Annotated in this window: 45 protein-coding genes (1 of these 45 running past the window's edge); 26 read left to right on the top strand and 19 right to left on the bottom strand. The window is 64.6% G+C overall.

What is annotated here, in order from left to right; all coding sequences use genetic code 11:
- The 5 genes from VKF82_08920 to gnd form a co-directional block, all read left to right on the top strand.
- The coding region (locus VKF82_08920; protein HME82184.1) for an amidophosphoribosyltransferase at positions 1–900 on the top strand (900 nt) is incomplete at its 5' end.
- A 101-nt stretch (positions 901–1001) separates the two neighbouring features.
- Positions 1002–1580 (top strand): ion channel, encoded by a 579-nt coding sequence (locus VKF82_08925; GenBank protein ID HME82185.1) that lies wholly within the window; start codon positions 1002–1004, stop codon positions 1578–1580.
- 71 nt (positions 1581–1651) lie between these two features.
- Positions 1652–2062 carry an antitoxin Xre-like helix-turn-helix domain-containing protein gene (locus VKF82_08930; protein HME82186.1) on the top strand — a complete coding sequence of 137 codons (411 nt, stop codon included), beginning with the start codon at positions 1652–1654 and terminating at the stop codon, positions 2060–2062.
- The gene (locus tag VKF82_08935; protein ID HME82187.1) at positions 2063–2536 is read left to right on the top strand and encodes an RES family NAD+ phosphorylase; all 474 of its coding nucleotides are present in this window, start codon (positions 2063–2065) and stop codon (positions 2534–2536) included.
- 91 nt (positions 2537–2627) lie between these two features.
- Positions 2628–3647 carry a decarboxylating 6-phosphogluconate dehydrogenase gene (gene gnd / locus VKF82_08940; GenBank protein ID HME82188.1) on the top strand — a complete coding sequence of 340 codons (1020 nt, stop codon included), beginning with the start codon at positions 2628–2630 and terminating at the stop codon, positions 3645–3647.
- A 44-nt stretch (positions 3648–3691) separates the two neighbouring features.
- Here gnd and VKF82_08945 read toward each other — a convergent pair whose 3' ends face one another.
- Both VKF82_08945 and VKF82_08950 read right to left on the bottom strand, forming a co-directional pair.
- Positions 3692–7063 carry a TonB-dependent receptor gene (locus VKF82_08945; protein ID HME82189.1) on the bottom strand — a complete coding sequence of 1124 codons (3372 nt, stop codon included), beginning with the start codon at positions 7061–7063 and terminating at the stop codon, positions 3692–3694.
- Between the two features lie 71 nt (positions 7064–7134).
- Positions 7135–8754 (bottom strand): leucyl aminopeptidase, encoded by a 1620-nt coding sequence (locus tag VKF82_08950; GenBank protein HME82190.1) that lies wholly within the window; start codon positions 8752–8754, stop codon positions 7135–7137.
- Between the two features lie 139 nt (positions 8755–8893).
- On the opposite strand from VKF82_08950, the gene purM reads away from it, so the two are divergent.
- The 3 genes from purM to pyk are packed head-to-tail and all read left to right on the top strand — an operon-like array spanning position 8894 to position 11979.
- Entirely contained in the window at positions 8894–9901 is a 1008-nt protein-coding gene (purM, locus tag VKF82_08955) for a phosphoribosylformylglycinamidine cyclo-ligase (protein HME82191.1), read from the top strand.
- Complete coding sequence (locus VKF82_08960) at positions 9898–10551, top strand: formyltransferase family protein (protein HME82192.1); 654 nt, start codon at positions 9898–9900, stop codon at positions 10549–10551. Before purM ends, VKF82_08960 begins: the two co-directional genes overlap by 4 nt.
- Positions 10552–10554: 3 nt before the next feature.
- Positions 10555–11979 (top strand): pyruvate kinase, encoded by a 1425-nt coding sequence (gene pyk, locus VKF82_08965; protein ID HME82193.1) that lies wholly within the window; start codon positions 10555–10557, stop codon positions 11977–11979.
- A gap of 10 nt (positions 11980–11989) precedes the next feature.
- Here the strand turns inward: pyk and VKF82_08970 are convergent, their stop codons facing one another.
- A complete protein-coding gene (locus VKF82_08970) occupies positions 11990–12139 on the bottom strand; it encodes a hypothetical protein (GenBank protein HME82194.1) in 150 nt (49 codons plus the stop codon).
- The gene (gene tsaD, locus VKF82_08975; protein ID HME82195.1) at positions 12129–13145 is read right to left on the bottom strand and encodes a tRNA (adenosine(37)-N6)-threonylcarbamoyltransferase complex transferase subunit TsaD; all 1017 of its coding nucleotides are present in this window, start codon (positions 13143–13145) and stop codon (positions 12129–12131) included. Before tsaD ends, VKF82_08970 begins: the two co-directional genes overlap by 11 nt.
- 60 nt (positions 13146–13205) lie before the next feature.
- Between tsaD and VKF82_08980 the strand changes: the two genes are divergently transcribed.
- A complete protein-coding gene (locus VKF82_08980; protein HME82196.1) occupies positions 13206–16499 on the top strand; it encodes a hypothetical protein in 3294 nt (1097 codons plus the stop codon).
- Positions 16500–16524: 25 nt separating this feature from the next.
- Here the strand turns inward: VKF82_08980 and thrS are convergent, their stop codons facing one another.
- A complete protein-coding gene (gene thrS, locus VKF82_08985) occupies positions 16525–18264 on the bottom strand; it encodes a threonine--tRNA ligase (GenBank protein HME82197.1) in 1740 nt (579 codons plus the stop codon).
- Positions 18265–18494: 230 nt separating this feature from the next.
- Between thrS and VKF82_08990 the strand changes: the two genes are divergently transcribed.
- Genes VKF82_08990 through VKF82_09010 form a run of 5 tightly spaced genes read left to right on the top strand, consistent with a single transcriptional unit; the run spans position 18495 to position 28175 of the window.
- Positions 18495–18956 carry a hypothetical protein gene (locus VKF82_08990; protein ID HME82198.1) on the top strand — a complete coding sequence of 154 codons (462 nt, stop codon included), beginning with the start codon at positions 18495–18497 and terminating at the stop codon, positions 18954–18956.
- Positions 18957–18991: 35 nt separating this feature from the next.
- On the top strand, positions 18992–21325 hold the full coding sequence (locus tag VKF82_08995) for a hypothetical protein (protein HME82199.1): 2334 nt from the start codon (positions 18992–18994) through the stop codon (positions 21323–21325).
- Positions 21326–21349: 24 nt separating this feature from the next.
- On the top strand, positions 21350–23494 hold the full coding sequence (locus VKF82_09000; protein HME82200.1) for an isopeptide-forming domain-containing fimbrial protein: 2145 nt from the start codon (positions 21350–21352) through the stop codon (positions 23492–23494).
- A complete protein-coding gene (locus tag VKF82_09005) occupies positions 23491–26706 on the top strand; it encodes a hypothetical protein (GenBank protein HME82201.1) in 3216 nt (1071 codons plus the stop codon). The genes VKF82_09000 and VKF82_09005 overlap by 4 nt, the downstream gene beginning before the upstream one ends.
- Positions 26703–28175, top strand: a complete 1473-nt coding sequence (locus VKF82_09010) for a hypothetical protein (protein HME82202.1) — start codon at positions 26703–26705, stop codon at positions 28173–28175. The genes VKF82_09005 and VKF82_09010 overlap by 4 nt, the downstream gene beginning before the upstream one ends.
- Positions 28176–28198: 23 nt before the next feature.
- On the opposite strand, the gene VKF82_09015 is transcribed toward VKF82_09010, so the two are convergent.
- From VKF82_09015 to VKF82_09025, 3 genes are read right to left on the bottom strand one after another with little or no spacing between them, the layout of a single operon-like run.
- Positions 28199–29281 carry a hypothetical protein gene (locus VKF82_09015; protein HME82203.1) on the bottom strand — a complete coding sequence of 361 codons (1083 nt, stop codon included), beginning with the start codon at positions 29279–29281 and terminating at the stop codon, positions 28199–28201.
- Entirely contained in the window at positions 29278–29859 is a 582-nt protein-coding gene (locus tag VKF82_09020) for a peroxiredoxin (protein HME82204.1), read from the bottom strand. Before VKF82_09020 ends, VKF82_09015 begins: the two co-directional genes overlap by 4 nt.
- Positions 29744–30604 carry a Ku protein gene (locus tag VKF82_09025; protein HME82205.1) on the bottom strand — a complete coding sequence of 287 codons (861 nt, stop codon included), beginning with the start codon at positions 30602–30604 and terminating at the stop codon, positions 29744–29746. Before VKF82_09025 ends, VKF82_09020 begins: the two co-directional genes overlap by 116 nt.
- A gap of 152 nt (positions 30605–30756) precedes the next feature.
- On the opposite strand from VKF82_09025, the gene VKF82_09030 reads away from it, so the two are divergent.
- From VKF82_09030 to VKF82_09045, 4 genes are read left to right on the top strand one after another with little or no spacing between them, the layout of a single operon-like run.
- Complete coding sequence (locus tag VKF82_09030; protein HME82206.1) at positions 30757–31113, top strand: hypothetical protein; 357 nt, start codon at positions 30757–30759, stop codon at positions 31111–31113.
- Positions 31114–31173: 60 nt separating this feature from the next.
- Positions 31174–31935 carry an SDR family oxidoreductase gene (locus tag VKF82_09035; protein HME82207.1) on the top strand — a complete coding sequence of 254 codons (762 nt, stop codon included), beginning with the start codon at positions 31174–31176 and terminating at the stop codon, positions 31933–31935.
- A 7-nt stretch (positions 31936–31942) separates the two neighbouring features.
- Positions 31943–34927 carry a BTAD domain-containing putative transcriptional regulator gene (locus VKF82_09040; GenBank protein ID HME82208.1) on the top strand — a complete coding sequence of 995 codons (2985 nt, stop codon included), beginning with the start codon at positions 31943–31945 and terminating at the stop codon, positions 34925–34927.
- 1 nt (position 34928) lies between these two features.
- Complete coding sequence (locus VKF82_09045; GenBank protein ID HME82209.1) at positions 34929–35819, top strand: SDR family oxidoreductase; 891 nt, start codon at positions 34929–34931, stop codon at positions 35817–35819.
- Positions 35820–35826: 7 nt separating this feature from the next.
- Here VKF82_09045 and VKF82_09050 read toward each other — a convergent pair whose 3' ends face one another.
- Entirely contained in the window at positions 35827–36258 is a 432-nt protein-coding gene (locus VKF82_09050; GenBank protein HME82210.1) for a DUF4126 family protein, read from the bottom strand.
- Here VKF82_09050 and VKF82_09055 point away from each other — a divergent pair.
- A complete protein-coding gene (locus tag VKF82_09055) occupies positions 36257–36526 on the top strand; it encodes a hypothetical protein (protein HME82211.1) in 270 nt (89 codons plus the stop codon). The two genes, VKF82_09050 and VKF82_09055, sit on opposite strands and share 2 nt — an antisense overlap.
- A gap of 75 nt (positions 36527–36601) precedes the next feature.
- Here the strand turns inward: VKF82_09055 and VKF82_09060 are convergent, their stop codons facing one another.
- Positions 36602–37441, bottom strand: a complete 840-nt coding sequence (locus tag VKF82_09060; GenBank protein HME82212.1) for a serine hydrolase — start codon at positions 37439–37441, stop codon at positions 36602–36604.
- A 279-nt stretch (positions 37442–37720) separates the two neighbouring features.
- On the opposite strand from VKF82_09060, the gene VKF82_09065 reads away from it, so the two are divergent.
- Together VKF82_09065 and VKF82_09070 are read left to right on the top strand one after the other, a co-directional pair.
- Positions 37721–38929, top strand: coding sequence for a S8 family serine peptidase (locus VKF82_09065; GenBank protein ID HME82213.1), 1209 nt, complete (start codon positions 37721–37723; stop codon positions 38927–38929).
- Between the two features lie 3 nt (positions 38930–38932).
- Positions 38933–39145 carry a glutaredoxin family protein gene (locus VKF82_09070; protein HME82214.1) on the top strand — a complete coding sequence of 71 codons (213 nt, stop codon included), beginning with the start codon at positions 38933–38935 and terminating at the stop codon, positions 39143–39145.
- A 33-nt stretch (positions 39146–39178) separates the two neighbouring features.
- Here the strand turns inward: VKF82_09070 and VKF82_09075 are convergent, their stop codons facing one another.
- The 4 genes from VKF82_09075 to VKF82_09090 all read right to left on the bottom strand — a co-directional run bounded on the left by VKF82_09075 (position 39179) and on the right by VKF82_09090 (position 43765).
- Positions 39179–40582, bottom strand: a complete 1404-nt coding sequence (locus tag VKF82_09075) for a hypothetical protein (GenBank protein ID HME82215.1) — start codon at positions 40580–40582, stop codon at positions 39179–39181.
- A 3-nt stretch (positions 40583–40585) separates the two neighbouring features.
- A complete protein-coding gene (locus tag VKF82_09080; protein ID HME82216.1) occupies positions 40586–40999 on the bottom strand; it encodes a cobalamin B12-binding domain-containing protein in 414 nt (137 codons plus the stop codon).
- 4 nt (positions 41000–41003) lie between these two features.
- Entirely contained in the window at positions 41004–42629 is a 1626-nt protein-coding gene (locus VKF82_09085; protein HME82217.1) for a methylmalonyl-CoA mutase family protein, read from the bottom strand.
- Positions 42630–42775: 146 nt separating this feature from the next.
- The gene (locus VKF82_09090; protein HME82218.1) at positions 42776–43765 is read right to left on the bottom strand and encodes an NAD-dependent epimerase/dehydratase family protein; all 990 of its coding nucleotides are present in this window, start codon (positions 43763–43765) and stop codon (positions 42776–42778) included.
- Between VKF82_09090 and VKF82_09095 the strand changes: the two genes are divergently transcribed.
- Together VKF82_09095 and VKF82_09100 are read left to right on the top strand one after the other, a co-directional pair.
- Positions 43759–45060 (top strand): FAD-dependent oxidoreductase, encoded by a 1302-nt coding sequence (locus tag VKF82_09095; GenBank protein ID HME82219.1) that lies wholly within the window; start codon positions 43759–43761, stop codon positions 45058–45060. The two genes, VKF82_09090 and VKF82_09095, sit on opposite strands and share 7 nt — an antisense overlap.
- A 110-nt stretch (positions 45061–45170) precedes the next feature.
- Positions 45171–45908 (top strand): TonB family protein, encoded by a 738-nt coding sequence (locus tag VKF82_09100; GenBank protein ID HME82220.1) that lies wholly within the window; start codon positions 45171–45173, stop codon positions 45906–45908.
- A 543-nt stretch (positions 45909–46451) separates the two neighbouring features.
- Here the strand turns inward: VKF82_09100 and VKF82_09105 are convergent.
- Complete coding sequence (locus VKF82_09105) at positions 46452–47504, bottom strand: hypothetical protein (GenBank protein ID HME82221.1); 1053 nt, start codon at positions 47502–47504, stop codon at positions 46452–46454.
- A 72-nt stretch (positions 47505–47576) separates the two neighbouring features.
- Here VKF82_09105 and VKF82_09110 point away from each other — a divergent pair, with 72 nt between their 5' ends.
- On the top strand, positions 47577–48863 hold the full coding sequence (locus tag VKF82_09110; GenBank protein HME82222.1) for a hypothetical protein: 1287 nt from the start codon (positions 47577–47579) through the stop codon (positions 48861–48863).
- A 530-nt stretch (positions 48864–49393) separates the two neighbouring features.
- On the opposite strand, the gene VKF82_09115 is transcribed toward VKF82_09110, so the two are convergent.
- The 3 genes from VKF82_09115 to VKF82_09125 form a co-directional block, all read right to left on the bottom strand.
- Positions 49394–49873 (bottom strand): hypothetical protein, encoded by a 480-nt coding sequence (locus VKF82_09115; protein HME82223.1) that lies wholly within the window; start codon positions 49871–49873, stop codon positions 49394–49396.
- A 57-nt stretch (positions 49874–49930) separates the two neighbouring features.
- Positions 49931–50818 (bottom strand): 5'-3' exonuclease H3TH domain-containing protein, encoded by an 888-nt coding sequence (locus VKF82_09120; protein ID HME82224.1) that lies wholly within the window; start codon positions 50816–50818, stop codon positions 49931–49933.
- Positions 50819–51082: 264 nt separating this feature from the next.
- Positions 51083–52375, bottom strand: coding sequence for a CHASE2 domain-containing protein (locus tag VKF82_09125; protein ID HME82225.1), 1293 nt, complete (start codon positions 52373–52375; stop codon positions 51083–51085).
- 198 nt (positions 52376–52573) lie between these two features.
- Here VKF82_09125 and VKF82_09130 point away from each other — a divergent pair, with 198 nt between their 5' ends.
- Positions 52574–53476, top strand: a complete 903-nt coding sequence (locus tag VKF82_09130; GenBank protein ID HME82226.1) for a hypothetical protein — start codon at positions 52574–52576, stop codon at positions 53474–53476.
- A gap of 1 nt (position 53477) precedes the next feature.
- Here VKF82_09130 and VKF82_09135 read toward each other — a convergent pair whose 3' ends face one another.
- Complete coding sequence (locus tag VKF82_09135) at positions 53478–54194, bottom strand: hypothetical protein (protein HME82227.1); 717 nt, start codon at positions 54192–54194, stop codon at positions 53478–53480.
- 294 nt (positions 54195–54488) lie between these two features.
- Between VKF82_09135 and VKF82_09140 the strand changes: the two genes are divergently transcribed.
- On the top strand, positions 54489–57671 hold part of the coding region annotated (locus VKF82_09140; protein ID HME82228.1) for a tetratricopeptide repeat protein (this coding region is incomplete at its 3' end). 510 nt of the annotated region lie beyond the right edge of the window; 3183 of 3693 annotated nt are visible.

Raw genomic sequence — 57671 nt, forward strand, 5'->3', positions numbered from 1 at the left:
GCGACCGAAACCCAGTTGTTCGGCTTCCGCGATCCGTGGGGCGTGCGGCCGCTGTGCATCGGGCGCTATGGCAGCGGCTATGCGCTCGCGTCGGAATCGTGCGCGCTTGCCACCATCGGGGCGGAATACATCCGCGAGGTAGAGCCGGGCGAGATCATCATCATCGACAAAGACGGCATGCGCAGCCGAATGGTCGAGAACGACATCAAGCCGGCCAACTGCATCTTCGAGTATATCTATTTCTCGCGCCCCGACAGTCAGGTCGCCGGCCGCGAACTCTACCTCGCGCGCTACCAGATGGGACGCAACATCGCCAAGGAAGCGCCGGTGGAGGCCGACGTCGTCATGGGCGTGCCCGACAGCGCGACGGCAGCGGCGATCGGATATTCCGACGAGTCCGGCATCCCGTATATCGAAGGCTTGATGAAGAACCGCTACATCGGGCGCACGTTCATCAATCCGGATCACCGCATGCGCGTGCAGGGCGTGAAGCTCAAGTTCAATCCGTTGCACGCCAACCTCGCAGGCAAGCGGGTCGTGTTGATCGACGACTCGATCGTGCGGGGTACCACGACCAAGCAATTGGTCGCGCTGCTGCGCAAGGCCGGTGCCAAAGAGGTCCACGTGCGGGTCACCTGTCCGCCGATGCGCCATCCATGTTTCTTGGGCGTGGACACGGCGACGTACGAAGAGCTCATCGCCGCGAATCTGAGCGTGCCGGAGATCCAGAGCACGATCAACGCCGATTCGCTCGCCTATCTAAGCGAGGAAGGGCTCGTCGCCTCCACCGCGCGCGAACGCAAAGAGTTCTGCATGGGCTGCTTCACCGGCCGCTATCCCGAGGGCATCCACGAGGAGCTCGACGGGCGCGTGCGCGAACCGGAAAAGGCCAAAGTCTGAATCCGCTGACCGCGGAACCATCGTCCTCCGAGCAAGACCGGGCGGATACGTCACCGCCCCACTCGTACCGCTACCTTTTTTTTGCCCTGCTTGCGCTCGTCTTGGCCGCACCGCTGGTGGTGCACACCTTTGCCGGCGGTCTGCCTGGACTTACGCTCGAATCCGTCGTGGTCATCGTGGCCGTATGGGCGATGTGGCGAAATCCAACGGTGCGCGCGTTTGCCATAGCGTTTGGCGCGCTCGCCCTAGCTGCCGACATTCTCGACTTGATCAGCCCCGGCCATCCCGAGCTGCGCGCACTACTGGCCTTCAACTCGGCGTTCTTCATCCTGACCCTTGTCCGCGTGTTCCAACGCACCGTCCGCGCCGAGACGGTGACCGAGGACTCGCTCTACGGCGCAGCCTGCGTCTACCTGCTCATCGGTCTGACCTGGTCATACGCGTACTACGCCGCATGGGGCGTGTCCCAGGCCGCCTTTTCGACCGCCGGCGGAGGGGTGCTCAAAGCCTGGCCGGATTTCGTCTATTTCAGCTTCACGACGCTCTCCACGCTCGGATATGGCGACATCATCCCGATCGCTCCGGCGGTGCGCTCGATGGTCATCCTTGAGGTCATCGTCGGCGTGTTCTTCGTGGCGGTGATCATCTCCAAGCTGGTCAGCTTGTATCGGTTCCGTTAGCAGGAGCGGAACCGTGGTCTGACAAATGTCCTTCATATTATGACATTTGTCAGCTGCGTGGACCGGATACCATGAGCACTGCGAGCATCGCGAAGACGCTGGGCTTCCCCACCCGCGCACGCGACCTGATCGACGTCACCCGCGCCGGGCTGCCGGCGAAGATCGCCGATCGGCTAGCGGAGCTGGGCGGTCTGACGCCGGAACAGCTTGCCGCCGCGCTAGGCGTGTCGACGCGCACGCTGGCCCGACAGCGAGCCAGGGCCCGCCTCGGCGCGGTCGAGTCCGACCGCGCGGTCAGGCTCGCGCGCGTGCTTGGCCTCGTGCATGATGTGTTCGAAAACCGCAAGACCGCGATCGGCTGGCTGCACGATCCGATTGTCGCGCTCGGCGGCAAAGCGCCGGTCGAGTTCTTGGACACGGACGCCGGCGTGCGTCGGCTCGAGCAGATCTTGACGCGACTGGATTACGGCGGCATCAGCTAAATGCGTGTCTGGCGGCTGGTCCGGAGACGGCGGCTGCCGGATGCGTTTAGCGGCGAGGGCTCGCGGCTCGCAGGCGGACGGTGGAATAGCCCGGGCGTGCGCGTGGTGTATGTCAGCGCGACGCTGGCGCTTGCACAGCTTGAGTATCTCGTGCACGCCAATGCGCTTTTCGCGCCTCGTCACGTGTGCGCGATCTTCGCGGACATCCCGGATAGCGTGCGCATCGAAGACCTCGACGCGAGCGCGCTGCCTAAGAACTGGCGCCGCTATGAGCCGCCGGTCGAAGCGCTGCAAGCGTTGGGCGACGCGTGGGCGGCAAAGGGCAGATCGGCGGTCCTGCGCGTGCCGTCGGCCGTGGTGCCCCAAGAAAGCAATCTCATCCTCAATCCGGCGCATGCCGACTTCAAGCGCATCAAGATCGGAACGCCCCTGCCGGTCGAATTCGATCCCAGGCTGTTCGCAAGCAAACCTTAAGCAGCTTTCGCACGTACTGAAGGTCATCGGCGGCGAGCGCGGCAAATCTGCCGGACGCCTCGCGGCGCCTCAGAGCGTAGGAGTGAAACATATGCAGCTCGGAATGATCGGTCTCGGCCGCATGGGCGCGAACATGGTGCGCCGCCTGATGCGCCACAAGCACGAGTGCGTCGTCTACGATCGAAACCAAGACGCGGTCAAGGCGCTCGCATCGGAGGGCGCGACCGGGGCTGCGACGCTGGCCGACATGGCGCGCGCTTTGTCGAAACCCCGCGCAGTGTGGCTGATGGTGCCCGCAGGAGTTGTTGACGCCAGCCTGGCGGCGCTGATACCGGTCCTCGAGCGCGGCGATATCGTCATCGACGGCGGCAACTCGTATTACATCGACGACATCCGCCGCGCCGGCGAGGCGCGCGCCAAGGGCATCGAGTACGTCGACGTCGGCACGAGCGGCGGCGTCTGGGGGCTCGAGCGCGGCTATTGCATGATGATCGGCGGCTCCGACCAGACCGTGAGCCGTCTCGATCCGATTTTCAAAGCGCTCGCGCCGGGCGTCGGCGACATCCCCCGCACGCCGGGCCGGCCCAGAGGCCGCGGCACCGCTGAAGAAGGTTACCTCCACTGCGGTCCCAACGGCGCGGGGCACTTCGTGAAGATGGTGCATAACGGCATCGAGTACGGGATCATGGCCTCCTATGCGGAGGGTTTCGGCGTGCTGCAAGCGGCCGACATCGGCAAACAGGCGCAAACCGCTGATGCGGAGACCACGCCGCTGCGCGATCCCCAAGACTATCAATACGACCTCGATCTTGGCGAGATCGCCGAGGTGTGGCGGCGCGGCAGCGTCGTCGCCTCCTGGCTGCTCGATCTCACCGCGCAAGCGCTGGTGAAGGATCCCGAACTCGCCGGGTTCGCAGGCCGTGTGTCGGACTCGGGTGAGGGCCGCTGGACGATCAAGGCCGCGATCGACGAGGCGGTGCCCGCGCCGGTGCTCACCGCCGCGCTGTATCAGCGTTTCGACTCGCGCGGCAACGCAGAGTTCCAGAACAAGCTGCTCTCGGCGATGCGCTTCGAGTTCGGCGGCCACGTCGAAGTGGATGCGAAAAAATGACATGGAGCGGTCGGAATTCGACCGCTCCATAGGTAATCGGCGGGCTAGTTGCGCTGGGGCGGCGGCGTCTGGCCCGGGTTGGGGCGCACTAGATACAGCCCGAGTGACGGGCTGTAGTTGAGCGATGGCGGGCGCGCGAAGTCGAGCTTTTTCGCCTTGATCTGATCGGGCGTGCCGGTCGAGACATGTCCGCAGTTGAGTACCGCCGGAATTCGTGAGATGTCATCCAGCTGCAGCTCCGTCCAATATCCACTTGCGGACTTGTGAAGCGTGACGGTCCAGCCCGGAGGCGGTGCCGCCGGCGGATTGCTCGGATCGAAAGCGGCGAAATACGTCTGCAGCGCGCCGAGCAGCGACGTCGCGGTCGGCTTCAGTTCGTCGGTGCACGACGCGGCAGAAGTGAGAGCAAAGGGCGCCGCAGGCGGCGCGGCCGGAAGCTGGTAGAGCCGGAACTGCTCTTGGCCCGCCTGCTGCGGTTGGCGCACGACGTACAGCCCGGCTTCCGGCGCGTACGCGAGCGGGAAGCGGTTGAACGCGCTGGTCGGCGGGATGTACAGATTGAGCGCCTTGGCGTCGTCGACCGATCCGACGTGCAGCGGCGCGCACGCGATGAAGCTGCGGATGGACCCGGCCTTCGTCTGAGTGAAGGTCAACGCGTACGAGGTTGCGGTCTTGTGATACGCGACGTTGAGGCCGTCGATCGCCGGCGCCGTAGCGGGAGCAGCGTCGGGGTATCCCGTCGCGGACTTCGCGGCATCAACTGCCGCGACGTACGCTTTGATCTGGTCGAGCAGCGGCTTGACGGCCTTGACGTTATCGGACGTGCACTGTTGCCGCGACGTATCGGGATCGAGCGGATTGGCGGGTGGGGTGCTGGGCAGCGCAGCCAGTGCCGCGAGACCTCCACCGGGGCCGCCACCGCCGCCAGGCCCAAAGCCTCCGCCACGCCGCGCGCTGTTGGAGGCGTCGGCTTGCGCGAGCAGCGCAGGCGTGAAATTCGTCTGCGGCGTGTTGCCCAGCTTGACGGTGTACGTGACCGAGAATTGCCGCGGCGAAAGCGGGCGGGCCACGGTCGGCAGGAAGTTGCCGCCAGCCGTCTCGAGCGGCACGGAATTCGCCGCGGACGCGAAGTCGTATCCGTACTTATTGAAGATATTGGTCTCCGCGAAGGTGAGCGATCCACGTACGAGGGTGACGACCACGCCGGCATCGGCGGTGACATACCCGGGCAGATTATTAGAGTTGTTGGCCGAGACGAAGTTCCCGTTGAGCAGCCACTCGACGTTTGAGCGCGGCGCCTTGTAATCGAACGTGAGGCCGCCGCGGTGCAGCGGCACCCCGGGGACCTGTGCGCCCGAAATAGTCAGCGAGTACGGATTATCGATGAGCGGGCTGACCGAATTCGCGACCGTCTGTGTGATGTCGTAATACGGCTCCGCCACCAAGTTCTGACCGATGCGGAAGCCGGCGTTGAAACGTGCGCCTTGATACACGCGCTGCACCCCGGCGATCGGCTGGCTGATGTACAGATTCGCCGGGCCGAAGGGCAACGATGTGCCGCAGCCCGAGCTCGATTGATAGATCGTCTGTGCGAGCGCGAAATAGCCAGGCGGGAAGTAGCCCGGCGGCAACACCGATCCGTTCACCTGGGTGTTCAGCAACACGTCATCTTGCAGCTGTTGATACAGCGTCAGGGCGAACTGTCCGGTCTTCAGGCGCCGCTGATAGGTGAGACTGTACGACGTCGAGCTTGTCGGTCCGGGCAGATCGCCTGGTCCGGCGCCGTAGCCCGCGCCTGCGTTGCAGTCGAAGCGCAGCGCCGCCGGGTCCGTGAGCGGGGTGACGCGCGACAAGCCCGCACCCGCGCCGCCGATGTCGATGCTGCCGACGAACGAATCGACGGCGGTGGGCGTCCAGGTGGCGCTTGCGCCGCCGATGATCGAGTTGGAGGTCTGCGGCGAAAAACTCATGCCCAGCCGCGCGCCGAGGGTCAGCTTCGGACTTGAATTGATCTTGTCGCTGAGCTGGATCGTGCTGTAATCGGAGCTGCTCGACGCGTTCGAGAACGGCGAGGTGGACGAGATGATGCCCATCGTCGTGAGAATGGCGTGCGAGGTCGTGGCCTGGATCGACAGCGTATGCCTCTCGCGCGAAGGCAGCATGGCATTGAGCGTCGCCCCGGTCGAGCGGTTATCCGTGACCGTGCCGAACGGGTCGGGGATGCCGGCGACGTAGCGGTTGAGCAGGTCGCGGTTATACGTCGAGCTGGTGCCGAACAGCGCGAACTGCAACCCGACCTCGCCCACGAGCGCCGTATCGGTGAGCGTGGCGAAGGTGAGATGGTTGTCGCTGTAGTTGTCGGGGCCGTACCCGCACGGCACCGGCCCGGTGAAGCGATTGCAGATCAGACCGGTGTCGCCATAGGTCGAGACGTACGTCGCCGTCAGCGTCTGCGCGCTGCCGAGCGGCGTGCGGATCTTCAAGAGCGTGCCGTCGTTCAACGACGCGCCGTCGTGCGTGTAGTCCAGTCCGCTCGCATCGAGATACGTCTGGCCGTTGAGCGGACTGTAAGTCCCGCGCGATGCCTCGGTGAGCGCGATGCCGATCCGGCCGGCCGTTCCCGACAACGACAAGATGCCCGCCGCGTTGCCGAACGTGCCGACCGATGCGGTCACCTTGCCCTGCCAGCTCAGCGTCGGCTCGATCGAGCGGAAACCGACCGTGCCGCCGAGGGCGCCTGCGCTCGGTCCGAAGTTCGTGCTCGCGCTGCTGAAGAGGTCGGTGTTGATCGAGCGCAGGTCGCCGGACACACCAGGTGCATTGAGCGGCACGCCATCGAGCGTGAGACCCGTCTGCGTCGGATCGTGACCGTCGAGCGAGACCGTCACCTGCGCGTCCGAGTCGCCGTTGGGGTCGCTGGACACCGTCACGCCGGACAGCTTGCCGAGCGCGTCGGTCAGGGTGGACGAGAGCTTGCGCACCGCGCTGTTCTCATCCACCGTGGTCGAGCTTATCACCGCGGTCGAGCGCACGGTGACCGTGCCCAACGACTTGACCGCCGGCTTGGCGAGCGCCACCGCGACGGTGATGTAGTGCCCTTCGAGCACTTCGAATTGCGCCGAGGTGACGGAATCATAGCCCGACTTGGCCACGCGCGCTCGATAGATGCCTGGCGGCACGTCGGTGAACTTCACCGCCCCACCCGGGGACGATAGCTCGCTCGTTATGACCGGCCCGTCCAGCAGCACGCGCGCGAGGCCGAGCGGCGCGTGGGTTGCTGCGTCGGTGATGGTGATGGTGATCGAGCCGGTGTCGTCGGCACTGGCGGCAAGCGGCGCACCGGTCGCGAGAAGCAGACATGCGAACGCTGTCGTGGCGGCAGGGAGCAGCCGGCGAACGGCGTGCATGCGGTCCATAGCGCGATTCTACGCGCGCTTCCTTAGGACAGGTTTAGGACCCACGGTGGCGGGGTGGTATTAACGCGGCTTTAATGAGCGCGCCTGCGCGCGCGGACGCGGCCGCTCGACTTGCCATTCCCCCCGTGGGCCGAGGCGTTGCCGCTCGATCCGTCGGCCAGCCTGCGATATGCGGCTTCATCCGCGCGCCCATGCACGGCGTGTTCTGCCAGCAAGTCGGCGAGCCGAACCAGTGGGCGCAGTCCCACGGCACTGGGGCCCTTCACGAGCGCACCCGAATCGCGATCCGCCCATGACGTGCCGGCGATGTCGAGATGGATCCACGGCGTGTCGCCGACGAACTCTTTGAGGAACATGGCGCCGAAAATGGTGCCGGCCTGGCGCCCGCCGCTGTTCTTCATGTCTGCGATGGGACTCTTGATGAGCTCGGCGTATTCCGGGAACAACGGCAGCTCCCAATAGCGCTCGCCATACGGCAAGGTGGCGCGATGAAACGTATCGACGAACTCCCGATCGTTGCTCATCACGCCGGTCGACGTGTGGCCGAGCGCGATGACGACCGCCCCGGTCAGCGTCGCGATGTCGACCAGATGTGTCGCGCCCATCTTGCGCGCATAGACGAGTCCATCGGCGAGCACGAGACGGCCTTCGGCGTCCGTATTGATCACTTCGATCGTCTTGCCGTTCATGGCGCGCACGACGTCACCGGGTTTGGTCGCCTTGCCCGAGGGCATGTTCTCCGTCGCGACCACGATGCCGACGACGTTGACCTTCGGCTTGAGCCGCGCGATCGCGGCGAGCGCCGCCAGCACGGTCGCGCCGCCCGCCATGTCGCCCTTCATCGCGTCCATATCCAGCGCCGGCTTGAGCGAGATGCCGCCGGTATCAAAGGTGATGCCTTTGCCGACCAGCCCGAGCTTGGTCTTCGAACTCTTGTCGCCCGTGTATTCGAGGGCGATGACCTTCGACGGCTGATCGCTGCCCGCGGCGACCGACAGAAACGATCCCATCCCCAATTTCTTCATCTGAGGCTCGTCGAGGACGGTCACCTTGAGACCGAGCCGTTTGCCGAAGTCCTTCGCGATTTGTGCGAGATGCGTCGGCGTCATGTGGTTGGCCGGCGTGTTGACCATGACGCGCGCTTCGTTGGCGGCTTCGCCAAGAATCGTGCCGCGCGCAACGCCGGCTTTGATCGCGCGTTCGTCCGCGCCACGCGGGACGAGCAGCGTCACCGTGGCCACATCCGTCCGCGGCGCTTCATTTTTCGTGCGATACGGCGCAGGATCAAACGTCGCCATGATCGCGCCTTCGGCGAACAGCTCGCCGACGGAGCTCGGGTCGACGCCCGGCAGTTCGGGCAGGACGAATGCGAGAGACTTCACGCCGCGGCGCTGAGCAGCGCGCACCGCGGTACCCGCGAAGCGTGCCATGGCGGCTGCATTGCGATTGGCCGGCGGGCCCAGTCCGACCGCGAAGACCCGCTTTGCCTTGAGCCTAGGCGTCGGCAGCACGTGCAATTCGTCCTCGCGGCCCCTGATCTCACCGCCGCGGAACATATCTCTGACCACGTGGCCGAGCGGTTTGTCGAGCGCCTTGACGGTGTCGGGCACCTCGCCATCGGAGAAGATGGGTATCGCGACGGCGTCGGCGGCGACGCGTAACGGATTCTCAGCGCGGACGTGGATCTTCATTATAAGAAGCAAAGCCTTTCGGTTGAAAAAGGGTCAGCGAGGTGGCGGCTGCCGGAGCAGGACGCGGTTCGCCGCGGCCCAGGCGCGAACCTGGAAGTGGCGCGTAGGGGGTGGCTCGGTTGCAGCGAAACGCTGACGCGTGTCAGACGCATATGCGAAAGCCGGCGTGAACATCGACGCCGGCAACGAAGCGGTCGCACGTTACAGGGCGGTCCTGCCGAAGCAGCGCGATCCGCGCGTGCTCGAAGGCATCGGCGGGTTCGGCGGCTGCTTCGCGATGACCGGCATGCGCGATCCGGTGCTGGTCGCGTCGACCGACGGCGTGGGGACAAAACTGCTGGTCGCTGCTGAACTGGGCCGCTACGACACGATCGGGCGCGACCTCGTCAACCATTGCGTCAACGACATCTTGTGCCTCAATGCAGGCCCCTTGTTCTTCCTCGACTACCTCGCGGTCGGCAAGCTCGACCCCGCGATGGCGGCCGCGGTCGTCGGCGGCGTCGGCGCGGCGTGCGCGGATAACGGCATGTCGCTGCTGGGCGGCGAGACGGCCGAGATGCCAGGACTGTACCAGCTCGGGCATTTCGACCTGGCGGGGACGATCGTCGGTGCGGTGGAGCGCGCGGAGCTGATCGATGTGACGCGCGTGGCAGCGGGCGATGCTATCGTCGGGTTGCCGTCCAACGGTTTCCACACCAACGGCTACTCGCTCGTACGTACGGTTCTTCCGCCTGCGCGCTGGAGCGAGCCGATCGGCGCAGGCACGATCGCCGACGCCCTGCTGGCCATCCATCCTTCGTATCTGAAGGCGGTGCGCGCGGCGCAGGCGGCCGGTGTTTCGATCCGCGCGATGGCGCATATCACCGGTGGCGGCCTGGTAGACAATCTGCCGCGCGCACTGCCGTCAGGGGTCGCGGCGCGCCTATATCCGTCGCGCTGGCGAGTGCCGCCGATCATGGAGCTCGCCGTGCGCGAAGCCGGGCTCGACCGCGACACGGCTTTTCGCACGTTCAACATGGGCATCGGCTTCTGCGCGATCGTGCCGCAAGAGCAATCGAGTGCCGCGACCGGCGCGATGCCCGGCGCCATCGTCATCGGAGAGGTCGAGCCGCTCGGGCCGTGTGCGCCCAGCGTGATCTTCGCGTGAGCGAATCCGCGCCGCGGTATCCGACCGCGGTCCTCGCCTCGGGCAGCGGCACGAACCTGCAGGCAGTGCTCGATTCGGTGCGCGCCGGCACGCTGCCGCTGGACGTGCGGCTCGTCGTGTCCGATCGTGCGGACGCGTATGCGCTCGAGCGCGCGCGAAGCGCCGGCGTCGCGACATCGGTGATGGCGTTCGCGCCCGCCTCGCAGTCGCGCGCCGAGTACGCCCGAGATCTCGCCGCAGCGGTCAAGCGTAGCGGAGCGCGGCTCGTGCTGCTGCTCGGTTGGATGCACGTGCTCGCTCCTGAATTCTTAGAGGCCGGACTCGACGGCGTCCTCAACCTCCATCCATCCTTCTTGCCGGACGATCCCTCGGCCGATCGCGTGCAGCTGCCCGACGGCAGCGAATCGCCGGTCTTTCGCGGCGCGCGCGCGCTCGCGGATGCGCTCAAGGCCAAAGCTACGGTGACGGGCGCGACGCTGATCGAGATCACGCCTGCAGTGGACCGAGGTCCAGTGCTGGCACGCCGGCCGTTCACGCTGCGTGCCGACGACACGGTTGAATCCGCGTTAGCGCGGCTGCATCCGGTCGAGCAAGAGGTCGTGCGCGAGGGCGTGTTCGAGTGGTTGCGCAGAAACGGTCGACAGGGGTAAGTGGTGGATCGCATACGACGCACCAAGATCGTCGCCACGCTCGGTCCCAGCTGTCGCGCACCGGGTATGGTCGACCGGCTGATCGGCGCGGGCGTCGACGTCTTTCGCGTCAACCTCTCGCACGCGACGCTGGCCGAGCTCGATGAGTGGATCGCGCTGGTCCGCACGTCGGCCGCGGCGCGCGGCCGCACGGTCGGTGTCCTCGCTGACCTGCAGGGCCCGAAGCTGCGCTTAGGGGAGCTTGCCGATCACAAGCCTGTCAGCCTGAAAGACGGCGCGACGGTCGAGATCACGACGCGCGCGATCGAAGGAACAAGCGCGCGCCTCTCGACCCGCTACGCGGCTTTGCCGCGCGACGTCAAGCCAGGCGACCGCATCCTATTGGCCGACGGCGCCGTCGAATTGCGCGTCGAGGCGACGGACGCCGACACCGTCCGCTGCACCGTCATCCACGGCGGCACTATCAAAGAGCACGCCGGCATGAATCTGCCCGGCGTGGCGGTCTCGTCACCCGCGCTCACCGAGAAGGATCGCGTCGATCTCGAGCATGCGGTGCGCGCCGGGGCAGACTTCATCGCGCTCTCGTTCGTCCGCCAGCCCCACGATCTCGTCGAGGCCAAGGCTGCTGTCGCCGCGGCGGGCGGCGACACGCCGGTGCTGGCCAAGATCGAGCGGCCCGAAGCGATCGAACACCTCGACGAGATCATCATCGAGTCGGACGCGGTCATGGTCGCACGCGGCGACTTGGGCGTCGAGATGCTCGCGGAGCGGGTGCCGATGCTGCAGAAGCTGATCATCAAGCGTGCCGGCGCGCTGCTCAAGCCGGTCGTCACCGCGACGCAAATGCTCGAATCGATGGTGCATTCCGCGCGACCGACGCGCGCCGAGGCATCGGACGTTGCCAACGCCATCATCGACGGAACCGATGGCATCATGCTGTCGGAGGAGACGGCCGCCGGAGAGTTCCCGCTCGAGGCGGTGGAGACGATGGTGCGCATCGCGCTCGAGACCGAAGAGTTCTTTCCGCCGCGCGTGCGGCGCAGCCAGCGCGTGGAAAGCGATTCGCACGCGATCTCGCACGCCGCGTGCAGCATCACCGAGAGCATCGACGTGCGCTGCATCGCGGCGTTCACGCGCAGCGGCTTTTCCGCGCGCATCGTCAGCAAGGATCGGCCCAAGGTGCCGATCTACGCGTTCGCGCCCGACGACGTCATCGGCAGACGGCTCGCGCTGGATTGGGGCGTCATCCCCTGCATCGCGACGTTTGGCGGCACCACCGATGAGCTAGTCGCGTCGGTCGAAGGCGACCTGCTGGCCCGCGGTGCGATCTCGCCGGGCGATGCGGTCGTCGTCGTCGGCGGCACGCCGATGGGCGTGCGCGGCAAGACCAACTTCTTGAAGATCGTGCGGCCGGGAGGCTCGGGTTAAGAAACGAGCTTTAGCCGTGCCAGCCGCTGCGCACCAAGAGCACGGCGTAGACGATGAACGCCAGCAGGACGATCAGCACGACGATGCCGCATCCGGCGAGCCATAAGCCGAAATCGCGCGCGAACTCCTTGCGTTCGCCGCGCGGGTATTCACCAGGCAAAGTTCGGGTCCGCGTGCAGCGCAGCCACGGGGACGCGCGCTGCGTCGCCGCGATAGAACGCCGCGGCGGCGATCATCGCCGCGTTGTCGGTGCAATACGCAAGCGGCGGGATCATGACGCGCAAGCCCGCCGATTCGCCCGCGGCACGCAGCCGGGCACGAAGCGCAGAGTTGGCCGACACGCCGCCGGCCAGCGCCACCGTGTCCACTCCAAGATCCGCAGCCGCGCGCAGGGTCTTTGCGCACAGCACGTCGACGACCGCCGCTTGGAAGCTCGCGGCGACGTCGGCGGCGCGCTGCGATGCATGTTCCGGGTGAGCGTCGAGGTGGTAGCGCACCGCCGTCTTGAGACCGGAGAAGCTAAAGTCGTGCGCTGAGTCGGCGAGCAGGCTGCGCGGAAAGTCGAATGCGCCCGGATCGCCGGAGCGCGCGAGCTCGTCAAGCAAGGGTCCCCCGGGGAAACCGAGCCCAAGCATGCGCGCGACTTTGTCGAACGCCTCGCCGGCTGCGTCATCGCGCGTGCGGCCGATGATGCGGTGGCGTGCCGGGGATTCGACGTGGATGAGATCGGTGTGGCCGCCGGACACGATGAGGCACACGAACGGCGCGTCCGGCGGCGCTTGGCCGGGCGCATCCGGATTATCGAGATAGTTCGCGAACAGATGGCCGTGCAGATGGTTGACCGCATACGCCGGCAGATCGCGCGCGAATGCGATCGCCTGCGCCGCCGCCACGCCTACGACGAGGGAACCCGTCAGGCCAGGGCCGCACGTGACGGCGACGCCGTCGAGCTGGCCGAACGACCGGCCCGATTTGGCCATCGCCTGTTCGATGACGGCGCCGATGACCTCGGCATGCCGCCGGCTCGCGATCTCGGGCACGACGCCGCCATACTCGCGATGGAACTCATCCTGCGAGGCGAGCACGTTTGCGTGGACGATGCGGCCGTCTTCGACCACCGCCGCCGCGGTGTCGTCGCATGACGTCTCGATGCCGAGCAGCAACATGACGGTCCATTCGACAGGTCCGACCTCACTTTCTGCCGATAGAGTATAGATATGCGGCGTATGTTCGCGGCGTTGTTTGTCCTTGGCGTCGTGCTCGGCTGGTCAGTGCTGGCGCGTTCAGCCGGCAGCGTCGGCATCAACAAAGCGTTCACCCCTTCGAGCGTCAATTTCGGCGTGGATTCGACGATGGTCATCACGCTGCTCAACACCGATCCCACGACTTCGGTGAACGTCACGAGCATCACCGACAACCTGCCGGCCGGTTTGACCGTTGACGGCACCGTCACTCCCACGACGACCTGCGCCGGCGGCGTGGTCACCACCACCGCCGGCTCCGTAACGCTGACGGGCGGCGTCATCCCGCAAGCCCCCGATCAGTTCAATCCGGGCACGTGCACGATCAGCGTCGCCGTCTACGGAGCGGCGGCGCAGAACTACCTCAACATGATCCCTGCCGGCGCGCTGCAGACAAACGCAGGGACCAACAACACGCCCGCCTCCGCGACGCTGCAGGTCGTCAATCCCGGCAATATCGGCGTGGCCGTGGCAGTCGTACCGACGTCGGTCCCTGAGACGGCATCGCCGGTCTTCACGGTCACGGTGACCAACCCGAATTCGTTGCCGCTCACCAACGTCACCATCCCGGGAACGCTCACCTCGCCCTCGGGCGGTGCCACGCTGCACATCGTCTCTGTGACGACGACATGCGGCGGCGTCCCCACGTTCAACAACGCGGTATCACCTCCGACCTTCACCGTGACCGGTGCGACGATTCCGGCGAACGGCTCGTGTACCGTCACCGTGACGACCAGCGTCAACGGTCAGTTCTCGAACAGCGTGCGCACGCAGCAGCTCGCCGTGGCAGCTCAGGGCATCACCTCGGCGCAGGGGGTCACCAATAACAGCTCCGGCCAGGCAACGGTCACCTACTACCCGATCACGCCGACGCTCGCGAAAAGCTTCGTCCCGAACACGACGACGCCGGGGTCGACGGTGTCGCTGCATATCTCGGCGGTCAATCGCGACACCGTCGCGTTGACGAATTTCGGTTTCACCGACGCGCTGCCCGGCGGGCTCACGCTTGGCGCGCCGCCGAACTTGGCCAACAGCTGCGGCGGACCGGTCGGGTCGATCTCAGGCACCACGACGGTGATCGTCACCGGTCTGTCGCTCACCGCGGCGCCGAGCTTGGGCAGCAGCGGCCCGACCTGCGTCATCTCGTTCGATGTGCTCGTGCCGGCGGCGCCGCCGTCGCAGACGCCGACGAACACGGTCAGCGGCAGCAGCGTCACCAACGATCAGGGCCTGCATTCGCTCAACAATCCGGCAGCGACGCTGACCGTCGGCCCGACGCCGACGCCGGTGGTCACGTTCAGCAAGGCGTTCGCTCCCACAAGCATCGCGCGCGCCAATACCTCGACGCTTTCCATCAACATCGTGAACCCCGCGGGCGCCCTCGCGCTCAGCGCCGTCGCCCTGACCGATAATCTGCCGGCAGGCTTGATCGTGGCGGCAGCGCCCACCGCCAACGCTAACTGCGGATCGCCGACCTTCGTCGCGCCGATCGGCGGCACGTCGATCGTCATGACGGGCGGTACGATCGCCGCCGGCGCGCGCACCTGCACGGTCAGCGTGCTCGTCACCGCCACGGTCGGCCAGCCTTACAACGTCGTGCTCAAGAATGATATACCGCCGGGGGGCATCACCGCGACGCGCTCGGACAGCGTGCACATCTCAAACGCCGCGGACGTCGTCTCAAACCTGACCGTGACGCACGGCTTGACGCTGGTGCACTATTTCTCTGCAAGCGGGTTGACGACGGTCGGAGCGGCACCGATCAAAGGCAACATCACGGTGACCGACAAGATCACATCGACCGCCGGCGCCGACGACCACAACCTCGTCGCGACCTTCACCCTCAACGCCGCGGGAACGGCGGTCACCCTCTCAGCGGTCCCCAACTTCAATTACACGTGCACCAAGGGCTCCGTGCTGACGTTCACGCCGGGAGCCGGCGGCCTCACCTATACGGCGACGTCGCCCGATTTCATCTTCAAAGATACGTGCACGATCACATACTCGGTGACCTCGCTGACCGCCGGCACGTTCACCGCGGGCAAGATGACCGTGGCGAGCACAGAAGACAACATCCAGAATCTGACCGGGTCCAACAACGTCGTGTTCGTGCCGCCCTCGCAGATCAACGTCAACAAGACGTTCAGCCCGAACACGATCCCGGCGGCCGGCGTGTCGCATCTCCAGATCACGCTCTCGAACAATGCGAATGCGCTGCCGGGCGGCATCACCTTCTCCGAGACCGGCGTGGCGTTGACCGACACGCTGCCGACCGGCATGACGGTCAACTCGCCGCCCAACGCGAGCACGACCTGCGCGAGTGCCACGCTGGTCGCGCCGGCCGGCGCCACGAGCATTCAGATCAGCGGTGTGAGCCTGCCCTCGCGCACGGCGGCCGGCGCGCTGCAGCCGTGCACGATCACGGTGGACGTCACTGCAGCCGTCCCCGGCAACCTCACCAATACGATTCCAGCGAATTCCATCACCTCGAATTCCGGAGCGACCAATCCGTTCGGCACGAGCGTGACGCTGACGTCGTCGGCGAACATGGGGCTGACGAAGACGTTCCTCGCCGCGCAGATCCCGCCGGGAGGCACGACCTGGATCGCGCTGACGTTCACCAACGGCTCCAACGCGATCGAGGCTATCACCAACGTCACCGACAACCTGCCGGCCGGCATCGTCGTGAAGGACACGACCACGCAGCCTCCGCCGCAGGGCGGCGCACCCCCCAACTGCGGCGCGACGGTGACCGGCACGCCGGGCGGCAGCTCGTTCACGGCGAGCAACTTCACGCTTTCGCCCGCGGCGAAGTGCGTCACCTACCTCTATGTCACCACGGCGACGCCGACGCAATTCGGCACGTTCACGAACACGATTCCGGCCGGTGCGGTCATCACGCCCAGCGGCTTGACCAACTTGCAGGCCGCGTTCGCCAACATCACCGTCGCGACGGTGTCCATGTCGCTCGCCAAAGTCGTGCGCAACGTGACGCAGGGCGGCTCGAACGCCACCTCGGGCACCGCGCTGCCCGGCGACACCTTGCTCTACACGCTGACGTACACGAACACGAGCCCGTTCCCGGAGCAGAACATCGCGATCAAAGATACGGTGCCTACGAACACGACCTTTGTGAGCGCGGTGTGCGGCACGCTCGGAGCGGGGTTGACGGCATGCACGCCGTCCGGACCGACGGCGGGCGTGGTCACCTGGACGCTGACCGGCACGCTCAATCCGGGCGCCACGGGTACCGTCATGCTGACGGTGACGGTGCAGTAAAGCCCCCGCGCTCGAGAGCGCGGGACTACGTCTTGGCGATGACCTCGTCGCGCAGCTTGATGCCGAATTCCTCGAGCGACATCGTCGCCTGATCGCCCGCGCGCGAGCGCACGTTGACCGTGCCGTCCGCCACTTCGCTCTTGCCGACCACCAGCATGTAGGGCACCTTGCGCATCTGCTGCGTGCGGATCTTTTTCTGCAGGCGTTCGTTCGAGCGGTCGATGTCGACGCGGAAGCCGGCCGACGACAACGACGCCGCCACGCGCTCGGCGTACGGCAGCTGATCTTCGGAGATCGGCAGCACGACCGCCTGCACCGGCGCCAGCCAGGCCGGAAATGCGCCCGCATAGTGCTCGATGAGCACGCCCATGAAGCGCTCGAGCGAACCGCACAGCGCGCGGTGGATCATCACCGGCTGGTGCTCGGCGCCGTCGGGCCCGGTGTAGGTCAGTCCGAAGCGCTGCGGCAGGTTGAAGTCCACCTGCACGGTCGAGAGCTGCCACTCGCGGCCGATGGCGTCGCGTACTTTGACGTCGAGCTTCGGCCCATAGAAGGCGCCGCCGCCCTCGTCGATCTCGTACTTGAGGCCGGCGTGATCGCACGCTGTCTTGATCGCCTCGGTCGCGCGTTCCCATAGCGCATCGTCGCCCAACGCGTTTGGGGGCTTGGTCGAGACGAACAGCCGGTAGTCGTCGAACTTGAACGCCTTGAGGACCGTGAGCGCGGCGTCGACCGTGTTCTCGAACTCCGCCTGCAGCTGATCGGGCGTGCAGAACAGATGCGCGTCGTCCATGGTGATCATACGCACGCGCAGCAGCCCGTGGAGCGTGCCGGAGCGCTCGTATCTGTACACCGTGCCGAACTCCGCTAGGCGCAACGGAAGCTCGCGATACGAGCGCGGCCTCGACTTGTAGATGAGGATGTGGCCGGGGCAGTTCATCGGCTTGACGCGATAGCGCTCTTCGTCGAGCTCGAGCGGGCCGAACATGCTCTCCGAGAAAGACTCGAGGTGGCCCGAGATCTCGTAGAGCCGCTCGCGCACGGCGTGCGGCGTGTGCACGGGCTCGTAGCCGCGCCTGCGCAGTTCGCCGCGGATGAACTCCTCGATCACCTCGCGCACTCTGCCGCCGGCTGGATGCCAGAAGATCAGGCCGGGACCCGCGTCCTCCTGGATCGAGAACAGATCGAGCTCTTTGCCGAGGCGGCGGTGATCGCGCTTCTCCGCTTCCTCGAGCTGCTTGAGGTAGGCATCCAACTCTGCCTGCGTCGGAAACGCGGTGCCGTAGATGCGCTGCAGCATCGGGTTCTTCTCGTCGCCGCGCCAATACGCGCCGGCGAGCGAGAGCAGCTTGACCGCTCCCACCTGCGAGCTGCGCTCCACGTGGCCGCCGCGGCACAGATCGGTGAACTCGCCGATGGTGTACATCGAAAGCGGTTCGTCCGGAGGGATGCCGGCGAGGATGTCGAGCTTGAACGGCTGATCCAGCTTCTTATAGTAGGCGTCGGCGTCGGCCCGCGAGATGGGGCTGCCCGTCATGGCGACGTCGCGCACCATGAGCTCGCGCATGCGGGCTTCGATGCGCTCGAGGTCCTCCGGGACGAACGGCGTGCTCTTCAGGAAATCGTAGTAGAAGCCGTTGTCGATCGCGGGCCCGATCGCCAGCTTCACGTCGGGGCCGTACAAATCGACGACGGCGTGGGCGAGCAAGTGCGCCGCAGTATGGCGCATGTGCGCCAGGTCACGTTCTTGGTCTTTGATCGTCATTGCGGGACGTTTCTTAGAAATCTCAGCCGGCACCTAGCAGCGCTCTAAGGGCAAAGTCGCTTCGCGCAAACCGTAATATCTGCGCCGTTTCCGCGTTTTCGGGCGCGTTTACCGATATCTTTATCAAGCGGCGACCGTTACAGAACGTCTGTAGCTCGGGTCACACACACGTGCGGTCGCCATTTTGGGGGACGAGGAAAGCTATGCGTTTACTAGCTCGGAGTGTTTTCGTGTGCCTGGCGGCCATCGCGCTGTCGGCCACGGCCGCCGTTGCGCGGCCCGACGTCACGCTGCATCTGACCGGTGCCACCGTCGTCAAGACGGCACAGGGCGAGAAGCTCGTACCGGTCGATCCGAACGTCAAACTCAAGACCGGCGAGGTCGTCCGCTGGACGATCGTCGGCACCAACAAAGGCTCTGATCCGGCGCTGCATTTCGAGCCGTCGGATAAGATACCCGCGGGCATGGCGTACGTCGCCGGGTCTGCGACCACCACGGGCGGCAAACCCGAGTTCTCGACCGATCAAGGGAAGACGTGGTCGAGCAAGCCCATGGTGACGGTTCAGACCCAGACCGGTCCGGTGGAGAAGCCGGCGGATCCGTCTGCATACACTACCATCCGGTGGATTGCCGACAAACCGCTGGCGCCGAAGGGGAGCGTCCGGTTCAGTTACGAGGTCCGGGTGAAGTGATCTTTACCAGCACATTGACAAGGAGAAGCAAACCCATGAATTCCTGGTACACATCACTGACGCGCGCGGCGGCCGGCTTGGCCTCGGCCGCGTTCGTCTGCTTGGCCCTGATCGCTTCAGGCCAGCCCGCGGCGGCGGCCACAGCGGCCGGCACGCAGATCTCGAACACCGCGTCGGCGACGTATACGGACAGCAACGGCGTGAACTATTCGACGCAGTCGAATACCGTCGTGGTCACGGTGCAGAGCGCTCCAAGCTTGACCGTCACGACGAACAACGGCGTGCCGCCCGGCACGAATTCGGGCGTGCCTAACTCGTGCTTCGTCGACGTCTACACGCTGACGAACACCGGTAACGGCCCCGGCTACTTCCAAGTGACGAACGCCGCGCCGGCCTTCGGCGGCAACGATGGAGGCTCCGCGGCCCTCACCAACTTCACGGTCTCGGTGAACGGCGGAGCCAATCAGATCTTCGCGACGGTCGGTGCGATGAACACCTACCTCAACACCGCGGCCGGCAAAGTGCTGTCCGGACAGATCGTGAGCATCACGATCAACTACTGCCAGACCAATCCGCCGAACGTGCCCGGCCTGATCACGACGACGGTCGTCGCCACGATCACGCAGAAGGCCGCGGATATCCCTGGCACGGTGGACACGACGTCCGCGAGCCAGCAGAACACGTACAACGACAGCATCATCGCTGAGGCCCGGCTCGACCTGCAGAAGTCGGCCGTCGTGAGCGGCACGGCGGGCGCGCCGATCGTGACCTACACGGTCCTTGGCAACAACGGCGGCGGCGCGCCGGCGCGCATGCTCAACTCGCTCAACTCGGGAGGCTTCGGCTTCCCGACAGCGGGCGTGCTGATCGCGGACAAGATCCCGGTGTTCAACGCCACCGTGCTGACGCTGAACGGAACGCCGACCGTGACCACGAGCGGGGCGAATGGGTTCCCGGCCACGGCCACAGCGACGATCTACTACACGACCGATCCAACGGGCGCTACGGGCTGGACCTCGACGAAACCGGCGACGCCGCTGTGGATCGGCGTGTTCATCGCGGGCGGCGCCATCGCGCTCAACTCGCATGCAGGCTCATCTGCCGGCAACGTGCCCGCAGCGGCGGTCACGCTGACCTTCGCGGTCAACGGACCGACCGGACCGGGCTCGGGCAACGCCTGCGCCGGCCTTGTCGGACCGGTCACGAACATCGCGAACAGCGTGATCGGCGGTAACGCGCAGCCACCGGCGGTCACCACGCCGCCGCAGATCATCGGACCGACGATCACGACCTTGGTCAGCGATGACGGCACCGCGACCGCGGTCAACGCGATCAAGGGCGCGCTCCAGAACACGACCACGGTGGCGGGTCCGAGCGGTGCATCGAACGGCACCTGCTCGTCGATGCCGGCCAACTACTCGGTGCTCAACGGACCGCGCGGCGCGCCGGGCGCAACGGGCAGCTACGACGGCGTTGTGGCCGTGAACAACAACGACGACTTCACCGACGTCGGATTCACACAAGCAGCCGCGTTCAACATCATCAACGCCGGCACCGTGCCGGGCACGCCGAACGGCAACAACTTCACGGCGGCCATCAGCGGCATCAACGTGCCGAACGCGGTGATGAACGCCGGCAACATCAACGACACCTATACGATCGTCGCCACCGCGCCGGCCCTTGCGGGCTGGACGGTCCAGCTGCTGGTGGACAACGCCGGCGTGCCCGGCGGTCCGCTCGGCGGCGCGACAGCGGGTGCGACGTCGACGGCAAGCGGCGTCGTGGTCGCATCGGGTGCGACGCTCAACTACTGGACGCAGTACACCTCGCCGAACGGGACCAAGACACTGACGCGCTACGACGCCAACATCGTCGCGACGAGCACCGGCAACCCCGCGGTGAACAACGGCACGCACAACGAGCTCTACGCGGGCTTCATCGCGCTGACCAAATCGACCGCGATCGTGACCAACTGCTCTGGCGCAGTGCCGGCGAACGGCGTCTGCCCGGGCGGCACGATCACGTACACGGTCGACTACCGCAGCATCGTGACGTTCCCCGGTACGGGCAACACGGAACCGGCAGCCGCGATCCTCATCAGCGCGGCGGGTCAGTTCACCATCAGCGACGACGGCACGCTCGCCCCCAACAACTGGGCGACGTTCACGAACGGTCTGAACGCTGCCGCGACCGACACGACGGGCGGAACGCTGTTCACGTATACGCCGGGTCCAGGCCCAGCCGGAGCGACGAAGTTCACCGCCCAGGTGGGCGGCGCGGCGTTCCAGCTGCAGCCCGCGGGCTCGGGCGGCTGCCTCAACACGAACGGCTGCTCCGGACAGATCGCGTACGCCGTGACGGTCAAGTAGCGGAGAGCGACAGGAGCTAAGGCGGTGCTCCGCTCCCTCGTCCTGGTGTTGGCGGCAGCCGGCGCCGGTTGGGTTGCCATGGCGACCCAGCCGGCGCTTGCCGCAACACCGGCAGGCACGATCATCAGCAACACGGCGTCCGCGACCTACGCGGACAGCTCGGGGACCTCGTATGCCACCGACTCGAACACGGTGGTCGCGCAGGTGCAGGCGGTCGCGTCGCTGACGGTCACGCCCAAAGAGACCGCGGTCAACCCGGCCTTGGACTCCTACGCGGTCGGCAATCCGGTGACGCGCCGCTTTATCATCACCAACACCAGCAACCTCACCGACGCATACACGATCCAGGCGGCGAGCACCACCAAAGGCGCCATCACCTCGATCAGCTTCGTCGTGCCGCCGTCTGGGCCGACCATCCCTGTGACGGTCGGCAGCACGGTCTCACCCAGCGTCGTGCCGGGCGGCACGATGTTCGTGGACGTCACGGTCAACACGACGGGCGTGCCGGTCGGCACCTCGTGGTATATCAACCTCACCGCACAGACGACCGTGACGGGAACGGCCAACGGCCTGCAATCGGATACAGGCCAGCGCTGGGCGATCGCGGTCCCCGGTCCCAATCTCAGCGGCGTCAAGAAGCTGGTCGGCGGAGAGCCTTCTATCCAGGCCGCACCGAGCAGCACCGTCACGTTCACGATCTCGTTCACCAACTCGGGCGGACTGCCCGCGAACAACGTCGTGATGACCGACGTCGTGCCCACCGGCCTGCACCCGATCCTCAGCTCGGTCCTCATCAACGGCGTGCCGGCGGGCGCCCAAGCCACGCTTGCCGGTCAGACGCTGACGGTCACGATTCCGACCGTGGCGGCCGCACAGGCGATCACGATCCAGTTCCAGGCGACCGTCGATCCGGCTGCGGCGCTGGGTTCGACCTACGTCAACACCGCGCAGGTCAGCGCGACGGGCGTCGGCCCCTTCAGCTCACCGCCGGCCAGCGTCTTCGTCGGCACCGGCAACATCGTCTACGACGGCCTCGCGGGGCCGGCGCACCCGATCGCCAGCGCGCTCCTCACGATCACCTCGTCGTCGGGCATCACGCCGATCACGCTGACGGGAACGGGCGTCGCGCCGAACAACCCGAACGCCAATCCATATACGACCGGCGGGCCTGGGACGTACTCGTTCGGCTTCGGCCCCGGCCAGTTCGGCGGCGCGCCCGGCGACTCGCACTATCATCTGACGATCACGGCAGCCGGATATCTGAACCGGCAGCTCGACGTCATGCTGCACGCCGATCCGACCGGCACGCTGTACACCGCGACGATCAAAGCGCTCGACGGCCAGCAGCTCGCGGTCCCCGGCGGTTTCACGCTCACGCCCGGCCCAGTCGTGCTGACCGACGTCTTCAACATCCTCGGCAACATCCCGATGTTCACCGCGCACCCGATCCAGATCGCCAAGACCGTGGATCAGCAGGCCGTGATCACCGGCAGCCGCGTCATCTTCGCGGTGGCGTTCTCCAACGCGTCGCTGGCGACGCTGACCAACGCGACTTTGGTTGACACGCTGCCGCCTGGGATCGCCTACGGTCCGGGCACCGCATTGGTCGACGGCGTGCATCAAGAGCCGGTCGTCAACGGCCGCACGCTCACCTGGACGTTCGGCACGCTCGCGCCCGGCGCGTCGCACACGGTCGTCTATGCCGGCCTCGTGCTGCCGCAAGCCGTCGTCAACAGCACGCTGACCAATGTCGCCACGCTCAACGCGTTTGCGGCCGGCACGGACCTCGCCGCTTCGGCGGAGGCATCGGTCTACATCCTGAGCGGCGGCGCGTTCTCGTATACGATCCCCATCACCGGGCGCGTCTTCGTCGATCCCGGCGGGCTGGGCACGTTCGTTCCCGGCGATCAAGGCGTGCCCAACGTGCGCCTGTACCTCGAAGACGGCGAGTACGTCGTGACCGACGCCAACGGGCGCTATTCGTTCCCGGCCGCGCGCCCTGGCATGCACGTGATCCGGCTTGACACGACGACCTTACCGGCCGGCGTGCGGCCGTCCCCCGATGCGCTGAACATCGAGAGCCCGCGCAGCACCACGCGGCTCGTCCACGGCATCCTCGACACCGGGCTGCTGCAAGACATCAACTTCGCGCTGCAGGTGGCCAAATGATGGAGCGGTCGAATTCATTCGACCGACGGTCGAGCAAGCTCGACCGCTCCATATGCTTTGCGTTCGCAGCAGTGCTTATGCTCTGGGCGGCGCCGGTGCGTGCCGATGTGCCCGTGGCCGCCGACCTGACCAACCTGACGTACACGGCGACGGGCGATCTCAGCGCGACCCTGGTCGACCCGGCACCCGGCAGCGCAGCGCGCACCATCGCGTCGAAGATCCTCGTCTCGACGGTAGCGGGCGCGGGTGTCGAGCTGCGCGTGAACGAGCGGCTGATCTCGAGCAAGCAGATCGGCATGCGCACGGTCAACAAGAAGACCGGCGAAACGCGCTACGAGTACTTCGGCGTCGTGCTCGCCGAAGGACCGAACGCCGTCGAGGTCACGCCCCTCGGCGCGTCCGGTTCGCGCGGTCCCACCAGCCATTACATGCTGTACGGACCGGGCCGGCCTGCGCACTTCACGTTTTCGCTCGACCGCGCGCTGCGCGCGGACGGCGGCACCACGGTGACGACGCTGAGCATCGGCGCGACGGATCGCTGGAACCATCCGGCCATGCCCGGCGCGATCATCAAGCTCAACATCACCGCCGGCGACTTGCACTTCCTCGTCGCCACGTCCGGCGCGCAGGGCCAGCCGATGCACTATCACCTCGCATCTGCGGTCGAGATGCCGATCGCATCCGGAGGGCTCGAGCAGATCGAGCTCAGCGGCGGATTGCTGCCGGGTGAGGTCACGCTGCAATTGACCGCGGCCGACACCGTGTGCACCGAGCGCTTCTACGTCGAGCCGAACTTACGCAAGCCGCTGGTCGCGGGCTTGGTCACGGTCGGCGCCGGCCCAGTGCCGGGTTTTGCGGGCATGCCGGCCGCGGTTCCCGACGGCCAGCAAACGCGGCAAGGCCGGATCGCGGTGTTCGCGACCGGCACGATCTTCAACGACGTGCTGGCGACCGCGGCCTACGACACGGCAAACGTGCTGCAGCAGACGCTCCAGGGCCCCTATGTCGCCGATCCATACGACCGGCCGTTCCAGACGTACGGCGACACCAGCTATTTGCACGACGATGCGCTGTCAACCGATCACCTCTACGCGCGTTTCGATCGCAACCAGAGCAGCCTCACGTGGGGCGAGTTCCGCCCTGACACCGGTTCGACCGATCCGGACGGCGCGTATCACCTGCTGGTCGACGGCGCCAAGCTCGAACTGGGCACGAGCCGCACGCGCGTCGTGGCCTTCACCGCCAACAACGCGTTCGCGTACGCCCGCCAGCAGTTCAACCCGACCGGGCTCTCGATGAGCGGACAGATCCTGCATCCCGACATCGTCGTCGGTTCGGACGTCGTGATGCTCGTCGTGCTCAACTCGCGCACCGGCGCGGTGCTCAGCCAGACGATCATGGTGAACAACGTCGACTACACGCTCGACTATAGCACCGGCATGCTGCGCTTCATCAACATCCCGCTGCCCTATGACGATCACTTCAATCCGCAGGTCATCCAAGTGCAGTACGAGTACGGCGGCGTGGGCGTCACCTCGGAGACGAGCGGCGGCCGCGCCAGCGTGCTGCTCGACAGCACTGGCTCGCTGCAGCTGAACGTCGGATATGTCAACGATTTCACCGGCGTGGCGAACTTCTCGCTGTTCGAAGAAAGCTTGCAAGGGACCACGCACGGCGGGGCATGGAGCATCGCGCACGTGTCGTCCAACGGTCCGCCGCTCGGCGGCTTGCCGGGCGCGAGCCAGACCGGCTCCGAGGTCCACGCCACGTTCTCGCAAGTGTCGGGCTCGAACCGCTTCGCATTCGAGTTCGAGACCGCGAGCGCCGACTTCGACAATCCGTTCGGCGGCTTCGCGACGCCGGGCCTCACGAGCTACAACCTGGATGCCAAGCACCTGTTCAACCCCGACAGCGACATCGCCGTCAACTTCAACTTGCAGCACAACATCAGCGCGAGCGGCGCAGAAGATCAGTCGCAGGCATCGGCCGTCTATCACCACGTCTGGAAGGACCGCTTCACGATCAAAGCGGGGCTGCAGACGAACGTCGTCTCCAACGTGGCCTCCACGCTGTCGGGCGGCACGGTGACGGGCTCGAACCTGCAGTCGATCATCGGTTTCGGGTACAAGTTCACGCCGCGCCTGGCGTTCGGCGTCGAGGACATCGCGAACATCGGCGGCGGCACGCTCGCGCCCAGCGAGCCGGCGCAGGCGCTGGCGCAGATCACCTACTCCGTGCTCAACAACACGAAGTTCTACGTCCGCGATCGCTGGAGCTCCCAGCCGACCGAGACGTTCGCGACGTCCTCCGCGCCCTTCACGACCGCATCGCAGGCCACCCAGTCGTTGGCCATCGGATTCACGCGCGACATGTCGTCGGCCACTGCGGTCGACGCGGAGTGGGGCGTCGATCATACGAACAACGGCCCGGACATCTATTCGGCGTACGGCATACGCGAGAAGTTCACGCTGGCCAAGAACGTCAAGGGCGACGCGTTCTTGCAGGACGGCAACGCCGTCGGCGGCGGCTTGGAAGGGTTCGCCGTCTACGGCGTCAACGCGTCATATCAGAACACGCATAACTTCACCGCGGCGGCGTCATGGCAGAACCGGACGGGCTCGCAGCCCGGCAGCAGTCTGACGGCCGGCTTCTCGGGCCCGCTTGGCCCGAGCTTCGCCGTACAAGGGACAGTGCAAGATTCGTGGACGCCGCTCGCGTTCGACGATCAGGACCGCATCGGCTTCGCATGGCGGCCGTCGCTCAACGATCGCGGCGCGACCCTGGTCGAGTGGGACCATCGCATCGGCAGCATCACGACGCTGAGCGAGCAGACCGACGTCATCTTGTTCCAGCAGGTGTATCGTCCGACGCACACGCTGGAACTTGCTGCGCGCTATGCGTATAAGATCGACGGCGGCGCCTATTACTTGCCGCACACGACGCTCGCTGGGTTACGTGCGGATCAACGCTTTGGGCCGCGCTACGACTTAGGCATCGAGACGCAAGTCGTCGAGCCGGCGGGCATCCCGGCGGCCAAATCGACGGACTTCGCGGTGGAGAACGGCTACCGGATCGGCGGAGCCGCTCGCCTAGCGGTCGGATACAACTTCTCGGGCTCAGCGGACCCGACGCTGACGGGTGCGCCGGTGCGGCGCGGCGCATACGTCACCTTGACGTCGGTCGTCGATCACATCTTCGGCTGGGGCCGTTGAACGCAAAGGTAGTAGCGCGTTTTTCTAAACGCGCGCTCGCTGGTACCGCGCTGCTGCTCGCATGCGCGGTCGGCGCGCTTGCGGCGGTCAATGGGCCCGGCCCGCCTGTCAGCGTATACGAGACCACGTTCAACGGCGTAACCACCGGGCCGACCGGGTCCGATCCAGCGCATTTCAACACCACCGTCTGGGGCTCCGCCGCGCCCCCGGTTGGGTCGCTGCTCGCCAACACCTCGACGTACAACGGCGCGCTGATCAACCAGCTCACCACCGGAAACCAGTTCGACGGCACTCAATTGTGGACGTGCACTGCTGCTCTGTTCACATACTGCACGGGCACGCAAGCCGTCGGGTCGACGGTCGGCAACAACGCGCAGGTGTTCGAGTTTGCGATCGTCCAGTCGTGGCCGTTCTACGTCGACTCCGGCGCCGCGTCCAACGTCAATCCGGGCGCATTCACCGCCGAGACGACCAGCGACGACGGTTCGTGGCTGGTCGTCGGCCCCAGCGCGCTCACCTACGCCCAACCTGCCAACTTCAAAGGCGTGACGGGCCTGACCGCCGGCACCGCGGTAGTGAGCAACTCGGCCGATCAACCGCCGACGAGCAAGACCGGCACGTTCACGGTCGCGAGACAAAGCGGTTGCGGCGACAACTTGTATTGGTTCACCATGGAGTACGACGAGGCTGAAGGCGGCGACGCGCAGATCGAGTATTCATGGCAGCCGCCCGGCTCCGGTGCGCTCGGCCGCGCCACGCAAGGCGTGGTGTACGGCCAAGTGCGCTACACGGGCACGGGTACAGCGGGCGAGTCCGTGCAGGTGACCGACCCCAACGGCGGCACCCACACGCTCACGACTGATGCTAGCGGTTGCTACGGCTACAACTACGCGGCGTTCAACGGCACGCAGCCCGTCACGATCACCGCGACGGAGTCCGTGCACGGCAGCGGCTCGGCCGCATCGACGGTGAACCTGCCGATCGGCGGCGCGGTGCGTCAAGATTTCGATTTCCCCCCGCCCAACGTCCAGCTCATCAAACGCATCACGCAGGTCAAGACGCTTGGCCCGACTCCCGGTCCGACGACCACGCCGCAGACGATCACGCCGACGCCCGATCCGGGGAGTCTGGCGGGCGTCAACGGCACCGCGAACTACTCGCCCGGATTCTATCCCAAGGACGTGGTGACGTACACGATCTACTTCCGCAACATCGGCGGGTTCCCGGCGCAAGGCGCGGGCGGCGTCGGGCCGACGTTCAGCGACGTGCTGGCCAACCCGCTCGTCTACGTCGCGTCATCGCAATCGTTCACGTGCTGCGCGAGCCCGGTGGTGACCATCGCCGCGACGTTCACGCAGACCGGCCAGACGCTCAAATGGGCGATGGCAGCGCCGCTTCCCACGCCGAATCCGGCGGGAACCGCCGGGCCGATCCAGGGCAATATGAACTATCAGGTGACGGTTCCGTAGAACCGGGCGTCTAGGGTTCGCTTCTAGTGTCCGACGATAAGGGAACGAGAGAACACGCCGACCCACGACGGCTCGGTGGTCGGCTGTTGCGATCTGCTCACCACGTAGAGATCGCCATCTGAAGCGCCCGAAGCGACGCCGGCGACGTACGCTCCGAGATTGGCGTCGGTGCCGGCGATCAGGCGGATAGGAACCGCGTTGCCGGTCGCATTGGGCGCGTAGACGGTGATGCTGCTGCTGCCGAAATTCGTCACGTAGATGTAGCCGGCCGCGTCGACCGCGACGCTTTGCGGCACGTCCAAACCGGTCTTGTCGCCGGTGATCGTTCGCTCGGGCGCGGCGTCGCCGCTGGCCCCCGGCGCGAAGACGATGATGCTGTCGATGCCCAGATTCACGCGCCCGCTATTGACGACGAACAGATCGCCGTGCGGTCCGACCGCCAGCCCGAGCGGCGTATCGAGCGTCGTGCGCGACCCGGTGATCGCCCGCACCGGCGTCTCGTCGGCAGCAGCGCCCGGCTTGTAGACGGTGATGGAGTTCGGCGCATTGACCATCGCGCCATAGTTCGAGACGTAGATGAAGCCGCGCGCGTCGAAGGCCACTGCCTTGGGCGTGACGATATCATTGGTGATGTAACGCAGCGGAGCTACGTCGCCGTTCGCACCCGCCGCGAAGACAAGCACGCGGTCTTGTCCGAGGACGCTGCTGCCTGCGCCGCTCACGCCGGCGTTCGCGACGTATAAGATTCCTGCGGAATCGACCGCCAGGCCGCCGGGCCGCGTCAGTCCGGTACGCCCTCCAGAGATGGTTCGCGCGGCAGCGACGTCGCCATTCGCGCCGGCTGCATACACCGTGACGCTATCTTGTTTGGATGCGAGGTCGCCGTCGTTTGACACGTACACCGCGCCCGCGGAGTCGACGGCGACACCGCTCGGCCACAGGAGGCCGGTCATCGCGCCCTTGATCGTGCGCACCGGCGTCACGACTTGGTCGCTCACGTCGGCGGCTGTGGCCGGCACTCTCGAATCGAGCGTGACAACGGCCGCCGAACAGGCAGCCGCGAACGCGAAAAGCGTAGCGCGCCGGCGCATAATGGCTCGTCTCATCGGGTTCCCGGTTCGTGCTCCGCGCCGGAAAGCCCCGCGAGTATCTCGTCGGTCTTTGGAAAACCGCGCTCGTAGAATGCGATGCGGCCGTCTCTGCCGATGCCGACGACCGTGCGGTCGATATAGCGAAATGGACCGAAGCGTTTGACCGCATCGTACTGCGCCGACACCTTCAAGTCTCGATCGCTGAGCAGGCGCGCGGTGAAGCCGTGGCGCCGCCGAAAGGCACGGTGGGAGCGGACGCTCGCGCCATTGATGGCGAAGACGTCCACACCCGCCGCGGCGTACCTGTCCGCATCGCCGCGCACGGCGGCGAGTTGAATGTATCAGCCGAGGGTGTGGTCCAAGACGTAGAAGATCAAGACCGCGCGACTGCGCGTGAGCACATCCGACAGCGTGACGGGGACGCCGTCCTGGTCGGCCAGGGTGAAGTCAGGCGCTTGCCGGCCGACCATAGGCGCGCTACGCGCGCGCCGCGACCTTCTTCTTAGCGTGACCGTTCGAAGCGCTCTTGGCCTTGCCATTGGCGGCAACCGGCCGCTTCTTGGCGCTCTGCTTGAGGCTCTCTTGAAGCACATCCATGAGGTTGACGACGTCGGTCGCGGGTTTGGGCTTGGCGGCGGCTTTCGCGCGCGTCGGCTTGCCCTTGGCGCGCGCATCGATCATGGCCATCATCGCATCCCGATAGCGGTCGCGATACTCTTCGGGCTGGAACTTGCCGGCCATCGTATCGATGAGCAGCTTGGCGGCTTTCATCTCGCCGGCCGAGACTTTCTCTTTGGACGGCGGGAAATCGAAGTCGGCGGCGTCGACGATCTCGTCGGGGTAATGCATGAGCTCGAGCACGAGCGCGTCGCCGTTGGGCTTGAGCGCGCACAGGTACTCCTTGGTGCGGATGACGACGCGGGCGATGCCGACCTTGCCGGCGCTGGCCAATGCATCGCGCAGCAGCGCGTACGCGTGGCGGCCTTTCTTCTCCGGCTCGAGATAGTACGGCTTGTCGAACAGGATGGGATTGATCTCGGACAGATCCACGAACTCGGTGATGTCGATCGACTGCGTGGCCTCGATGCTCACGCTCTTGATGTCCTCATCCGTGATGAGGACGTAGTCGCCGTCACCGACCTCGTAGCCCTTGACGATGTCGTTCCACTCGACTTTCTTTCCGTCGATCGCGCAGACGCGCTGGAAGTTGATGCGTCCTTTATCTTTCTTATGGAGCATGTTGAAGTGGATCTCGTTCTCGCGGACTGCGGTGAACAGCCGAACGGGAATCGTCACCAATCCGAAATTGATCGAGCCGTTCCAGATCGCGTGTGCCATGGCTTCCAGTCCCCTCTCTTCTACTATACTTCCCATCGGCACCGAACGTGTGCTCCATCACAGGCCGGGAAGGAATCGAACATAGGGCCGACAAACATACGTTCGATATACCCTTGTCTTCGCTCGCGCTCACAGACCGGGGGTAGGGGAACATGCATAAGAAGCAACTCGCGGAGCAGTTCTGCAGCAGATTGTGGGATTCGTTCTTCACCTCGCTGCGCGGCACCGAACTGCTCACGCCGTGCGAGAAGCGCGTGCTCGAGAAGCTCTGGCTTCTCGGGACGATCAAGACCTCGACGTGCGATGCCTATCCGGGCCATCCGGAATTCGCGCGCTCGCTGCGCGTCTCCGAGCATCGCGTCAAACTTGCGCTCAAGAAGCTCGAGATGAAGGGCTTCATCAAGAGCGTCCGACGGGTCAGGTCGTTCGCGTACCTCCTGAATCCGCTGCTCCTAGAGGCGGCGTACGACAGCACCAAGCGAGATTATCCCGATCTGCTCGCCTCGTAGCTGAGCGCCGCGTCTCCCGGGAGCGAGGAGTTCCCAAGCGGGCCATGGGAGCCTGGGGGAGTGGACGTCCTGGCACCGTTTCGTCTCGACGGACGCGTTGCGCTCGTCACCGGCGCGTCGAGCGGTCTCGGCGCGCGTTTCTGTCGCGTCCTCGATGCCGCAGGCGCGAAAGTGGTGCTCGCGGCGCGTCGAGTCGAGCGCCTGAGCGCCCTTGCGTCGGAGCTGCACGACGCGCTGCCGGTCGCGTGCGACGTCACTCACGAAATAGATGTAGCGCGCGCGGTCGCCGCTGGTATTGCGCGGTACGGGCGGATCGACGTGCTCGTCAACGCGGCCGGCGACGCCGATCCCTATCGGGCAGAAGAAGAGCCGCTCAAGTCGTTTGCCGACATCGTCGCGCTCAACCTGACCGCGGCATTCTCCATCTCGCAGCACGTCGCGCGGCACATGCTCGAACGCGGCAGCGGCAGCATCATCAATATCGCTTCGGTGCTGGGATTGGTCGGCGGCGGCATCCACCCCACGCCCGGCTACGCCGCCAGCAAAGGCGGTCTCATCAATCTCACGCGCGAGCTGGCGGTCGAGTGGTCGGGCCGCGGAGTGCGGGTCAACGCGATCGCGCCTGCCTATTTCGAGAGCGAGATGACGGCGGAGATATTCGCCAGCAAGAAGGCGCTCGATATCATCGCGCGCATGATCCCGATGCACCGGCCGGGCCACGTGCACGAGCTGGACGGCCCGCTGCTGTTCCTCGCGAGCGACGCGTCGAGCTACGTGACCGGGCACGTGCTTGCCGTCGACGGCGGCATGCTGGCCACGTAGGCGCGCGATGGCAGAGGCCGAGCGAGCCGCATCATCGATCATCCGGCGCGAACGTCTGCTGGCGCAACTCGCTGCGGCGCAGCCGCGCATCATCGCGCTGATCGCTCCGGCCGGATTCGGCAAGAGCTCGATGGCTCGCCAGTACTGCCAGAGCCAGCCCGCATGGGCGGTGTGCGATCTCGCGGGAGTCGATGACGAAGCCGAACTCGCGCGCCGACTGACATCGGCGCTGGAGCGCGAGGACCCGGCGCGAGGTGCCGAGCTTTCCCACCTGCAGCTTTCGATCACGGAAGGCGGCCCATCGGACACCGACAAGATGAACCTGTTGCTGCAGGCGTGGGCGCGACCATGCGCTCCTGCGGCGTTCGTCTTCGAGAACGCAGAGCGCGTCGACGCCGCGTCCGCAGTCCAGGAGTTCTTGTGGCGATTGCTCGCGGCGCGGCCGGAATCGAGAGTCGTCGTGATCTGCTCGCGCACGCCACTGCGGGCGCGCCTCAGCCGCTTCGCCGACCCGCATCACATCGTGACCTTGCGGGCGCCGCAATTGAGTTTCGACCGCGCCGAACTGGTCGAGGCGTTCGGCGGCGTCGCGATCACGCCGCTCGAGCTGGAGCGCGTGATGGAGATATCGCGCGGCTGGCCGATCGCCATCTTGCTGTTCGTCCGGTTTGCGCGCGAGGGCACGCTGCACGAATTGCTCGGCCATCTGGATGACGTCGCCTTCGAGAACCTGCATGACTATCTCGCCGAGCAAGTGCTCGGGTCGTGGTCGCGCGAGGCGCTCGACGTGCTGGCGGCATGCGCGTGCATCCCGCTCGCGACGCCCGACGACGTCGCCTTCGCCCTCGGGACGGCCGACGCGCGCTCCACACTCGATGAATTCGTGCGAAACTCGCCATTCGTCGTGCGCACGCCCGCCGGCGCCTACGAGGTCCACCCGTTGCTCGCCAGCGCGCTGCTGGAAGCGAATACAGACCGTCGCCACTCGTTGCTGGCAACGGCTGCGAAGCGTTGGATGGAGAAGGCCAACCTCTTGCGCGCGGCGCGGCTCTATCTCGAGTGCGACGACGCAGCGTCTGCGGCTGAGGCGCTCAACCAAGTCGATACCTTCATGACGCAGATATGGCCCCCTGAGTACACGAGCGTGCTGGCGAGCATCCCAACGGAGATCGTCGCGCGTTACCCGCGCCTTTGGTACGCGACCGTGCACATGCGCCGCTACCGCATAGACAATCGGCTGATCCTGCGCGAAACCCAGGCGCTGTGGAGAGAGACTGCAGCATTCCCGCCTATGCAGCGCACTATGGTGGCCGTGTTTCTCGCGTTGCTGGGAAGCGATTTCGGAGATCACGAGGGGGCGCTGCGGATGCTGCGCGCGTTCACCGATGAGCTGGGGACGAACGATCCGTCGTCGCCCGCGGTCGCATCGGTCACCCATATCCACGCTGCGGTGCTCGCGCGCACCGGTCGCTTAGAGGAAGCCGCGCGGATTTTCGACCGCGCGTGGCCCGTCGCCAGCCAGCGCAACGTCTCGGCGGCGATCGCCTCGCTCAACCGATCCTCGACCATCGAGCGCATGCTCGGACGGCGCCAGGAGGAGCGAGAGCTGCTCGAACTAGCCCTCGAGCATGCGCACAAGTCGGGCTTCGCGACGATGGTCTCGCGAACGATGGCGGAGATCGCGTTCGGCGCCTGGTTCGCCGGCGAGCGCGAGCTGTTCGAAGAGTCTGCGACGCGGCTCGAGGAGCGGGTGGCGGCTGACGCGATCCGAGGACTTTCCCATTTCGCTTCGTGCGCGGCGCGCCGTGAGGACGCCGCACCCGTCGGCATCGAAGAGCCGATGTGGCTTGCGAGAGCGCACCTGGTCGCCTGGAGCTACGAGCCTGACGACGAGCGCGCTGGTGAACACGCAAGGGCCGCGACCCGGGCTGCCGACGCGTACAAGGATCCTGCACTGCAGGTCATAACCCGGGTCGCCCACGCTCTGGTCGCGCCACGACAGCGCGCGGCGCTGTTCGACGAAGCGCGCGAGCAGGCGAAGCTGGTCGATTCGGACGCGCTCCGGCACGCGGTCGAAGCGGCCAGCCGCCGAGCGCCCGATGCCGGCATACTCGGACCGCTGGTCGCAATGCGCGCGTCGCAAGCGAGCGCGGTGGCCGCACCGCTGCTCGAGATCGACTTTCTCACCATCTCGGTGCGCCGTCTTGGCCAACCGGTCGCGCTCGGCGAGCGCGAACGGGATGCGCTGTTCGCCATCGCGCTGTCGCGCCGCGCCGCGCCGCCGGAGCAGCTCGCGGCAAGCTTATGGCCAGCGATGGAGCCGCAAGCCGCGCTCGATGCGCTCGACTACAGTCTCATCCGCCTGCGGACCGCGATCGGTGCCGATGCGGTGCCGTTGACTCCCGAAGGCCATCGCCTATGCGACGGCGCGCAGGTCGATCTCTGGGAGATCGAAGATGCGGCCGCCGATGTGCGTGGGACCGACAAGCTCGGCGACGCGGAGCGCGAACGTCTCCGCGCGCTGCACGACCGGTTCCGGCTCTCGGAGGATACGAAGACGCCTCGGTCGCCGGTTTTCGAAAAAGCCGAGCGACGGATTCGGGAATACCGGCGCGAGATCGCCGAACGGCTCGGCCGCGACGCCCTGGCACGGCGCGCTGGCCGCGAGGCGCTTGCGTACGCGCGCGAGATGGCGACCTACGATCGCTGGGACGAAGCCGCGCGTGAACTGGCCATCCAAGCGCTGCTCGCCGCGGGCGACAAAGCCGGTGCGCTCAAGGAGTTCGAGGAATATCGCCAGGTGCTCAAGACGGAGCTGCATGCCGAACCATCAGGCCGCCTGGTGGATCAGGTGAAAGGCGCGGTCGGCGCGTTGCTGCATCCGGACACCTTGTTCGACGTCGGTGCGGACGCTCTGAATCTGGTCGTGCCGGGCGGCGGCATCGCGCTGCGCGTCGTCAAAGCGATCGCCGCAAAACGAAAGGAGCATTGATATGCACGTGCTCGTCGTCGGTGCAACGGGTCTTGTCGGAGCAGAGATCTGCGGGCGCCTCGCGGCGTCCGGCCAGCAGGTGCGCGGGCTGGTGCGCTCCACATCGGATCCGGCTATCCGCCACACGCTTGCGCAGGAGGGCGTCGAACTCGTCGAAGGGGATTTGAAAGACCCGGCGTCGCTGGCCCGTGCGTGCACCGGAATGGACGTCGTCATCTCGACGGCGAACTCGGCTCGATCCCGTGCCGCGGGGGACTCGATCGAGACCGTCGACCTGAACGGACAGAAAAACCTCGTGGACGCCGCGCGCACCGCGGGCGTGCGGCGCTTCGTCTATATCTCCTTCTCGACGGGGAAGAGCGCGTTGTCCTATGCGTTCAAAGATGCAAAGCTCGCGGTCGAAAAGCATCTGCAGGCCAGCGGAATGGACTATGTGATCCTGCGGCCGGCGATCTTCATGGAGGTCTGGCTGTCGCCGCCGCTTGGGATCGACGCGGCCGCCGGCACCGCGACGTTGTATGGCAGCGGAGAGAACCCGGTCAGCTACGTCTCGGCGTTCGACGTCGCGAACGTAGCGGGATTGGCGGCGACTACGCCCGGCATTGAGAATCGGGTTTTCATGCTGGGCGGACCCGAAGCGGTGAAGCCCAACGACGTGGTCCGAGCGTTCGAGAGGCGGACGGGCCGCCCGATCGCCGTGCAGCACGTGCCGGAGGAAGCATTGAAGGCCCAATATGAATCGGCTACCGATCCGCTAACTCGATCGTTCGCCGCGATGATGCTGATGTACGCGGGCGGCGATCCGGTCGACATGCGCGAGACGCTCGCCGCATTTCCGGTAACGCTTAAGTCCGTCGCCGATCACGTGGAACGGGCCGCCGCCCGTCCGTAGGAAAAAGCTACGCTTGGCGGACCGCCACCAGCGCAAGCGCGATGGTGACGATGTCTTCGCCTAACGCAACCACGATATCGGGCAGCCTGCCCGACCGGGTCAAGAGCCGGCGCAGTCCGTAGCCGCCATACGCGCCGATCAGCGCGCCGACTACTCCGGCCCCGGCAGAGAACCACGGCGCGATATCAGCGCGTGTCAGGAAATAAGCTGACGCCCCTCCGGCGAGGCATCGAAAGAAGAGCGGCAGCGGGCTCGTGCGCGCCGGTACCTTTGGCAGCTTGTCGCCTACTAACTCGATAAGCGCCAGCACCGCGAAAAGAATCCACAACGATGAGTTGCGCGCGTACGCCACCGCTGTCGGTGCGATCATCGTGCGCAGCCCGGCGACGATGCCTATGAGCAACGCGTGGCCGATCGCTACTAGTGTGCCATCATCCATGCTGGAGATATTGGTGAATGATCATGACACGAAAATGCGTTGGCGCAGCAAAGCGATTCGCCCTGTTAAGATGCAACGCGCGACGAAGGAAATGTTCGCACGTTTCCGCAATTCTGACTTCCAGTTCTGCACCATGTACGATGGATGCATGAACACGTTGCAAAAAGGGGTAAAGAATGGCAAAACGGAGAGCCGCGCGGAAAGCAAAGCGCACGGTGAAAAAGGCCGGTCGCAAGGTCAAACGGGCCGTGCGGAAGGTAAAGCGTAAGGTCCGCAGAGCGGCGCGCAAGGCCAAGTAACCAGGGTTCTACGCTACAAGGGCCGGCATCTGCCGGCCTTTTTCTTATGCCGTTGGCGAGAAGAGGCGTTTGAGAAACGCATCGTGCTTGAAGGACGACGACTTGCCGAAGTGCACGACGACCGTGCGCAGCGACGGTACGACGTACATCGCCTGGCCGGCAGCGCCGCTCGCATAGACAAGGTCGGACGGGGCATGAGGGCTTCCGAGCCACCAAGCCAGGCCATAACGCGGGTTGGGTGGCGATCCGTAAAAACATTCGTCGAATTCGTGGCGCTGATCGCAGACGAACTGTCCGTACTTCAACCACTCGCGCGCGGAGACGAATGCGCCGGTCGGCAGTGGGCTTGTCTTATCGGAAAGCGCACGCCATTTGTCGACCTTCATGCCGATCGTATCGAGGATCTGCTGCTTCAAGTATTCGTGCGGTGTTAGGCCGCGAGGCTCCAGCTTGCGCGCGAGGACGGCTCCAAAGACCTGCAGCGGAATCCCGCCATAGGTGAACACCGTTCCCGGTTCGTTCTTCAGCTCAACCGCGAGCGCTTTCGCATAGGTCGGAACGGCCGTGCCTAATCCGCCGAACCCGATGCCGCTGGTGAGTTGCAGCAGTTGGCGCAACGTGACCTGGCTCTTCCATGGATCGCGTTTCCATTCCGGAAACGTCTCGGCGACGCACTCATCCAAGCGCAGCAGCCCTTGCCGCTGTGCGATAAGTGCGGTCGTCCCCCAGAAGCTTTTCGTGCCGCTGTAGAGCGCGTGCGGCGTCGCCGCGTCATGGCCTTGACCGTAGGTCTCGGACACGATGCGCCCGTCGTGCGCAACGACGAGCGCGTGCAAGACATGCTTTTGTGCGTACTCGAGCGCGCCGGGTGTCAGGGTGACCATGACTTTGAGGGTTCTGAGCTGGGCTGCAGGAATCGTGCCGTCCCGCCGCCTTAGAGAGCCGTCACATAGGACTCGCGGGGGGACCACGAGATGATATCGAGCCGGCTTGCCATCTTACGATTGACTGCGTTGGTCGCTGTCTTGGCGCTCGGTGCGATCGGAGGCGCGTGCGGCGGTGGCGGCGGCACGAGTATGGGACCTCCGCCCCCGCCCCCGACGTCCACACCCACTCCTACTCCGAAGCCGGTGAATTGCCTGGTCGCGCACGCCGCTCACGCAATGGCCGCCTGGGTCGGTGTCCGTCCGACAAAACCCGCGGCGATTCCGAGACGGCTCGGGTCAGGTCCGGCCGTGCACGTCTGCGGCAACGCCGGTCCGGGTTACATGCGCTGCATGGCATGGAAGCGCACGGACTGGGCCTCCCCAGCCATTCCCGGAGGCTACGGGCCGAGCGATCTGCAGGGCGCCTACAACCTCCCTTCGGGCACCAACGGAGTTGGTCAGACGGTGGCGGTCGTCGACGCGTATGATGATCCAAAAGCCGAAGCCGACCTCGGAGTGTACCGCTCGACGTTCTCGCTGCCGGCGTGCACGACAGCGAACGGCTGCTTCTTGAAGGTCAACCAGAGCGGCGGCACGAGCCCGTTGCCCGTCCCCGATCCGATGCCGTGCAGTGGTCCGATGGGATGTTGGGAGGAAGAAGAAGCGCTCGATATCGACATGGTGTCGGCCACCTGTCCGAACTGCCACATCCTGCTCGTCGAAACTGACAGTCCCAATAATACCGATCTGTACGCCGGCGAGGATGCGGCCGCAACGAAGTGCGGCGCGAACGAAATCTCCAATAGCTGGAGCGGTGGGGAATATTCCTCTGAGGCAACGGACGACGTGCACTTCAATCGTCCGGGAATACCGATCACCGTGGCGAGCGGCGACAGTGGTTACCCTGGCGGCTATCCGGCAGCATCGCAGTATGTGACCGCCGTCGGCGGCACAACCCTTTGTACTACTTCGAATACAAGTGGACCGTGCAATGGCACCCCGTCGGAAACCGTCTGGAAGCTCACGGGAAGCTTGTGCAGCATCTACATTAACCAGCCATCGTGGCAAAGCAACTCACCTACCGTCATGAACAATTCGGGTGTGTGCTCGATGCGGATCAATAATGATGTGTCCGCAGTCGCTGATACAGCCACGCCCGTCGCTGTCTACACGACCTTTGGCAGCGACCACGGCTGGCTTGGATTCGGTGGCACGAGCGTCGCCACGCCCATCATCGCGGGGGTCTACGCCTTGGCGGGTAACGGTACGTCGATCCACGACGGCTCGTACTCGTACAGCCACACGAGTTCGCTGCACGACATCACGAGCGGCAACAACGATCCGTGCGGCCTTCCCCCGGCCAATAACTCATACGTCTGCACCGCCGGCGCCGGCTATGACGGGCCAACAGGCAACGGCACGCCCAACGGGGTCGGCGCGTTCTAAGGCATGGCGAAGACAATTATCTACACGAAACCCGGCTGCCCATATTGCGCTGCAGCGATGGAAGACATGCGGACGCGCGGCGTCGCGTTCGACGAGGTCGACGCACAGGGCGACTCCAAGGCCCGCAAGGAAATGCGGCGGCTCTCCGGCGGGCTCACGGTACCGGTCATCGTGAGTCCCGACGGCTCGGTAAGCGTCGGTTTCGGCGGAGGCTGAACGATCCACTGACCGGCGTGACCGGTCGGCCTGTCAGCGGCTCAAGTGGCGTTCATCTCGCACGCGGCGCGACTTCAAGTCCGTGCGCGTGAGCGAATCCGGCTTGCACAGCTCGACCGATGGACGCACGCCCAGCACCCGACGAAGCGACGCGGTGACCCGCTCCGCCAGACCGCTTGGTGCGTCGCCGCCCGGAGCGGTTTCGACCCGCACGCGCAGATCATCAAGCTGATTGTCGCGCGTCACGACGATCTCGAACTCCGTTCCAAGCTCTGCGAAGCCTCGCAGCACATCCTCGATGGCGCTTGGATAGACGTTTTCGCCGCGGATGGTGAGCATATCGTCGATCCGGCCGATGATGCCGCGCGGGAAGCGCGGGTACGTCCGCCCGCAGGCGCATGGCGCATCGGTCCATTCGGCTAGATCGCCCGAGACGAGCCTGATCATCGGCTGGGAGCGCCGTTCAAGGGTCGTGTAGACGGGCGTCCCCGCGCTGCCATCGGGCGTGCGCCGCCAGGTCTGCGGATCGAGCACTTCCCCATAGACCAGATCTTGCCACAGATGCATGCCCGTCCGCTGCGCGCATTCGGCGATGTTCATCCACGGCGTCACTTCACCCATGCTGCCCGAGTCGATGCAGATCGCACCGAACGTCGATTCGATCAAGCGCTTCATCGAAGGGATGCCGGCACCCGGCTCTCCGGAGAAGAACATGATGCGCAGGCCAAGCGAACGAGGGTCGATGCCTTCGGCGCGCGCGACTTCCGCCAGACGCAGCGCATACGACGGCGTTCCGTAAAACGCGGTCGGACGCATCTGGCGCATCCACTGGATCGCCTGCCCGGTTTGGCCCGCGACGCCCGCACCGAACGGAAACGCGGCCGCTCCCAAGCGCTCCGTACCGAGCAGAGTCCCCCACGACCCGACGTAGAGCGAGAAGATCGACCCGATGAACACCGTGTCGGACGGCCGCAATCCGAAGCTCCACATGATGCGCGCGTGCGCCTCCGCGATGCGCGCCATGTCGTCCCCCGGCCAGGCAAACGCGGTCGGTCTGCCGCTCGTCCCTGAGGTTCCATGGATATGCGCGATCTCTCCGGGCTCGATGCACAGGTACGAACCGTATGGCGGATGCTCCGCCTGGTCAACGCGCAGGTCGGCCTTCGTTATCCTGGGTACTTGCTCGAAATCGTCGAGCGAGCGGATGTCGCCGGGCTCCAACCCCGCTTCGGACCAACGGCGTCGATAGAACGGTGCTCGCTTGTGCGCCCAGCGCATCACCGCCTGGATCTTCGAAAGGATGAGCGACGCGCGCTCGTCGGCCGACATCGTCTCGCGGCCGCGATCCCAGTACGGCTCCGCTGGTCGCGGGCGATAGCGCGCATCATAGACCGGCGGCCAAGCCTGGGACTGCGTGATGCCCGCCGCGTCGGACATGACCTATGCCTTCGTCCGGCCCGATTCTCGCTCGGCGACGAGTCGCGTGATCCCGTCGACGAGGTCCTGTGTCGTGGCTTCGGCGTCGAACAGGGCGGCAACGCCCAATGCTTTCAGGCGCGGCATGTCTTCGGCCTGGATGACGCCGCCGCCGATCACGATCATATCCTCGACGCCGTGCTCCTTGAGAAGGTTCATCACTCGGGGGAACACCGTCATGTGCGCGCCCGACAGGATGCTGACGCCGATGACGTCGACGTCTTCCTGGATCGCCGCGTTGACGATCATCTCCGGCGTCTGATGCAGCCCGGTGTAGATGACCTCCATGCCGGCATCGCGCAACGCGCGGGCCACGATGCGCGCACCGCGGTCATGACCGTCAAGGCCCGGCTTGGCGACGAGCACTCGGATCGGCATGGCCTTAGAAGACCGGCTTTTCGACGTACACGCCGAACAGCGGTTTGAGCGACTTCACGATCTCGCCGATGGTGGCGCGCGCCCGTACGGCTTCGATGGTCGCCGGCATGACGTTCTCATCCGTGCCCGCGACGCGTACGAGTTCGGCCAACGCCGCGTCCACCGCCGGCTGCGTGCGCCGCGAACGGGTGTCGGCCAAGCGTTGCAGTTGCCGGTTCGCCGCTGCCTCGTCGACGCGGTGCACGTCGAGCGCGGGGCTCGGGCCCTCGTCGCGATATTTCGTCACCCCGACGAACTCGAACTCATGGCGCTCCTTGCGCCCGTAGAGATCGTACGCGGCGTCAGCCAATTCTGACTGGAAGAAGTTCGCGTCAAGGCACGCGACCACGCCGCCGCGCTGGTCTATCCGTTCGAAGTACTCATTGCAGGCGTGTTCGATGTCGGACGTCAGACGCTCGACGGCGTACGAGCCGGCCAGCGGATCGATCGTGCCGACGACGCCGGTCTCTTCGGCGATGATCTGCTGGGTGCGCAGCGCGATCCTCATCGCCGTTTCGCTGGGTATGGACAAAGCCTCGTCGTAGCCGTTCGTGTGCAGCGATTGCGCGCCGCCGAGCACGGCCGCCAAGGCCTCGATCGCCGTGCGCGAGATGTTGTTGAGCGGCTCGCGCGCCGTGCACGATGCGCCGGCGGTCTGGCAGTGGAAACGCAAACGCATCGATTCGGACCTTTTCGCTCCGAATCTATCCTTCATGATGCGCGCCCACAGGCGACGCGCCGCGCGGAATTTCGCGACCTCCTCCAAGAAATCGATCTGCGCGACGAAATAAAACGAGAGTCGCGGCGCGAAGCTGTCGACGTCGATGCCCAGCTTGAGCACTTCCTCGACGTATGCGATGCCGGCCGCGAGCGTGAACGCGACCTCTTGGATCGCGGTGCTGCCTGCCTCGCGCGTGTGGTAGCCGCTGATGTTGACCGGATTGTAGTGAGGAAGGTTGCGTGAGCCGAACACGATCGTGTCGCGCACGATGCGGATCGAGGGTTTGGGCGGATAGACCCATTCCTTCTGCGATATGTATTCCTTGATGATGTCGTTCTGCGTCGTGCCCGAGAGCTTTTTCCAATCGAAGCCGCGCTCTTGCGCCGCCACAAGGTACATCGCGAGCAGTATCCACGCGGTCGGGTTGATCGTCATCGAGACGGAGATCTTCTCGAGATCGATGTCGCGATACAGCTCGAGCACGTCATCGACCGTGTCGACCGCGACACCCTCGCGCCCCACTTCGCCCTCGCTGCGCGGATCGTCGCTGTCGTAACCCATGAGGGTGGGCATGTCGAAGTCGGTCGAGATGCCGGTCTGGCCTTGGGCGATCAGATAACGAAAGCGTGCATTGGTGTCTTCGGCGGTGCCGAAACCTGCGATCTGACGCATCGTCCACGGCTGCGCGCGATACATCGTCGGATACGGGCCGCGCGTGTAGGGAAACTGGCCGGGGAAGCCGGCGTCGGCGAGGTAGTCGTGATCGGCCAGGTCCTCAGGCGTATAAAGCCGCTTTAACTCAGAACCGCTAAAGGTGCGGAAGACCTCGCGCCGTTCCGGACGCTTCTCGACGAAAGGAAGCAGCGTCATCTGCTCCCAATCGCGGGCGGCTTGCGCAAGTGGAACTCGCTCTCGAGTCTGTGCGCTCATCGCTCGATCACCATGACCCTTCGAGACGAGCACGAGGAAGTGCTCAGGTCCGAGCTATTAGAGGGGCTCGCGTGACGGTCCTAGGGTTAGGTGGTGTAGCCGTGTGCTCGGTACCAGTCGACGGCGCGCGCCAGCGCGGCGTGGACCGGTCCCGCTTGGAACCCGAGCTCGCGGATGGCCTTGCTTGAGTCGACGTACTGGAACTCGCGTGACATCCGGACGCCCTCGAGCGGCACGAATGGCACCGCATCCGGTTGAAGCCGGCAGCGAAGTTCGTCGGCGTACGCGGCCAAGACGGTCAGCCCGTAGGGCACGCGCCAGGTCGGCGCAGGCCGTTGCGTCACCTCAGCGAGCAATTCCCACACTTGATCGAACGACAGGTTTTCGCCGCCGACGATGTAGCGTTCTTTGGGCTTGCCGCGCTCGATCGCGCCGACGTGCGCGCGCGCCACGTCCTCGACAGCGACCAGGTTGAAGCCGCCGGTGCTGGGCCGCGCGCCGATCCGGCCGCGCGCGAAGTCGAGAACGAGGCGGCCGGTCGGCGTCGGTTTGCGATCTCCCGGGCCGACGGGTGCTGTCGGCAGCACCAGCACAACCGGAAGATCCGCGGCGAGCGCAACTTGTTCTTGCTCGACCTTAGAGCGGTGATACGTCGAAGCGTGGGCGTCCACCAAAATATCTGCTTCGGTGGCCGGTACGCCGTCGTGCGCGGGTCCGACAGTGGCCGCGCTCGAGGTCACCACTGCACGCTCGACGCCGGCGGTGCGGGCCGCTTCCAAGACGCTCGCGGTTCCGGCGACGTTGACGTCGCGTATCGCAGCGCGATCTCGCGGCGCGAAGGAATACAGCGCCGCGCAGTGGACCAGGTACCGGCAGCCGCGCATCGAGGGGATGACATCGCTTGCGTTGCGCACGTCGCCCTCGACCCATTCGATGCCGGCTGGGGCGTAGCGAGGTGGCTCGTGAGGCGCGTGCGCGAGGGCACGGACACCGTAGCCCGAAGCGATGAATTCGCGCGCGACGTGAGCGCCGATAAAGCCGCTCGCGCCGGTGATGAAGACGAGGTTCCGTGACACGACCCTACGCTTCGGGCAGCAGCAGCTCTCATACTTGCGACGTTCTGGTGATCGGCGCCGGAATGGCGGGCGTGACGGCCGCGCGGGCGCTCGTGCGGGAGGGATTGCGCGTCCGTGTGCTCGAGGCGCGGCAGCGGATCGGCGGGCGCATCCACACGCTGCGCGATTTGTGCGATGCGCCGGTCGAAGCGGGCGCCGAGCTGATCCACGGACAGGGGGCACAGACGTGGCCCGAGGTCCGAGCCGCTGGCCTGACCGTACGGCCCAACTCGCACGCCGTCAGCGCGTTGATGGTCGACCTCGGCCACGGCACACAATGGTTGGCGCGTGCGTTGCTGCATCCGGAGACGTGGCAGTCGTTCACGATCCTGCGGCGTCTGGCGCGACGTGAACCGCGCGACATGGCTGCAGCTGAGTTCATCGAACGCGGCGGCTATCGCGGCCGGGCCCGCTCGCTCGCTGAAATGGTGTTCACCACGCATCTGCCGGGAAGCACGCACGAGATCGGAATCCATGGCTTGCTCGACGATGGAGTGCTAGAATTGGAGACCAGCGGGGATTACCGCGTCAACGAAGGCTACGACCGCATCGTCGAGCACATCGCTCGCGATCTCGAGATCGAATACGGTTTCGTCGCTACAGAGATTGAATGGGCGCATGACGGAGTGGCGATCCGCGATGGCAGTGGACGCGAACGCGTCGCGCGGGCCGCTATCTCGACGCTGCCTGCGGGCGTCTTGCAATCCGGGGCGGTCCGCTTCAAACCCGAGCTTCCCGAAAGCAAACGCGAGGCGCTGCGTGCGATGGTCAGTGGTCCGGTCTTGAAGGTCATCATGCGTTTTGAGGAGCCGTTTTGGCCGCGACGCTTGGCTGCGGTGATCTCGAGCGCGGGGCCAGTCGCGCTCTATTGGAACGTATTCTATAAGGCGAAGTCAGAGGCGCCGGTCCTGACAGCATATTGCGTCGGCGAGCGCGCCGCGACGCTGGCTCGAATGAGTGAAGAAGAAGCTCTCGCGCGGATCATCGGAGATCTGTGCCGCCATTTCCCGAAGGCCAGGCCGAAACTCGCAGGCTCGCGACTGATCGATTGGAGCGCCGACCCGCTGTCGTGCGGCGGCTATACGCTGTTGCGTCCGGGTGGGGCTGGAGCGCGCGCGCGCTTAGCGACAGCGGACACGGGCGCGTTATTCTGGGCGGGTTCCGAAACCGCGACGCAACCGATCGCCGCCACGGTCGCGGGAGCGTACACCACTGGTCTACGCGCTGCGCTAGAAGTCGCGCTAACCACCTCTTAATCAGCGCGCGGTATAATTGAACCGCTTGCTGACAGCAAGGCCACGGCCCGCCTTCTGCACGGCGCATCCGACAGTGCGATTCTTGACCGGGCAGAAAGGGCACGACTGGTTTGGCCACGACCCCCAACGCGCAGCCGGATTCGCTCATCACGCCGCCGCTGTCCACCAAGCGCAGCCACTATGCGTTTATCTATCTTTCGGCCGGCTTCATCATCTTGTCGGCTACCGCGCATTTCATCATGGGCGCCGCTGGCGAGCGTTTCTTCCCGCAGTTCAAAGAACAAGCGACGCCGCCGCCACAAAAAGTCACGGTCCAAACACTGATCAAGCCGCCGCCGACGACCAAACCGACCCCGCCGCCGACACCCACGCCGCTGCCGACGCCTACTCCGCCGCCGTCCCAGAGCACGCCGCCGCCCGCGCACCTCAAGATGAACGTCATCAAAACGCACAACGAAGGTGGCACAGGCCCAGCCGAAGTGGCGTATACATCGGCGCCGCACGGCGACGAGAACGGCGTGCCGCAAGGGCCGCCGACCACGGCCCCAGCCGCGCCCGCCGCCGAGCCGGCAAGGCCGCAGGAGCCGGTCGGCATCACGGACGCGGAGTACAAGTACAAGGCGCCGGTGGACTACCCTGAACCTGCTAGGCAGCAGAGCACCCAGGGCACCGCCATCGTGCTGGTCACGATCGGCACGAGCGGAGAGCTAGTGGCCGTCAAGATCTATCGGTCGTCGGGCAGCCCGCTGCTCGATAACGCGGCCCTCAGGGCCGCGCGAGCGAGCCTCTTCAAACCGCCGTCCGTGCAAACCGACTACTTGCTCGAATACGTCTTCCAGCTCGAATAGGCGAGTCTAAGCGCTGCCACCGGAGCGGTGTCGATCAGTGATGTGGCCGCAAGGCTTGCGGCAGAGTGCTGCTCGCGCGTGAGGTGGGACCGAAGCGTTTGAGCGCGCGAGCCTTGGCCCGCGCGGCTTCCTCGTGCCGATTCTTAGGCGGTGCGGTCGTCTCGAGCGAGCGAAGTAGACGAGTCGAGGCGCGGGCTATCTCATCGACGGCAGCGTCGAAGGCGACCTCGTTTGCTTTGGAAGGTTTCGTGAAACCGCTGATTTTTCTTACGAACTGAAGCGAAGCCGACCTGACGTCACCTGCGCTCACTGGCGGCTCGAAGTTGAAAAGTGTCTTTATGTTTCTACACATCGTCACAATGCCTCGGTGGGACGATTTGATTTGTGCAACGTCAAAACCTACTCGACCGCTCGTTCTCTATTTTCCCCCTCGATTGGTCGGCGCGGCCGATCGAATTGCATAGGGAGACTGCCAGCGCGGTCGCAGTTATTGAACAGACGGTTGGTCGTACGATGACGCGTGATAACACGAACCTCACGCCTTCATGGTTGCACTGAGGTACGGAACACCCGCACGTCATAGTTGATCGGTTGACTTCCGAGAATCCACATAGCGAGTTTCACGGAAACACTCTGGCCCGGCTGCAGCGTCAGACCGTCCGGTAGCTTCAAGGAGAAGTATGGCGAGCCGAGCGGTTCAATAACCTTTGTCCTGCCTCCGCCGGTGACCACCGTCTTTGATGGAAGATTGGAGATCACGACGTAAAGCGACCCTGGCAAGGGGATCGAAGAAGCGTTGATAACGCGCAGCGTTTGTCCATACGTGCTCGTCAGCGCATTGAAGGGTGTGATTTGCGCCGTCAGACGGTCAATTCTCACTTGCGGGGTGACTTCGATCGGTGGAAGTGGATGCTGCGGATCCTCGACCCAGAAACTTGCAAAGGCCTTGCGGCCTGCGTTGACCACACTGACGATGGCGATGCCGAAGCCGGTCGCCCGAACATTCCCATCCGCACTGACTCTTACAATGCCCGTATCGCTCGAGCGGTAGGCCGTCCCGGTCGTAGACGAAGTCAAGTCGCGCTCAATCCCATTGGAGTACATGCCCTGCACGTAAATGTTTTCGGTTGCGCCTGGCGCCCTCATCATGAACGTTGCTTGGGTCAGAGATATGCGCTCCGGCGCGTTCGAAGAACGTACGATGATCGTGACGGATTGGCCCTCGACAGGTGTCTGGTCGGTACCGATGACCGCTGGCGAGATCGTCAGCGGGCCCGCGAAAGACTCGGGAATCTTGAAGCTGGCCTGGAATGTCGAGCCGTTGTAATTGGTCCCTTGCAGTATGCCGACACCCGGTGCGCCGACACCGACGTAGCCCGCCGCCGCGGGGATCTGCGTTGTGACGGTGATTACGACGGTATCTCCGGGAGCGAATACTTGCCCGGCTTGCGGCGATGTGATTTGCACTCGGGAATCGACTCGCGCCGCGGCCAGCGCAGGCGCGGTGAGCGCTAGTCCGGTAAGCGCAAGCAGGCACAGCGATACGAAGTGCCTCATGATGAGACGCTCATTTCGACGAGCCTGAAACTCGTACATCTTCTATTCGCGAGTGAAGCCAAAGGTCCAGTCCAGGGCGGGCGGACCGGCGCCGCGAAGCGGGGGCTTGCCATGAAGCAGCGTTTCATCCTTGCGTTTGCGTTATTGCTCGCCGGCTGTCTTGCGTTTGTGCGAGCGACGCCATCCGACGCGCAGCCTCCAGATATCGACCTCATGACGATCCACGTGCGCATGGAGGCCGTCATCCTATCGGATGACAACGGCGCCAACCCGAAGGGCGTGCTTAGCCTCAAGCAACTCAAACAATGGATCGACAACGAGAACGAGTCGCTGCGCGCTTCGAACGCGCACATCGTCGTCGACTTCGACGCGGCGCACGATCTCGATCGCGTGAAGAACTCCACCATCAATCACCTCGCTCATAACAACGACCGCGTGGCCTCACGGCAGGCTGCGCGCTACCCGGGCAAGATGGTCGTCTTTTTCCGAGCGTACGGTCCGGCGGGCTCGGGTATCGGCGTGACGGGCAACGGCTACACCGCCTACAACGCATACGTGCCGGTCGGCAGCATCGGGTGCAGCGGCAGTACGACGACGGATTGCAGCGCGAGCTATACGGTCATGCCTTCGGTCTACTGCGGCACGACCGTGGCGACCGATCCGGTCGATTCCAAACATCCGAATCCACCGATCGCCTCCGACGGCTCCGGATGCACTTATGCCCCGTCATCGTGGTACGTGTACCAGAACTTCAGTCAACTCTCGCACGAGGTCGGCCACTACTTCGGATTGCCGCACACATTTCCGGGCACGTACGACTTCTTATCGACGCCCGCGGCCTTGCAAAGCTGGTACGATGGAAACCCGCGCTCGGGCACGACTCGGTCGATCAAGATCTACGACGGCGACTCGCCGGCCGGCCCGCTGATCTCCGATGGAACGAATCTCACCAGCGGCTGGACGTTTACGGTCACCGACACGCCACCCGATGCGGGCGCCCATCTCTTCAACGACAACAACATCGGCTTTTGCCACCCTCCGACGGGCAAAACGCTCAGCGATGGCAGCGGCGCGACGATCGTGTTCAACGGACCCAGCTACACGCTGCACGCACTATTCAGCGGCAAACCGGTTTCGCTCACGTTTCGGCCCGATAAGGACGACGTGATGAGCTACTTCGTGTGCCGCAAGCCGATGCTGTTCACGCGGAGCCAAGTGGCGACCATGCGCCACAACCTGATGCAGGATCCGCAACGCAGCTATCTCTTGTGCACGAATCCGCAGGACGTCGATTTAAAGCCCTATATGAACTGCCCGACGGCCGTTCCCCACTTCGTCTATCCACATCCGCGGACCGGCCCCACTGTCAAACCGGGTGGTCCAATCACGCAGTTCTGAAGTCGAGGTCTCTTGCCGTGATCCACATATCCATCGCCGCTGTCCTGGTGGCAGGACCGGCCAATGCCCTAGCTTCGTACGACGGCCCTCCGCCAAGTGCCGTAGAGTCTCCGGCGCTTCCCTGGCCGGCTACTAACTCGTTGTGCTCGAATACTCAAGTCGAGACGGCGGGCCCGCGGCTGCTTGACCCCACCAAGCTTAGCGCTGCGGCCCAGGCGCGGCTCAATTCCGGCGGGGCGCTCACGCAAAGCGAAATCAACCAGGCAGGCGCTTGGGAGAGCGGTGGTGTCGCCATTTCGTTCACCAATGGGATCAGCGTGGTCGATTACGGCACGAACGCGATTGACGCGTACGAGCGCCCTGGCGACAGGGTTCAGGTGTGTCTGATCTACGTCCCATCCGAGAGCGAATGCCCGAATGTGGCGAGCGATCAGCGAGGGCGCGTGTATCGTGTGTACGATTATAAGGCGCAGGCGGCATATCGCATTCAGAATTCACAACACGGATGCGGGGGTGCTTGAGCAGGCCAGTCACGGCGCGGGAATAATGAAGCGTGCCGCTTTGTACCCATGGCTCTCGCTGCAGGACGAGCACTCCACCAACAGCGTGGTGGGGACGAGCGCCTTGTCGACGGTGAACAGTCCACTAAGGTGGACAGCAACGCCTTGATGGATGTTGAGGCTTGAAGGTCTTATGTCCCTAGCCCGGGGCCCGATGCCGTTCTTATCTTCAAGCGTGTACGTGACAACGCCGGTATAGGCAGAAGACACGCTGTCCGTCAAAAGCACCCGCATCGCCATGAGCCTTTGGCCGGGCAACACGGGAATCTGGTCGGGATTGTCGGCCGGCGTCGCATCGCGCAGATCCTGGATTGTCACGTTTAGGCTGCCGAAGGCGACGCTTTGCCGAAGTGACCCTGTGAGCGGCGTGGCTTGGGGGATGGGCGTTGAATAACCGTTTCCGGTAGTTCCAAAAGCGATGACGGTAATGGCGAGTAAAACTGCAACCATGATGTGCGATCTCCTCTGGTCATTCTGACCGTTTGCGCAAGGGAAGGGATGCGCCTCTTAGACCTCTTTGGATCTGCTCGACGCTAACAACGTGGCGCGGCGTAGTAGATCCGGTACTTTCATTCGACGGGAGAGGCGATCGAAGTTCGACCGCGATCCTTTCCAGTGAAGGTCGTCGACCGTATCAAAGACCGACACATCCAGCTGCAAAGTCGCGAGCGTGCGAAACAGCAGGGCATCGCTCCATGCGTTGAAGAGCGCCTCGGACAGCGTACGTGCTCGAGGAATTGAAGGATGCCACTTGCGCCAGTCCTTCGGAATTTCTTCAAGGTGGTAGTACCGCGACAAGGTCGCGGCCGCGGCCTTGGGACCCCATCCAGGCACACCGGGGAATCCATCCGCGCTATCCCCGACCACCGCCAGGTAATCCGGAATCGATTTCGGTGTCACCCCGAACTTGGCCACCACGGCCGTCTCGTCGCGCACGATGTCGCGCCGGCGGTCCTGTTGAACGACGCGCGTGCCCACAACGCACTGACTCAGGTCCTTGTCAGGCGTACAAATATAGACGCGATTTACGCGAGCATCTTGCGAAGCCTTGGCGGCGGCGGATGCTAAAGCGTCATCGGCCTCGTAGTAAACCATCGGCCAGACTACAACGCCCATTGCCTCAAGGGCCTCTTCCAGAATAGGGAACTGCGAGAGTAGTTCGGGAGGCACACCTTCGCTGGTTTTGTATCCGCGGTACAAGTCGTTCCGAAACGACTCTACGACGTGATCGGTCGCGACACCGACGTGCGTGGCGCCGCGCTCGAGCATGGACAGAACCGAAGCCAGGACACCCCGTACGGCGCCGACCTCTCGTCCTTTCGCGTCGGCAGAAGATGGTAAGGCGAAAAAATGGCGGAACAATTCATAGGTCCCGTCAATCAAATATACCTGCACGCGTTACCTTGGCCTTGTGGCATCGTCCGCGGCGTCACAGAAGCCGGTCTAACATCGAAACAGACATGATTCCGGCGCCGCATATTTGAGCGGCGGCGGACACCGGGTGACATGGAATCGCCGCCGCCGAGGCCGGCGCTCGATTCGCACACGCAACGATAGCGAACACTGAGCTAAGGTGAACGACGATCAGAAATACGAACCGCAGCCTCGAACAGCGCGAAGCCCCGCCGGTCCGTGCTCGACCTCGGATACAGTCGCGCGTCATGGCTTGGGGGAGCGCTTCATAAGCCGAGCGACTCTCTCGTGCGACCGTGAGATCACTTCGTGGAGCATCACGCCTGCCAGCGGTACGACGCTGTCCACCCAAATCCCGGCGTTGAACGCTACGAGTCCGAGCGTCAGTGTTCCGATCGCGATGGCAGCGACGACGACCGCCAACGCGTATGCAGGCGGCACGAGCGCGAACACGAGGCTCACAAATAGTATCAGCGCGATTTCAAGCGCATACCGCCCCACGACCCCCGGCTCCCGAAGCACATCTCCACGCTCGAGCGAATTCACCTCGTTGATCAAGACGAGCGAGCCCGGCATTTCGCCTATCGGCGTGCGATGCACGTCGAGCGGGTCCCAGCTCGAGCCGATCACGACGATGCGGTCCTGGAGAGCCGCGCCGGCCGATGAGTCTTGAGTGATAGAACCGGCCGGCACGACTTCGCCGAGCATAGAGCCGCGAACAGCCTCATTTGAACCATCCCATGAAATCCGATACACGATGCGGCGCTGCAAGCCGCGCTCCGTCAGGATCAGAGAATGCGGTGGATTCCCGATCCCAGTCAACTCGTTTTCAAGCGATCGGTTTGATTGCGGCGCCAGGCCGCTGACTTGCGCACATGCGGACTGGTGCGGTTGCACGGCATCGCGGATCTCCGAGAGGGGCAGTCGTTGCTCCGCGACCGCGAGCAGTACGATGGACGGAGTCAGGACGGACGCGCCATGGGCGCTGCACGAATCCTCCCATAAACGCCACCGGCGAACCATCCCATCCGGGTCGTGATCCGTAGTGACCGCTCCCCATTGCACGTGACCGGCGGTCTTCCAGGGGTCATCGGGCGACGTGCCCAGCGGCTGGTCGAGGAAAGACCATCGAGCGACGTTCACCCGCCCTGCTTGCCCAGGATATGCGTTCTCAACACCGTCATCAAAAGCGCGCACGAGTAGGATTGGCGGGGAGCACGCTCCCGGACAGCGGCTATATTTTTGAAGGACGCGTACGAGCGCCTCGTCCGAGCGGCTCGGGGTCGAAAAATCGACGTCGACGACCACTGCGCGCGGTTCGTGCTGCATTGCGAAGTCGATGAGAGCCGCCAGCTTGTCGCGCCGCGTCACAAGCGGTTCACCCCACTCGCGATACGTCTTCTCATCGACGTCGACCCATGCGATCTCGGACGCGCTATCCACACCCTTGAGCTTGTCCATTTGCCAGTTGATCAGGCCATCTTGGAGCGTGGCAACAGCCGCGTTCTTCTGCACGAATGGCAGCTCAAGAACGAACATCAGCACGAGTCCGATCGCTACGTTGATCGCGAAATGCCGGAGGAAGCGCGTCCAGCGCGCGCCGGCATGAGTCGAAGGAGTCGCCAGATAGACACTCCCGGGTCGAAGACGCCCGACGCAGCGGCATTGGCGGCCCGTATCAGGTTTCCCGCCGCTTCGAAAGGACAGCACACTTAAGGGGTTCAATACACGCGCGTCATGCGTTTCACTGCGCGCGTCGTTATGTTTTGCCTGACCACGCTCAGCGTGCTCATGTCGACGGTGCCAAGCGTCGCAGATTCGCCGAGTCCGGCGCCCGCGGCGAGCCTCGCGCCTGCTGAGAATCCTGCGCCGACGGCCACGTCGGTCGATCAATCAGCGTTTTACGGAGTCACGCCGCGATCGTACGATCAAATACCTTATCCTGATTTCAATTTCTTTATCGGATTCGGCGGCGCAAGACACATCAGCGATTTTCCTCCGCCGCCGACCTTCATGCCGCTGTGCTCGGTCTCGGGGATATCCTCGCCCGACGGCCTCCTAAAAGGAGTGACCGACCTCAAGGGGACCGATCTTGAGATCACGAGCGACGTGACGGTCGCGTACCGCGACCTGGATGATCTGCTCTATCGGTTGCGCGCGTGCGACTACTATATGTCGATCTACGCGTGGAACACGCGAAAGATCTCGCACGACGAGATATTCAATTTCTCTTGGCAGATCGGATGCAACTCCTTCGAGAACGAGCACTCGGCGACGGCGCTGTCCGGCGCGGCGTATCCCCTGTTGTCGACTACCGGGACCCCCGAGCAGCGCAAGCAAGCGCTCGCCAAATTCCTCTTCAAGTACTACGACCAATATGCCGACCTTTTTGAACGCGTCCAATCTTGCTCGGAGATCGTCAACAATCTGACGTACGGTGCGAATAAGCGGCGTTTCTTCTGTAACTACGGCGGCTTCATGGGCGCCGTGTTGACCGCAAGCGCAATAGCGTTTGGCAAGCACTGGGGCGGCTCGAGCAGCTCCACGCAGGCCCAAGTGCAAGCCCTCGGCACCGTGATGCTCGCATTGCCGGGGCTGTGTCAGAACTTCGGCGCTTCACCCGCCAAAGGCAAGGGCTGACCTAGTCCGTCGCTTCGACCAGCAGGAAGCGCAGCGGCTGCACGTTGGGATACGTGTCGGGCGCCGTTGCGAGCTGCTGATATGCAGCGAGGTTCCACTCGTGGTGCGGCCCCTTTTTCGCCAGCATCCCCGCGGAGAGCGGAACGCTGAGGCTCGCGGGGAGGTGCTTGAGCTCCTCTTGTTCGTCGTCTGAAAGCTGCGGTATCGCGTTGTCAGCGACGATATCGAACGTTCCCGTCGCCTTTGCGCCCGAACTGTCCACGATCTCGACCCTATAGGTTCCCGGGCTCAACCCTGAATCGAAACGCTCTTCATTGGTCATGACGTTCGGCTTGTCAGCGATGGGCTGGTCCCCCGCGCCCAAGAAAAGGCGGACGTGGAAGGGAGCTTTACCGTTCAGCCAAGGGATCGTCAGCGCGCCGTTGTTCAAAGAAACGCCCGCGCGCGGAGTCGTGTGCAGCAAGGGAGCTGCCGGTGCCGCGGGCGGCCCGCGCGACGTCATCTGATCGACCTTGCTGCTATAGTAATCTTCCTGCGCAGCTGCGAAGAGCGGTGCGACCGACGCGAACATGTTCTGCAAGACGGTCGCAACCGTGCCCGCGGGTCCCGCACCTTGGGCGGTGTACGACCCGCATATGCCCTCGCTAGCTCCGACGCAGTACGGGCGGCTGCCATCGACGATCTCTTGCTTGCCATTGATCGAGAGCGTTATCGTCATCTTCGTCCCAAGGTTGTCGGACGGGACGACGACGCTCACTCGATCGCTCGGCTGTAGCAGAAGGAGCGGCGCGACAGCCAGCGGCTTGCCAGATCGACTGATCTGATAGGCAGATGCTGGCCCATTATACGATGACACATACGAGGCGACTGGTTGCGCCGCGTCCGCGACCACCGCAAGCGGAACACCGGCGACAAGCGAGAGCGGCACAAGCAGGCGAACCAGAGACCGAACAAGCATACGCTAGTCCTCCAATGCTGGCGTTCAATGCGTTGGTTTCAGGAGCCTGTCTGAATGTTCCGCGGCATCGTCATCGTGTCGTTTATCTTGCTGTTCGGCGTTTCGTCGGTGGCCAGCCCCACCAGCTCGCTGACCGCGCCCCCGGCGACTCCTAACGCGACGGATGCTGGGTTCCCGAGCGTGCCCGGCGCGTACCACCTGCTCTTTGTCGATAGCACACGATTGCAGATGGCCGCAGGCTCGAAATCGATATTGGATCAGTTCGACACGCACCTGACGCAGAAGCTCTTGGCGCTGTTCCCAGGGGCGCAGATCACCCCGGCAGCACTGGCCAACGACCAACCACCCGCCATCGCTCAGGCGTGTGCCGATGACCAGGCCATCGGCGTTGTCACGACTCTTCCTGGTTGGGGAGCGCAGGTAGGGGGATTCCAGAACACTGTTTCGGACTTGGTCGCTATATTCGATTGCTACGGTCAAATCGACTGGGTTTCCAGGAAGTTCGAAGTCGTGAAGCCCTCGAGCGACGCCACAACCGTCAGCGAGCAGCAGATCATCAGCACACTCGATGACCTCAGCGATCAAGAAGTTGCGGAGATCCAAGCCACGCCTGGAAAGTACGCGGCCTCGCGCCTTGAGAATTTTCTCAGGTACGGCTACGCGATCGGCACCGGAGAACATCGACCCTACTTCGGCCTTGGGCGGGACCCGTCGGGTGCGCGTGTCACCTTTGCAACCGTGTTCGGAAGCGCCGCGCGCGCCGGGCTAAAGCTGGGGGATCTCGTCACAGCGATCAATGGTCAGCCAACATTAGGACTTTCACAAGATCAACTCAACCTCACCAGAGACCGATTGATGTCGCCCCCTAACAACTATGTCTTGGAAGTGCAAGCGGCGGACGGATCGAAAAAGACCATAACTTTCGAGGCTGAAGATATAGGGTGGTACTTGAAGCAGCCCGCAATCGCCCTAGCAGCTTCTCCGGCGCCTTCGGCCGCCCAAAGCATCGATCCAACCACCCAGCAACTGAGCGCACTCGTTCGGGCAGGAGTCGATGCGAGATCGAACGGAGATTCGAAGACCGCCCTTTCGAAATACCAAGAAGCGCTGACTTTGGCGCAGCGGGTCGGGAACCGCGAATACGAAGCCCGCTCTCTCGCCGGCGTCGGACTCGCAGACGAGAGCCTCGCACAGTATGCGGATGCACTGAGCAACCTCCAGCAAGCGCTGGCGCTTGCCCAGCAGCTCGGTCTGCACGACATCGAAGCCATTGCATCGGCCAACATCGGCTTTGTCTACACAAAGACCGGGTATTACGACAACGCGCTCACCTATGCGAGACAAGCGGTCGTGATAGATAGGCAGTTCAATATGCCTGGCGACTTACCACCGCTATTGATGCAAGTCGCAGAGATCGAACAGAGCATGGGCCGGCTCGGAGACTCTTTGGAGGCTTCAAAAGCGGCCTTGGCTATCGCGACGGAACGGGGAGACACTCAATGGGAAGCTGGGGCAAGCCTCGACATAGGCAACATCATGCAAGCGTTGAGCCGCTTTCCGGAAGCTCTCACGCTCTATCGCGGCGCACTCGATGGCTATCGCCAATTGAAAAATCCCGCCGAGCAGGCCGCGATACTCTTCGACATAGGGCTCGTTCAGCGGAAGCTTGGACGGTATGCGGATGCGATGGAATCGCAGAACGAGAGCATCGCCCTCGCCCAGCAAGCGAATAATCCGGAAACCCAAGCCGCCGCCCTGAACCAGATCGGAGCCATACAAGATCAGCTCGGACTGTTTCAGGCGGCTTTGCAATCGAACGGCGACGCTCTGGAACTCCAGCGCACGAGGGGAGTCCCCCTCCGTGCCGCCGAGAGTCTCGCAACGCGCGGCAGCATCGAATTAGATCTGACCGCGTACAGCGAAGCCGAATCCGATTTCCGTCAAGCGCTGGCCGTCTTCAACCAGATCGGCGCTCAGACCGACATCGCGCTCGCGCTTGAAAACCTTGGGAGGATTCAAACTTCCCAACAGCAATACACGGCCGCTCTAGCGTCGTATCTTAACGCGCTTGCGGCGTTCGTGAAGCTCGATGATCGCGCCAACGAGGCGACCGTCTTGAGCTATGCAGCCGACGCGCAGCAGCAGTTGGGTCAGTTTGCCGATGCCCTCGCCAGCGCACAGCGCTCCCTCGCTTTGAATCGGGCCATCGGGTCGCCGGCATGGCGAAGTCTAAGCGCAGCGGCCCACGCGCAGGCCTCGCTCAACGATCCCAAAGACGCGATCTCGAATTACGAGGCGGCGATCGGGGAGATCGAGCAGCTCCGCGGCGCGCTTCCGGAGGCCGGCAGCCGCACGGCATTTTTCGAGCGGGCGTTATTCGTCTATGACGATTACATCGGTTACCTGCTCGATTTGGATCGGCGTTTTCCGGGCAAAGGCTACGATCGCAAGGCGCTCGACGTTTTTGAGCGTCGACAGTCGCGCACGCTGCTCGAGGAGATCTCGCAGAGCGCCGCGCACGGCTTTTCCGGCGTCCCACGCACCGTCAGCGATCAAGAGAGCATCTATATCGCGGAAATCGCGCAACTCAAGACGAGTCTCGCGCAAGCGCGCTCTACGAGCCAAACCACTCCAGCGAGAATTGCGTCGCTGGAGACCGAGCTCGGCGTCCTTGGCCAAAAGAGCGATGCGCTCGAAGCGGACATCCGTTCCCGCTATCCCGCGTACTACGCGTTGCAGCATCCGAGCCCGATCGGCGTTTCAACCCTACAACAGCATGTGTTGCGGACAGGCGAGGCGATGCTCGTATATGACGTGCTCGGGAACCGCACCGCGCTCTGGGTCATCACGCCGGTGACGTTCCGCCTGTTCGAATTGGAGGGAGGCTCCGCGGAAGTTCAAAGCAAGGTCGCTGGGTTTTTGAGCTCGACGCAGTCGGTGCAATCGGCTATCGACAACGGCCTCAGCGGCGCGGCGGTCCGCCGCCTCGCCGCGCAAACGCTCCCCTCCTTTGCAGAGACCAGCGCGGCGCTATACCAGTGGTTGTTCCCCGTCGGCGCCCGCTCGATGATCGCAGCTTCCAGCGATCTGTATGTCGTGCCGACCGGCGCGCTGTATGGCGTTCCGTTTGAGGCACTTGCGACGCGAGCCGGGAATGGTCAAGGCGTACGATACTTGGTCGAGGATCATTCCGTCTCGTACCTGTCGTCGGCGTCGCTGCTCGCCGTGCTTCGCGCG

It is taken from the genome of Candidatus Eremiobacteraceae bacterium (assembly GCA_035314825.1).
Taxonomy (GTDB): domain Bacteria; phylum Vulcanimicrobiota; class Vulcanimicrobiia; order Eremiobacterales; family Eremiobacteraceae; genus JAFAHD01.

Coding starts and splice junctions, on each gene's coding strand:
- VKF82_08930 (HME82186.1), top strand. CDS start 1,652: ATGAGCACTGCGAGCATCGCGAAGACGCTGGGCTTCCCCACCCGCGCA.
- VKF82_08935 (HME82187.1), top strand. CDS start 2,063: ATGCGTGTCTGGCGGCTGGTCCGGAGACGGCGGCTGCCGGATGCGTTT.
- gnd (HME82188.1), top strand. CDS start 2,628: ATGCAGCTCGGAATGATCGGTCTCGGCCGCATGGGCGCGAACATGGTG.
- VKF82_08945 (HME82189.1), bottom strand. CDS start 7,063: ATGGACCGCATGCACGCCGTTCGCCGGCTGCTCCCTGCCGCCACGACA.
- VKF82_08950 (HME82190.1), bottom strand. CDS start 8,754: ATGAAGATCCACGTCCGCGCTGAGAATCCGTTACGCGTCGCCGCCGAC.
- tsaD (HME82195.1), bottom strand. CDS start 13,145: ATGTTGCTGCTCGGCATCGAGACGTCATGCGACGACACCGCGGCGGCG.
- VKF82_08980 (HME82196.1), top strand. CDS start 13,206: ATGTTCGCGGCGTTGTTTGTCCTTGGCGTCGTGCTCGGCTGGTCAGTG.
- thrS (HME82197.1), bottom strand. CDS start 18,264: ATGACGATCAAAGACCAAGAACGTGACCTGGCGCACATGCGCCATACT.
- VKF82_08995 (HME82199.1), top strand. CDS start 18,992: ATGAATTCCTGGTACACATCACTGACGCGCGCGGCGGCCGGCTTGGCC.
- VKF82_09005 (HME82201.1), top strand. CDS start 23,491: ATGATGGAGCGGTCGAATTCATTCGACCGACGGTCGAGCAAGCTCGAC.
- VKF82_09015 (HME82203.1), bottom strand. CDS start 29,281: ATGAGACGAGCCATTATGCGCCGGCGCGCTACGCTTTTCGCGTTCGCG.
- VKF82_09025 (HME82205.1), bottom strand. CDS start 30,604: ATGGCACACGCGATCTGGAACGGCTCGATCAATTTCGGATTGGTGACG.
- VKF82_09030 (HME82206.1), top strand. CDS start 30,757: ATGCATAAGAAGCAACTCGCGGAGCAGTTCTGCAGCAGATTGTGGGAT.
- VKF82_09040 (HME82208.1), top strand. CDS start 31,943: ATGGCAGAGGCCGAGCGAGCCGCATCATCGATCATCCGGCGCGAACGT.
- VKF82_09045 (HME82209.1), top strand. CDS start 34,929: ATGCACGTGCTCGTCGTCGGTGCAACGGGTCTTGTCGGAGCAGAGATC.
- VKF82_09055 (HME82211.1), top strand. CDS start 36,257: ATGCTGGAGATATTGGTGAATGATCATGACACGAAAATGCGTTGGCGC.
- VKF82_09050 (HME82210.1), bottom strand. CDS start 36,258: ATGGATGATGGCACACTAGTAGCGATCGGCCACGCGTTGCTCATAGGC.
- VKF82_09060 (HME82212.1), bottom strand. CDS start 37,441: ATGGTCACCCTGACACCCGGCGCGCTCGAGTACGCACAAAAGCATGTC.
- VKF82_09065 (HME82213.1), top strand. CDS start 37,721: ATGGCCGCCTGGGTCGGTGTCCGTCCGACAAAACCCGCGGCGATTCCG.
- VKF82_09070 (HME82214.1), top strand. CDS start 38,933: ATGGCGAAGACAATTATCTACACGAAACCCGGCTGCCCATATTGCGCT.
- VKF82_09075 (HME82215.1), bottom strand. CDS start 40,582: ATGTCCGACGCGGCGGGCATCACGCAGTCCCAGGCTTGGCCGCCGGTC.
- VKF82_09080 (HME82216.1), bottom strand. CDS start 40,999: ATGCCGATCCGAGTGCTCGTCGCCAAGCCGGGCCTTGACGGTCATGAC.
- VKF82_09085 (HME82217.1), bottom strand. CDS start 42,629: ATGACGCTGCTTCCTTTCGTCGAGAAGCGTCCGGAACGGCGCGAGGTC.
- VKF82_09105 (HME82221.1), bottom strand. CDS start 47,504: ATGTACGAGTTTCAGGCTCGTCGAAATGAGCGTCTCATCATGAGGCAC.
- VKF82_09110 (HME82222.1), top strand. CDS start 47,577: ATGAAGCAGCGTTTCATCCTTGCGTTTGCGTTATTGCTCGCCGGCTGT.
- VKF82_09115 (HME82223.1), bottom strand. CDS start 49,873: ATGGTTGCAGTTTTACTCGCCATTACCGTCATCGCTTTTGGAACTACC.
- VKF82_09125 (HME82225.1), bottom strand. CDS start 52,375: ATGTTCGTTCTTGAGCTGCCATTCGTGCAGAAGAACGCGGCTGTTGCC.
- VKF82_09130 (HME82226.1), top strand. CDS start 52,574: ATGCGTTTCACTGCGCGCGTCGTTATGTTTTGCCTGACCACGCTCAGC.
- VKF82_09135 (HME82227.1), bottom strand. CDS start 54,194: ATGACGATAACGCTCTCGATCAATGGCAAGCAAGAGATCGTCGATGGC.